At 72.1% G+C, this 55,471-nt stretch carries 53 protein-coding genes (2 of these 53 cut by a window edge); 30 read left to right on the top strand and 23 right to left on the bottom strand.

From position 1 onward, the window contains the following. The 5 genes from K5L01_RS10780 to K5L01_RS10760 form a co-directional block, all read left to right on the top strand. Nucleotides 1-364: the 3' portion of a nucleoside deaminase gene (locus K5L01_RS10780; RefSeq protein WP_250064396.1), read on the top strand. It extends 197 nt beyond the left edge of the window; only the last 364 of its 561 coding nucleotides appear in the window; its start codon lies beyond the left edge, outside the window; it ends in the stop codon at nucleotides 362-364. A gap of 207 nt (nucleotides 365-571) precedes the next feature. Further along, a complete protein-coding gene (gene rlmM, locus K5L01_RS10775; protein ID WP_250064395.1) occupies nucleotides 572-1,621 on the top strand; it encodes a 23S rRNA (cytidine(2498)-2'-O)-methyltransferase RlmM in 1,050 nt (349 codons plus the stop codon). A gap of 295 nt (nucleotides 1,622-1,916) precedes the next feature. After that, entirely contained in the window at nucleotides 1,917-2,849 is a 933-nt protein-coding gene (locus K5L01_RS10770; protein WP_250064394.1) for an SMP-30/gluconolactonase/LRE family protein, read from the top strand. 64 nt (nucleotides 2,850-2,913) lie between these two features. Then, entirely contained in the window at nucleotides 2,914-3,636 is a 723-nt protein-coding gene (locus K5L01_RS10765) for a hypothetical protein (RefSeq protein ID WP_250064393.1), read from the top strand. Nucleotides 3,637-4,115: 479 nt separating this feature from the next. Then, entirely contained in the window at nucleotides 4,116-4,490 is a 375-nt protein-coding gene (locus tag K5L01_RS10760) for an EF-hand domain-containing protein (protein ID WP_250064609.1), read from the top strand. Between the two features lie 497 nt (nucleotides 4,491-4,987). On the opposite strand, the gene K5L01_RS10755 is transcribed toward K5L01_RS10760, so the two are convergent. Continuing rightward, nucleotides 4,988-6,166, bottom strand: a complete 1,179-nt coding sequence (locus tag K5L01_RS10755) for a UbiH/UbiF family hydroxylase (protein WP_250064392.1) — start codon at nucleotides 6,164-6,166, stop codon at nucleotides 4,988-4,990. After that, nucleotides 6,163-7,374 (bottom strand): 2-octaprenyl-6-methoxyphenyl hydroxylase, encoded by a 1,212-nt coding sequence (ubiH, locus tag K5L01_RS10750; protein WP_250064391.1) that lies wholly within the window; start codon nucleotides 7,372-7,374, stop codon nucleotides 6,163-6,165. The genes K5L01_RS10755 and ubiH overlap by 4 nt, the downstream gene beginning before the upstream one ends. A 108-nt stretch (nucleotides 7,375-7,482) precedes the next feature. On the opposite strand from ubiH, the gene K5L01_RS10745 reads away from it, so the two are divergent. The 9 genes from K5L01_RS10745 (at nucleotide 7,483) to K5L01_RS10705 (ending at nucleotide 17,266) form a co-directional block, all read left to right on the top strand. Beyond that, complete coding sequence (locus K5L01_RS10745) at nucleotides 7,483-8,064, top strand: hypothetical protein (RefSeq protein ID WP_250064390.1); 582 nt, start codon at nucleotides 7,483-7,485, stop codon at nucleotides 8,062-8,064. A 16-nt stretch (nucleotides 8,065-8,080) separates the two neighbouring features. Continuing rightward, the gene (locus tag K5L01_RS10740; protein ID WP_250064389.1) at nucleotides 8,081-8,635 is read left to right on the top strand and encodes a cob(I)yrinic acid a,c-diamide adenosyltransferase; all 555 of its coding nucleotides are present in this window, start codon (nucleotides 8,081-8,083) and stop codon (nucleotides 8,633-8,635) included. A 489-nt stretch (nucleotides 8,636-9,124) separates the two neighbouring features. Further along, nucleotides 9,125-10,054 carry a histone deacetylase family protein gene (locus K5L01_RS10735; protein ID WP_250064388.1) on the top strand — a complete coding sequence of 310 codons (930 nt, stop codon included), beginning with the start codon at nucleotides 9,125-9,127 and terminating at the stop codon, nucleotides 10,052-10,054. An 89-nt stretch (nucleotides 10,055-10,143) separates the two neighbouring features. Further along, on the top strand, nucleotides 10,144-12,588 hold the full coding sequence (gene lptD, locus K5L01_RS10730; RefSeq protein WP_250064387.1) for an LPS-assembly protein LptD: 2,445 nt from the start codon (nucleotides 10,144-10,146) through the stop codon (nucleotides 12,586-12,588). Next, entirely contained in the window at nucleotides 12,585-13,943 is a 1,359-nt protein-coding gene (locus tag K5L01_RS10725; RefSeq protein ID WP_250064386.1) for a peptidylprolyl isomerase, read from the top strand. Before lptD ends, K5L01_RS10725 begins: the two co-directional genes overlap by 4 nt. Nucleotides 13,944-14,047: 104 nt before the next feature. Next, the gene (pdxA, locus tag K5L01_RS10720) at nucleotides 14,048-15,028 is read left to right on the top strand and encodes a 4-hydroxythreonine-4-phosphate dehydrogenase PdxA (RefSeq protein WP_250064385.1); all 981 of its coding nucleotides are present in this window, start codon (nucleotides 14,048-14,050) and stop codon (nucleotides 15,026-15,028) included. Beyond that, complete coding sequence (gene rsmA / locus K5L01_RS10715; protein ID WP_250064384.1) at nucleotides 15,025-15,840, top strand: 16S rRNA (adenine(1518)-N(6)/adenine(1519)-N(6))-dimethyltransferase RsmA; 816 nt, start codon at nucleotides 15,025-15,027, stop codon at nucleotides 15,838-15,840. Before pdxA ends, rsmA begins: the two co-directional genes overlap by 4 nt. Nucleotides 15,841-15,875: 35 nt before the next feature. Then, complete coding sequence (gene apaG / locus K5L01_RS10710) at nucleotides 15,876-16,259, top strand: Co2+/Mg2+ efflux protein ApaG (protein WP_250064383.1); 384 nt, start codon at nucleotides 15,876-15,878, stop codon at nucleotides 16,257-16,259. Beyond that, entirely contained in the window at nucleotides 16,259-17,266 is a 1,008-nt protein-coding gene (locus tag K5L01_RS10705; protein ID WP_250064382.1) for a symmetrical bis(5'-nucleosyl)-tetraphosphatase, read from the top strand. The genes apaG and K5L01_RS10705 overlap by 1 nt, the downstream gene beginning before the upstream one ends. A 31-nt stretch (nucleotides 17,267-17,297) precedes the next feature. Here the strand turns inward: K5L01_RS10705 and K5L01_RS10700 are convergent, their stop codons facing one another. From K5L01_RS10700 to K5L01_RS10665, 8 genes are all read right to left on the bottom strand, one after another. After that, nucleotides 17,298-17,798 carry a dihydrofolate reductase gene (locus K5L01_RS10700; RefSeq protein ID WP_250064608.1) on the bottom strand — a complete coding sequence of 167 codons (501 nt, stop codon included), beginning with the start codon at nucleotides 17,796-17,798 and terminating at the stop codon, nucleotides 17,298-17,300. A gap of 8 nt (nucleotides 17,799-17,806) precedes the next feature. Next, complete coding sequence (locus K5L01_RS10695) at nucleotides 17,807-18,601, bottom strand: thymidylate synthase (RefSeq protein WP_250064381.1); 795 nt, start codon at nucleotides 18,599-18,601, stop codon at nucleotides 17,807-17,809. A gap of 22 nt (nucleotides 18,602-18,623) precedes the next feature. Beyond that, nucleotides 18,624-19,529: a prolipoprotein diacylglyceryl transferase gene (gene lgt, locus K5L01_RS10690; RefSeq protein WP_250064380.1), complete on the bottom strand. Its 906-nt coding sequence runs from the start codon at nucleotides 19,527-19,529 to the stop codon at nucleotides 18,624-18,626. Nucleotides 19,530-19,593: 64 nt separating this feature from the next. Further along, nucleotides 19,594-20,085, bottom strand: a complete 492-nt coding sequence (locus K5L01_RS10685; RefSeq protein WP_250064379.1) for a TPM domain-containing protein — start codon at nucleotides 20,083-20,085, stop codon at nucleotides 19,594-19,596. Then, complete coding sequence (locus K5L01_RS10680) at nucleotides 20,085-20,957, bottom strand: TPM domain-containing protein (protein WP_250064378.1); 873 nt, start codon at nucleotides 20,955-20,957, stop codon at nucleotides 20,085-20,087. Before K5L01_RS10680 ends, K5L01_RS10685 begins: the two co-directional genes overlap by 1 nt. Before the next feature lie 4 nt (nucleotides 20,958-20,961). Beyond that, entirely contained in the window at nucleotides 20,962-21,564 is a 603-nt protein-coding gene (locus K5L01_RS10675) for a LemA family protein (RefSeq protein ID WP_250064377.1), read from the bottom strand. 94 nt (nucleotides 21,565-21,658) lie between these two features. Then, entirely contained in the window at nucleotides 21,659-22,384 is a 726-nt protein-coding gene (locus tag K5L01_RS10670) for a TerC family protein (protein WP_250064376.1), read from the bottom strand. Nucleotides 22,385-22,437: 53 nt separating this feature from the next. After that, a complete protein-coding gene (locus K5L01_RS10665; RefSeq protein ID WP_250064375.1) occupies nucleotides 22,438-22,818 on the bottom strand; it encodes a diacylglycerol kinase in 381 nt (126 codons plus the stop codon). 574 nt (nucleotides 22,819-23,392) lie between these two features. On the opposite strand from K5L01_RS10665, the gene gltS reads away from it, so the two are divergent. Further along, nucleotides 23,393-24,598 (top strand): sodium/glutamate symporter, encoded by a 1,206-nt coding sequence (gene gltS / locus K5L01_RS10660; protein WP_250064374.1) that lies wholly within the window; start codon nucleotides 23,393-23,395, stop codon nucleotides 24,596-24,598. A gap of 577 nt (nucleotides 24,599-25,175) precedes the next feature. Here the strand turns inward: gltS and ggt are convergent. Next, a complete protein-coding gene (gene ggt / locus K5L01_RS10655) occupies nucleotides 25,176-26,927 on the bottom strand; it encodes a gamma-glutamyltransferase (protein WP_250064373.1) in 1,752 nt (583 codons plus the stop codon). A gap of 499 nt (nucleotides 26,928-27,426) precedes the next feature. Between ggt and K5L01_RS10650 the strand changes: the two genes are divergently transcribed. From K5L01_RS10650 to K5L01_RS10640, 3 genes are read left to right on the top strand one after another with little or no spacing between them, the layout of a single operon-like run. Further along, entirely contained in the window at nucleotides 27,427-29,007 is a 1,581-nt protein-coding gene (locus tag K5L01_RS10650) for a gamma-glutamyltransferase family protein (protein WP_250064372.1), read from the top strand. Next, complete coding sequence (locus K5L01_RS10645) at nucleotides 28,994-30,232, top strand: FAD-dependent oxidoreductase (RefSeq protein ID WP_250064371.1); 1,239 nt, start codon at nucleotides 28,994-28,996, stop codon at nucleotides 30,230-30,232. The genes K5L01_RS10650 and K5L01_RS10645 overlap by 14 nt, the downstream gene beginning before the upstream one ends. A gap of 53 nt (nucleotides 30,233-30,285) precedes the next feature. Further along, nucleotides 30,286-31,191: a LysR family transcriptional regulator gene (locus K5L01_RS10640; RefSeq protein WP_250064370.1), complete on the top strand. Its 906-nt coding sequence runs from the start codon at nucleotides 30,286-30,288 to the stop codon at nucleotides 31,189-31,191. A gap of 27 nt (nucleotides 31,192-31,218) precedes the next feature. Here K5L01_RS10640 and K5L01_RS10635 read toward each other — a convergent pair whose 3' ends face one another. Beyond that, nucleotides 31,219-32,460: a flavohemoglobin expression-modulating QEGLA motif protein gene (locus tag K5L01_RS10635; RefSeq protein ID WP_250064369.1), complete on the bottom strand. Its 1,242-nt coding sequence runs from the start codon at nucleotides 32,458-32,460 to the stop codon at nucleotides 31,219-31,221. Between the two features lie 172 nt (nucleotides 32,461-32,632). On the opposite strand from K5L01_RS10635, the gene K5L01_RS10630 reads away from it, so the two are divergent. Further along, complete coding sequence (locus K5L01_RS10630) at nucleotides 32,633-33,295, top strand: hypothetical protein (protein ID WP_250064368.1); 663 nt, start codon at nucleotides 32,633-32,635, stop codon at nucleotides 33,293-33,295. Nucleotides 33,296-33,299: 4 nt separating this feature from the next. Here the strand turns inward: K5L01_RS10630 and rsgA are convergent, their stop codons facing one another. After that, the gene (gene rsgA / locus K5L01_RS10625) at nucleotides 33,300-34,391 is read right to left on the bottom strand and encodes a ribosome small subunit-dependent GTPase A (protein WP_250064367.1); all 1,092 of its coding nucleotides are present in this window, start codon (nucleotides 34,389-34,391) and stop codon (nucleotides 33,300-33,302) included. Between the two features lie 120 nt (nucleotides 34,392-34,511). On the opposite strand from rsgA, the gene K5L01_RS10620 reads away from it, so the two are divergent. From K5L01_RS10620 to K5L01_RS10605, 4 genes are all read left to right on the top strand, one after another. Continuing rightward, a complete protein-coding gene (locus tag K5L01_RS10620; protein ID WP_250064366.1) occupies nucleotides 34,512-35,783 on the top strand; it encodes a pyridoxal phosphate-dependent aminotransferase in 1,272 nt (423 codons plus the stop codon). A gap of 9 nt (nucleotides 35,784-35,792) precedes the next feature. Beyond that, complete coding sequence (locus K5L01_RS10615; RefSeq protein WP_250064365.1) at nucleotides 35,793-36,440, top strand: SGNH/GDSL hydrolase family protein; 648 nt, start codon at nucleotides 35,793-35,795, stop codon at nucleotides 36,438-36,440. Next, nucleotides 36,437-37,135, top strand: coding sequence for a methyltransferase domain-containing protein (locus K5L01_RS10610; protein ID WP_250064364.1), 699 nt, complete (start codon nucleotides 36,437-36,439; stop codon nucleotides 37,133-37,135). Before K5L01_RS10615 ends, K5L01_RS10610 begins: the two co-directional genes overlap by 4 nt. A gap of 77 nt (nucleotides 37,136-37,212) precedes the next feature. Beyond that, nucleotides 37,213-37,527: a DUF6172 family protein gene (locus tag K5L01_RS10605; protein WP_250064363.1), complete on the top strand. Its 315-nt coding sequence runs from the start codon at nucleotides 37,213-37,215 to the stop codon at nucleotides 37,525-37,527. Between the two features lie 57 nt (nucleotides 37,528-37,584). Here the strand turns inward: K5L01_RS10605 and K5L01_RS10600 are convergent, their stop codons facing one another. Further along, nucleotides 37,585-38,418 (bottom strand): polysaccharide deacetylase family protein, encoded by an 834-nt coding sequence (locus K5L01_RS10600; protein ID WP_250064362.1) that lies wholly within the window; start codon nucleotides 38,416-38,418, stop codon nucleotides 37,585-37,587. A 60-nt stretch (nucleotides 38,419-38,478) separates the two neighbouring features. Between K5L01_RS10600 and grxD the strand changes: the two genes are divergently transcribed. Beyond that, nucleotides 38,479-39,405, top strand: coding sequence for a Grx4 family monothiol glutaredoxin (gene grxD / locus K5L01_RS10595; RefSeq protein WP_250064361.1), 927 nt, complete (start codon nucleotides 38,479-38,481; stop codon nucleotides 39,403-39,405). Nucleotides 39,406-39,747: 342 nt separating this feature from the next. Here grxD and K5L01_RS10590 read toward each other — a convergent pair whose 3' ends face one another. Further along, nucleotides 39,748-40,287: a DUF924 family protein gene (locus K5L01_RS10590; protein ID WP_250064360.1), complete on the bottom strand. Its 540-nt coding sequence runs from the start codon at nucleotides 40,285-40,287 to the stop codon at nucleotides 39,748-39,750. A 182-nt stretch (nucleotides 40,288-40,469) separates the two neighbouring features. On the opposite strand from K5L01_RS10590, the gene K5L01_RS10585 reads away from it, so the two are divergent. The 4 genes from K5L01_RS10585 (at nucleotide 40,470) to K5L01_RS10570 (ending at nucleotide 44,625) form a co-directional block, all read left to right on the top strand. Further along, a complete protein-coding gene (locus tag K5L01_RS10585) occupies nucleotides 40,470-41,876 on the top strand; it encodes an amidohydrolase (protein ID WP_250064359.1) in 1,407 nt (468 codons plus the stop codon). Continuing rightward, complete coding sequence (locus K5L01_RS10580) at nucleotides 41,873-43,141, top strand: amidohydrolase family protein (RefSeq protein ID WP_250064358.1); 1,269 nt, start codon at nucleotides 41,873-41,875, stop codon at nucleotides 43,139-43,141. Before K5L01_RS10585 ends, K5L01_RS10580 begins: the two co-directional genes overlap by 4 nt. Nucleotides 43,142-43,277: 136 nt before the next feature. After that, nucleotides 43,278-44,222 (top strand): DegV family protein, encoded by a 945-nt coding sequence (locus tag K5L01_RS10575; protein ID WP_250064357.1) that lies wholly within the window; start codon nucleotides 43,278-43,280, stop codon nucleotides 44,220-44,222. Nucleotides 44,223-44,286: 64 nt separating this feature from the next. Continuing rightward, complete coding sequence (locus K5L01_RS10570; RefSeq protein ID WP_250064356.1) at nucleotides 44,287-44,625, top strand: hypothetical protein; 339 nt, start codon at nucleotides 44,287-44,289, stop codon at nucleotides 44,623-44,625. 54 nt (nucleotides 44,626-44,679) lie between these two features. On the opposite strand, the gene K5L01_RS10565 is transcribed toward K5L01_RS10570, so the two are convergent. From K5L01_RS10565 to K5L01_RS10550, 4 genes are all read right to left on the bottom strand, one after another. Next, nucleotides 44,680-46,092 (bottom strand): efflux transporter outer membrane subunit, encoded by a 1,413-nt coding sequence (locus tag K5L01_RS10565; protein ID WP_250064355.1) that lies wholly within the window; start codon nucleotides 46,090-46,092, stop codon nucleotides 44,680-44,682. Then, nucleotides 46,089-47,171 carry an HlyD family secretion protein gene (locus K5L01_RS10560; RefSeq protein WP_250064354.1) on the bottom strand — a complete coding sequence of 361 codons (1,083 nt, stop codon included), beginning with the start codon at nucleotides 47,169-47,171 and terminating at the stop codon, nucleotides 46,089-46,091. Before K5L01_RS10560 ends, K5L01_RS10565 begins: the two co-directional genes overlap by 4 nt. Before the next feature lie 21 nt (nucleotides 47,172-47,192). Continuing rightward, nucleotides 47,193-48,716, bottom strand: coding sequence for an MFS transporter (locus tag K5L01_RS10555; protein WP_272494168.1), 1,524 nt, complete (start codon nucleotides 48,714-48,716; stop codon nucleotides 47,193-47,195). Nucleotides 48,717-48,867: 151 nt separating this feature from the next. Then, the gene (locus tag K5L01_RS10550) at nucleotides 48,868-49,785 is read right to left on the bottom strand and encodes a LysR family transcriptional regulator (RefSeq protein ID WP_250064352.1); all 918 of its coding nucleotides are present in this window, start codon (nucleotides 49,783-49,785) and stop codon (nucleotides 48,868-48,870) included. A gap of 141 nt (nucleotides 49,786-49,926) precedes the next feature. Here K5L01_RS10550 and K5L01_RS10545 point away from each other — a divergent pair, with 141 nt between their 5' ends. Then, complete coding sequence (locus K5L01_RS10545) at nucleotides 49,927-50,373, top strand: universal stress protein (RefSeq protein WP_250064351.1); 447 nt, start codon at nucleotides 49,927-49,929, stop codon at nucleotides 50,371-50,373. 311 nt (nucleotides 50,374-50,684) lie between these two features. Here the strand turns inward: K5L01_RS10545 and fghA are convergent, their stop codons facing one another. The 4 genes from fghA to frmR all read right to left on the bottom strand — a co-directional run bounded on the left by fghA (nucleotide 50,685) and on the right by frmR (nucleotide 53,585). Next, entirely contained in the window at nucleotides 50,685-51,515 is an 831-nt protein-coding gene (gene fghA / locus K5L01_RS10540) for an S-formylglutathione hydrolase (protein ID WP_250064350.1), read from the bottom strand. Between the two features lie 3 nt (nucleotides 51,516-51,518). Then, complete coding sequence (locus K5L01_RS10535; protein WP_250064349.1) at nucleotides 51,519-52,067, bottom strand: GrpB family protein; 549 nt, start codon at nucleotides 52,065-52,067, stop codon at nucleotides 51,519-51,521. A gap of 13 nt (nucleotides 52,068-52,080) precedes the next feature. Continuing rightward, the gene (locus K5L01_RS10530) at nucleotides 52,081-53,190 is read right to left on the bottom strand and encodes an S-(hydroxymethyl)glutathione dehydrogenase/class III alcohol dehydrogenase (protein ID WP_250064348.1); all 1,110 of its coding nucleotides are present in this window, start codon (nucleotides 53,188-53,190) and stop codon (nucleotides 52,081-52,083) included. 119 nt (nucleotides 53,191-53,309) lie between these two features. Then, complete coding sequence (gene frmR, locus K5L01_RS10525) at nucleotides 53,310-53,585, bottom strand: formaldehyde-responsive transcriptional repressor FrmR (RefSeq protein ID WP_250064347.1); 276 nt, start codon at nucleotides 53,583-53,585, stop codon at nucleotides 53,310-53,312. 518 nt (nucleotides 53,586-54,103) lie between these two features. On the opposite strand from frmR, the gene K5L01_RS10520 reads away from it, so the two are divergent. Next, on the top strand, nucleotides 54,104-55,471 hold the 5' portion of the coding sequence (locus K5L01_RS10520; RefSeq protein WP_250064346.1) for an MFS transporter. It continues 111 nt past the right edge of the window; only the first 1,368 of its 1,479 coding nucleotides appear in the window; the start codon lies at nucleotides 54,104-54,106; the stop codon falls past the right edge of the window.

Raw genomic sequence — 55,471 nt, 5'->3', positions numbered from 1 at the left:
CAACCGCGTGGTGCCACACTGCACCTCGCTGGCCCACGCCGAGAACATGGCCTACATGCTCGCGCAGCAGCGGCTGCAGACCCCACGCCTGAACGACGCGCTGTCGCCGGTGACCCTGGCCACCTCCTCGCAGCCGTGCTGCCAGTGCTTCGGGGCGACGATCTGGGCCGGCATCGACCGGCTGCTGATCGGCGCCAGTTCGGCCGACGTCGAAGAGCTGACCCCGTTCGACGAGGGCCCGCTGCCCGCCGACTGGGTCGGCGAGCTGAACCGCCGCGGGATCGAGGTCGTCCAGGGCCTGCACCGCGACGCCGCGCGTGCGGTGCTGCACCGTTATGGGCAGAGCGACGGCGCGCAGTATTGAGCACGGCATAGCCCCTCTCCCGCCCCGGTGGGAGGGCGGCTCGCGGCCCCCGGCCCGCGGTCCCTCGAACGCCCTTGCGCCGGTGCAAGGGCCGGGGTGCGCCAAACGTCCCGTCGTGTGCGGGCCTGGGGCCCGCACGCCACACGCCTTCCCCCAACGGGAGAAGGAAAGTCCGCCGCTTCGCCCCCATTTCAACAAGGAACTCCCATGACCGGCCTGCTGTGCTACTGCCGCCAGGGCTTCGAGCCGGAACTGGCCGCCGAACTGACCGAGCGCGCCGGCCATGCCGGCATCGCCGGCTATGCGCGCACGCAGCGCAACGACGGCTATGTGGTCTTCGTCAGCGACGCGGCCGCCGCGCTCGACCGCGCCCTGCCCTGGCGCGGGCTGATCTTCGCCCGGCAGAAGCTGCGCCTGCTGGCCGAGCTGCCACAGCTGGACCCGGCCGACCGCATCAGCCCGATCATCGCCGCCCTGCAGGGCCAGCCGCGCTTCGGCGAACTGTGGGTGGAACATCCCGATTCGGACGCGGGCAAGCCGCTGGCCGGGCTGGCGCGCAGTTTCGGCAATGCGCTGCGCCCGGCGCTGCGCAAGGCCGGCCTGCTCACCGACAAGGACAGCAGCCGGCTGCCGCGGCTGCACGTGGTGTTCGTCGATGGCACCCATGCCTTCGTCGGCGTCGCCGACACCCGCGACAGCGCGCCCTGGGCGTTGGGCATTCCGCGCCTGAAACTGCTGCCGGAGGCGCCTTCGCGCTCGGCGCTGAAGCTGGACGAGGCGCTGCTGACCCTGCTCACGCCGGAGGAACGCGAGGCACGGGTCAAGCCCGGCATGCGCGCGGCCGACCTCGGCGCCGCGCCCGGCGGCTGGACCTGGGTGCTGACCCGCCAGCACCTGCATGTCACCAGCATCGACAACGGCCCGTTGCGCCCGCACGTGCTCGACACCGGCCTGGTCGAGCACCTGCGCGCCGACGGCTTCCACTGGCAACCGGAAACGCCGCTGGACTGGATGGTCTGCGACATGGTCGAGCAGCCGCGGCGCGTGGCCGAGCGCATGGCCACGTGGCTGCGCGAGGGCTGGTGCCGGCACGCCCTCTTCAACCTCAAGCTGCCGATGAAGAAGCGCTGGGACGAGACCCGGCTGTGCCTGGAGCTGTTCGCCGCGCAGGCCGGCCGGCCGCTGACCGTGCGCGCCAAGCAGCTGTACCACGACCGCGAGGAGATCACCGTGCTGGCGATGCCGGTACGCGCTTGACCTGCGCTCGGCTTCCCCCGGCAGGGGGAAGCCGAGCTCCCGGCCCGCATGCGGGTACACGCCCGGCGCGCCGCCCCTGGCCGGGCTGCGGACAGCGCGTCCGGCCCCTGCCAGCGGCGGGGATGCGCCGGGTCACGCGTACCCGTGGTGCGCAGGCCATGCCCCCGCGCCCCGCAACGGGAAGGGATTCGTCCTCCGTGCCGGGCACGCCCCGCACCGGCCGAATGTGTCGTTGCCCGCGCAACCACCCGCCGCTTCCACGGCACGGCTCTGGCACACTGCGGACCTTTCCCGCATGGAGCGCGCCGCCATCGTCCGTCATCTCCTGTTGCGCCTCGCCGCCACCGCGTTGTGCCTGGCGCTGTGCGGCACCGTCGCCGCCACGCCCGATTTCATCGTCCGCGACCATGTCGGCGACGGCGTGTTCAGCGCCGGCATCGAAGGCCCGGCCAGCGGCCCGGACGGTGCGCTGTACGTGGCCAACTTCGGCCGGGACGGCACCATCGGCCGCGTCACCGCGGACGGCAGCGCCGAGCTGTTCGTCACCCTGCCCGAAGGCCGCATCGGCAACGGCATCCGCTTCGCCGGCGACGGCACGATGCGCGTGGCCGACTACCCCGGCCACACCATCCTGCGCATCGACCCGACCACGCGCGCGGTGTCGGTGTTCGCGCACCTGCCCGGCGCCCACCAGCCCAACGACATCGCCCAGGCACCCGACGGCACCCTCTACGCCAGCGACCCGGACTGGAACAACGTGGACAACGGCCAGCTGTGGCGCATCGACCGCGACGGCCGCGCGCACCTGCTGGAATCCGGCATGGGCACCACCAACGGCATCGAGGTCAGCCCCGATGGCCGCCGGCTGTACGTGAACGAGAGCGTGCAGCGCAACGTCTGGGTCTACGACCGGGATGCCGCGGGCGCACTGTCCAACAAGCGCCTGCTGATCCGCTTCGACGACCATGGCATGGACGGCATGCGCTGCGACGCCGACGGCAACCTGTACATCGCCCGCTACGACGCCGGCGTGGTCGCCGTCGTCTCGCCTGCCGGCGCGCTGCTGCGCGAGGTGCCGCTCAAGGGCCGCAAGCCGACCAACGTGGCCTTCGGTGGCGCCGATGGCCGGCAGGTGTTCGTGACCCTGCAGGACCGTGGCGCCGTGGAGACCTTCCGCGCCGACCGCCCCGGCCGCGAGTACGGGCACCGCGCCGTGCACGCTGACTGAGGCGCGCCGCGTCTCATCCGGCGCAACCGCGTTCGGGCATCCTGGACGGCCCGGGAGGACTGCCATGCACGCCATCGAACTGAACGATCCGGCCGGTTTCGGCACCGCGTTCCTGCACCAGACCCTGCTGCAGGGCTTCCAGTCGCTGACCAAGCGCGACCTGGAGCTGCTGATCTTCATGCTGCTCGAACGCGACGGCGCCATCGGCCGCAGCGAGTCCAACGCCGCGGTGGCGCTGAAGCTGCGGGTGACCCCGGCCAAGGTGAAAGGCCTGCGCCGCGACGGCTACGCCCGCTGGCGCGCGCTGGTGCCGGAAGAAGGCGACGCCGCCCTGCAGCGCATCGTCGCCGCCGCCCTGACCGAGGACAACCTGCGCTCGGGCGCCCGGCACGTGAGCCAGCGCAGCCGCAAGGAGGGGTTCCTCGCCATCCGCATCGAGCACCCCGACGATGCCCAGCGCTTCGAGCAGGCGCTCGTCGAGGTCGGCGCGCTGCCGGTCTACGAACGCAACCGCGAGGTGGTCGCCGTGCGGTTCGACACGCTGCTGAAGATCGCCGAGCGCTGGGGCTACCTGCAACCCGACCCGCAGGCCACGCTGGCGGTGCTGGAGGCACTGGCCCCGGCCTCCGAGGAAGTGGCCGACCTGCTGAAGAAGGACATCGCCCGGCTGCGCTGGCGCGATGTGCGCCCGGCCCTGAACAGCCTCGGCGCGAAGGCGGTGGCCTCCAGCGTCGAAGGCGGCCTGAAGGGCCTGCTGAAACTCGCGTTCCCCTTCATCCCGGATTGAACCGGCAGGTGCGTTGCCGCCCTGAACCGGCAGTGACAGCCAGCGGAACTGCACGCGCTCTTGCGGCCCGCTCGACAGCAGCGGGAACAGCAACGCGCGCATGGCTCCTCCGATCCACCGCGCCCGGCCACCGTTTCACGGCCGCCTGCGGTGCGCCGCACCGGCATTCCGCAACCGGGCGGGGCAACCCGGCAAGCGCATCCGTGCCGACGGGCGCAGACCGGTCGCGGCGGCTCCGGGAACCCGGGTCGGTCCGCGACGGCTATCCTGTCGACTCCGCCATGCTGGACCGCGACCACGAGGCGCCAAGGCCGGCCCCATGTCCGGGCGGGCGTTCGATGCGACCGCCCGCCACCGCCCGCCCAAGCAAGGGGCGGTGGGAAGACCGGGGAAGCAGGAGCCCGGCGGGCCAGCAGGCGGCACCCCGCCGTCCGTCATGAGAGGTTGCCGTGATCCGTTCCTGCCTGCCCATCATCACCCTGCTGCTGGCCGCCCTGCCGGCGCCGCCGTCCCAGGCACAGAACGCGCCCCGCGACACCGCCGTCACCGCGCCCCTACCGGCGCCCCCGGTCAACGTGCGCGCCCAGCCGCTGGCCAGCGGCGCCGTCACCCGCCAGGTCCAGCTGCCGGCCGAGCCCGGACAGGCCGCGGTCACCGTGCGCTCGATCCAGCCGGACAGCGTGCTCGGCGACTACCGCATCGATTTCGACGCCCTGGACACGGACGGCGACGGCTTCATCAGCCGCGCCGAAGCCCAGGCCAACCCCGCCCTCGCCGATGAATTCAACGCCCTGGACACCGCCCGCCGCGGCAAGCTCAGCCGCGAACAACTGGCCGGCTGGCTGCGGCGGTAACCGCGGACAGCGCTCCACCGCGGCCACGGCCCGGCGCTGCACGATCGCCGCAACCTGCCTCCTGTAGAGCGGGGCCACGCCCCGCTGGAGCATTACCCGCCAGGCCCCGCCGGGCACGGCCCGGCGCTACACGATCCCCGCGACCCGCCCCTGTAGAGCGGGGCCACGCCCCGCTGGGGCATTCCCGGACAAGCCCGCCGGGCACGGCCCGGCACTGCACGATCGCCGCGGCCCGCCCCTGTAGAGCGGGGCCACGCCCCGCTGGAGCATTACCGGCCAGGCCCGCCGGGCACGGCCCGGCGCTGCACGATCGCCGCGGCCCGCCCCTGTAGAGCGGGGCCACGCCCCGCTGGAGCATTACCGGCCATGCCCGCCGGGCACGGCCCGGCGCTACACGATCGCCGCAACCTGCCTCCTGTAGAGCGGGGCCACGCCCCGCTGGGGCATCACCGGTCAGGCCCGCCGGCGCGCATCCTCCGCCGGCGGCGCCCGCAGCGCTACAGTCCCGAGGCGCGCCTCCAGAACAGCGACAGCAGTGGCGGCATGCGCCCGGCCAGACCAAGCAGCGTGCCGCGTGCCAGGGTCAGGTGCATCTCGTCGTTGGAGAACACCTTGTTGATCGCGTCGAACCCGTAGGCCGCCACGGTGTTCTCGCTGCGGCGCACCCGCGCCCAGCGGCGCAGGCGGTGGTCCGTGGCCCAGTCCACGCGGCGCTGCCGTGCGTCACGCACCAGCGCGCACAGTCCGGCGACGTCGCGCAGGCCCAGGTTGACGCCCTGCCCGGCCAGCGGGTGCACCACGTGCGCGGCGTCGCCCAGCACCAGCACGCGGCCGGCGACATAGTCGCTCGCCAGTTGCCGGCGCAGCGGGAAGGCCGCGCGCGGCGAGGCCGCACGCATCGCCCCCAACCGCCCGGCGAAGGCCCCGGTCAGTTCGCGGCCGAAGGCTTCGTCGTCCAGCGCCAGCACCCGTTCGGCCTCGGCGTCGGGCAGGCTCCAGACGATGGAGCTGCGGTGGCGCGCCACCGGCAGCACCGCCAGCGGGCCGGTATCGAGGAAGCGCTGCCAGGCGGTGGCCTCGTTCGGGCGTTCGCTGTCGACATACCCGACCACGCCGCGCTGGCCATAGTCGTGGCGTGCCACGGCCAGTCCGGCCAGGGTCCGCAGGGTGGACTCGGCGCCATCGGCGGCGATGGCCACGGCCGCGTCCACGCGGCGCCCATCGTCCAGCCGCAGGCGCACGCCCTCCCCGTCCTGCTCCATCGACTCGACCCGCGCCGGGCAGTGCAGCTGCACGCCGGCGGCCGGCAGCGCCGACCACAGCCGGTCCACCAGCAGGCCGTTCTCGACGATCCAGCCCAGTTCGCGGCGCCCCAGCGCATCGGCGTCGAAGGCCAGCTCGCCGCCACCGGCCGCATCCCACACCCGCATGCGCAGGTAGGGGTGCGCCCGCGCCTGCGTCACCTGCGGCCACACGCCCAGCGCTTCCAGCAGCGCCGCGTTGTCGTGGGCGAAGGCGAACACCCGCAGGTCCGGCCGCTGCGCCGACCACGGCGCGGGCTCGCGGCCTTCCACCAGCGCCACCTGCAGGCCCTCGCCGGCCAGCGCCAGCGCACAGGCGGTGCCGACCACGCCACCGCCGACCACGGCCACATCCAGGCGTCCACGCCGGCTCATTGCACCGCGCTCCTGCACAGCTCGGGCACCTGCCCGCGGAATCCCATCGCGCCACCGACCAGGAAGGACTGCAGCGGGGCCGCCTGTGCGGCGGCCACCAGGCCCAGGCTGCGCAGCGGCCGCAGCAGCGGCGCCGCGTTGCCGGTCAAGCGCGCCAGGCCGTCGGAGAAGGCCAGGGTCTGCTCGCGGTCGGGGCCGCGGCGCTGACCATAGGCCCGCAGCAGGTCGTCGGCCCCGGGATCCTGCGCGGCATCGCCGATCAACTCGGCCAGGGTCAAGGCGTCGCGCAGGCCCAGGTTGAAGCCCTGCGCCCCCAGCGGGTGGATGGTCTGCGCGGCGTTGCCCAGCAGCAGCGCGCGCGCGCCGACCAACTGCTGCGCCAGCACCTGGATCAGTGGATAGGCGCTGCGCGGGCCGCTTTCCAGCAGCCGCCCGGCACGCCAGCCGGCCGCGGCCTGCAGCCGCTCCAGCCAGTCCGCGTCGTCCAGCGCCATCACCGCCTCGGCAGCGTCGCGGGCCACGCCATGCACCACGCCGTAATGGCGGTCGCCGCGCGGCAGCAGGGCGGTCGGGCCGGTGTCGGTGAAGCGCTCCCAGGCGGTGCCGTCCGGAGCCTTGGCCGCGCGCAGCCGCGCCACGAACAGGGTCTGCAGGTAGTCGTACTCGCGGGCCGCGATGCCCAGCGCCTGCCGCACCGCGCTGCGGGTGCCGTCGGCGCCGACCACCAGCCGTGCGCGCAACCGACGCTCGCCCGCCGCGTCGGCGATCCGTACCTCGCGGCGGCCGTCGGCGCACTCGCCCAGCCCGACGAATGTCGCCGGGCGGTAGCGGCTCAGGTGCGCCAGGTCGCCGAGCCGTGCCTCCAGCGCGCGGCCGAAATCGCGCGCCACCACCACCTGGCCGAATTCCTCGCGGCCGTAGTCGCCCGCCTCCAGCAGCACGCGGCCAAAATCGCCGGCGCGGCTGACATGGATACGGCGGATCGGCCCCGGCGGCCCTTCCAGCCGCTGCATCACGCCCAGTGCGGTGAGCGCGTTGACCGTGGCCGCGGCGAAGCTGAGGTTGCGCTGATCGAACACCGCCGGCAGCTCGCCGGCCGGTGTGGCCTCCACCAGCCCCACGTCCAGTCCCAGCCGGTCCAGCGCGATGGCCAGGCTGGCACCGACCAGCCCGCCACCGACGATCACCACATCATGAAGGTCGCTCATGCCGCCATGATAAAGGGTCCGCCACGCGCGGCGCGCAGTGCCGCCCCGGGGCTCCGCTCCGCGTCTGTGGCTAGAATGGCCCCCGGGTTCCGCTGGACTTCCACCGCCATGACCGCCAACGTCCAACGCGCGTTCGTCCTGTCCCTGCTGGTGCTGCTGATGGCCGGCACCCGCATCAACCACTTCGTGCCGGTCCCGGACGCATCCTGGGCGGTGTTCTTCATCGGCGGTTTCCACCTGCGCGGCTGGACCCGCTGGGCGTTCCCGCTGCTGATGGCGCTGGCGGTCGCCATCGACTGGGCGGTGATCAGCCGCCAGGGCATGGACTTCTGGGGCCACTACTGTGTCTCGCCAGGCTACTGGGCCCTGGTGCCGGCCTACTTCGCGATGTGGGCGGGCGGCATGCTGCTGCGCCGCGGATATGCCGGCGCCGGCTGGCCGGCGCTGGGCCGGTTCGCCGCGCTGCTGGTCGGCGCCGTCGCGCTCTGCCACCTGATCGCCCAGGGCGGCTTCTACTGGACCACCGATGCCGTCGCCGAGCCGACCCTCGCCGGCTGGCTCAAGAACTACAGCGACTGGCTGCTGCCGTACCTGCGGACCGCCGCGCTGTACGCCGGCGCCGCCGCACTGGCCCAGGCCGCCGCCGAGGCGCTGGCGCGCCAGCCGGCCCACGGCCGCATCGCCCACTGAGCCCGGGCGCCGCACCATGGGCAACCGGCTGTCCCGCATCTACACCCGTACCGGCGACGACGGCAGCACCGGCCTGGGCGACGGCAGCCGCACCGGCAAGGATGCGCTGCGGGTCACGGCCTACGGCACGGTCGATGAAGCCAACTCGGCCATCGGCGTGCTGCTGGCGGCGCCCCTGCCCGAGCCCGTGCGCGCCCTGCTGACCACCCTCCAGCACCAGCTGTTCGACCTCGGCGGCGAACTGTGCATTCCCGGGCATGCCGCCATCCAGGCCGCCGACATCGACGCCCTGGAACGGCACCTGGACCATTACAACGACAGCCTCCCGCCCTTGAAGGACTTCATCCTGCCGGGCGGCGGCGAAGCGGCCGCGCGCTGCCACCTGGCACGCACCATCGTCCGCCGTGCCGAACGCGAGACCGTGGCCCTGTCACGCAGCGAGAGCGTGCGCGGCGAGGCCCTCCGCTACCTGAACCGCCTGTCCGACCTGCTGTTCGTGCTGGCACGGGTACTGGCCCGCGCCGACGGCCACGGCGAAGTGCTGTGGGACCACGCGCGCCGGCACGCATGAGCCGCGGCAGCCCACCGTTCCCGTAGAGCGGGGCCATGCCCCGCTGTCGCCTTCCCGGCCATGCCCGGCCGGGCATGGCCGGGCGCTACAGTGCTGCCGTATCCCACCTTTCCCGTAGAGCGGGGCCCCGCCCCGCTGGAGCCTTCCCGACAAAGCCCGGCCGGGCATGGCCCGGCGCTACAGCGCTGCCGTACCCACCTTTCCCGTAGAGCGGGGCCCCGCCCCGCTGAAGCCTTCCCGACAAAGCCCCGCCGGGCATGGCCCGGCGCTACGGCGCTGCCGTATCCCACCTTTCCTGTAGAGCGGGGCCCCGCCCCGCTGGAGCCTTCCCGACAAAGCCCCGCCGGGCATGGCCCGGCGCTACAGTGCTGCCGTATCCCACCTTTCCCGTAGAGCGGGGCCCCGCCCCGCTGAAGCCTTCCCGGCCAGGCACGACGCTAGCGACACCCCGGCGCGGGGGGTGCCCGGGCTTCGGTTACAGTGGCGACCATGCTCGTCTTCACCCATCCGGCCTGCCTGGACCATGATCCCGGCCCCGGCCATCCCGAATCGCCGGAGCGGCTGCAGACGGTGCTCGCGGCCCTGCGCGATGCCTTCCCGGACGGGTTGGCGTGGCGCGAGGCACCGACCGCCAAGCTCGGTGAACTGGCCCGCGTGCACACCCGCGAACTGATCGACAGCGTGCTGCAGGCGCAGACCGCCCCCTTGCGCCAGATCGACCCGGACACCTTCACCTCGCCGGGTTCGGCCAGCGCCGCGCTGCACGCCGCCGGGGCCGGCGTCGCCGCGGTCGATGCGGTGATGCAGGGCCCCCGGCGCCGGGCCTTCTGCGCGGTGCGCCCCCCGGGCCACCACGCCACCGCCGAGGCGGCGATGGGCTTCTGCCTGTTCAACAACGTGGCCGTGGCGGCCGCCTATGCCCGCGACTGCCATGGCCTGGAGCGGATCGCCATCGTCGATTTCGACGTGCACCACGGCAACGGCACCCAGGCGATCTTCGAGAACGACCCCCGCGTGGCCTACTGCAGCAGCCACCAGTCAGACCTGTTCCCCTACTCGGGCAGCATGCGCGAGCGCGGGGCCGGCAACATCTGCAACATCCTGCTGCCGCCCGGCAGCGGCGGGTTCCGGTTCCGCAACACCTGGGCCGACGACCTGCTGCCCCTGGTCGACGCCTTCCGGCCGCAGCTGCTGCTGGTCTCGGCGGGCTTCGACGCCCACATGCGCGATCCCCAGGCCGACCTCATGGTGGAAACCGAGGATTTCGGCTGGCTGACCGCGGAACTGGCCGCGCTGGCCGACCGCCATGCCGACGGCCGCCTGGTCTCCCTGCTCGAGGGCGGCTACGACCTGCAGGCGCTGGCCGAATGCAGCGTCGCCCATGTACGGGCCCTGCGCACGGCGGCGGCCGATGCATGAACCCCGGCCCCCGCGTACCGGCGCCCTTCATTGCCCCCATGCGGTCGATGCGGCAAGCTAGCGGCCGTTTTTCCCCGAAACCCATCCGCGTGCGCCGAGCCCTCCGCCTGCTGCCCCTGCCCTTGAGCGTCGCCATCTGCCTGCCGGCGATGGCCAGCGAGAAGCCGGTGAACTGGAACCTGTGCCCGGCCACCGACGCCCTGCCGGCGTTCGACGAGGCCCCCCAGGCCGATCCCACCGCCGCCGCCGCCCGCGACCAGCTCCCCACCGACATCGAGGGCAACCAGCTCTCCGGCACCACCACCGTGCCGCAGTACGAGGGCAACGTGGCGCTCAAGCGCGGCGACCAGTTCATGGGCACCGACAGCCTGCGTTTCGATACCGAGACCGGCAACTACATCGCCGAGGGCAACATCCGCTATTCCGACTCGTCGATCCGACTGACCGCACGCCGTGCCGAGGGCAACCAGGAAACCGACAGCCACAAGATCAGCGACATCCATTACCAGCTGGTGTCACGGCGCGGCAATGGCAGTGCGGACTCGATCGACCTGCAGGGCTCGGTCGGGCAGATGCACCGCTCCACCTACACCACCTGCGCCCCCTCGCAGCCGGTGTGGAAGCTGTCGGCGCCGCAGATCGAGGTGGACAACGAGGAAGGCTTCGGCACCGCGCGCAACGCGGTGCTGCGCGTGGGCAGCGTGCCGGTGATGTACATGCCCTGGTTCAAGTTCCCGATCGACGACCGGCGCATGACCGGCCTGCTCTACCCCAAGCTGAGCCTGTCCGGGCGCAACGGCTTCGATTATGGCCAGCCGATCTACTTCAACCTGGCGCCGAACTACGACGACACCCTGACGCCGCGCTGGATGAGCGAGCGCGGGTTGATGCTGAGCAACGAATTCCGCTACCTCTATGGCGGCGGCCGCGGGCAGCTGGACACGGCGTGGATGCCGAGCGACTCGCTGCGCGACCGCGAGCGCGGCAAGCTCCAGTACCGCGGCTACCACAACCTCGACCGCCACTGGCAAGCGCGCGCGAACCTGTCCTGGGTCAGCGACGAACGCTACATGGAGGACTTCGCCAACCGCCTGATCGGGGTCACCGCCTCCAACCTGCAGAGCACCGTCGGCCTCTACGGCACCGGCCGCACCTGGACCGCCGGGCTGATGGCCGACCGCTGGCAGCTGACCGACTACACGCTGACCGAGCGCGCCCTGCCCTACAACCGCCAGCCGCGCCTGTTCGGCACCTGGGACGACAGCTTCGGCCGCTGGTTCGAAGCGGGGGTCTACGCCGAAGCGGTCCGCTTCACCCACGACGACATCCACCTGAAGCGCCGCAACGCCGAGGGCGAGTACGAGCGCACCGGCAAGCTGGAACGGATGTACGGGGGCTCGCGCCTGGACATCAAGCCCTATGTGTCGATGCCGCTGGCCGGCGCCGCCTGGTACATCACCCCGACCCTGGCCTGGCGCTACACCGCCTACGAGCTGGAGCGCGAGCTGGCCGACGACCTGCGCAGGAAGCAGCTGCAGGCGGCCGGGATCAACCCCGCCACCGCCACGCCCGAGCAGCTGCGCGGGAACACCTCGCCGCACCGCAGCCTGCCCATCGCCAGCCTGGACATGGGCGTGTACTTCGACCGTGAGACGCAGATCGGCGACACCGCCTACCTGCACACGCTGGAACCACGCCTGTTCTACCTGAACACGCCCTACCGCGACCAGAGCGACCTGCCGCTGTTCGACACCCGCGCCTTCACCTTCAGCTGGGGCCAGCTGTTCCGCGACTCCCGCTTCACCGGCGCCGACCGCCAGAACGACGCCAACCAGCTGACCACCGCGGTGACCACGCGCCTGATCCGCCAGGACGACGGCCGCGAAAAGCTGTCCGCCAGCATCGGCCAGATCACCTATTTCGAGGACTCCCGGGCCCGCCTCGACTACACCAACGCCAACGAGCCGATCGTCCAGCAGGGCAAGTCGGCCTGGGTGGCGGACGTCAACTGGGCACTCAACGACCGCTGGACCCTGGGCAGCACCTACCAGTGGAACCCGAAGTACCGCAAGGAAGACCTGGCCAGCGTCCGCGCCCGCTACCTGCTGCCGGAGGACGGGGTGGTCAACCTCGCCTACCGCTACCGCCGCAACCCCAGCACCAACGCCGACCAGCTGCGGCAGGCCGACCTGTCGTTCCTGTACCCGATCAACCCGCGCTGGAGCCTGGTCGGCCGGTACTACTACTCGATGCTGGACCACAAGCCGCTGGAGATCATCGGCGGCGTGCAGTGGGACAGCTGCTGCCTGGCGGTGCGGGCACTGGCCCGCCGCTATGTGCGCAACCGCGAGGGCGACATGAACAATTCGTTCCAGCTCGAGTTCGTGCTCAAGGGCCTGAGCTCGCTCGGCCAGGACACGGACCGCACCTTGCGCCGTGCTATTCTCGGCTACAACCGAGACGACCTGTACCTCGTCCCGCCGAGCAACATCGAGGCGAACGAGGACGACTACGATCCGAACCTGATCCCATGACCAAGACCCTACCTGCCGTCCTCGCCACCCTGCTGGCGTTCGCCGCCGTGTCCGCGCCGGTCGCCGCGCAGCAGACGCAGCCGCTGGACCGTATCGCCGCCATCGTCGACGAGGACGTGATCCTGCAGAGCGAACTGCAGCGCGCGGTCAACAACATCCGTGCCCAGTACGTCGGCCGCGAGCACCAGCTGCCGCCCGAAGGCGTGCTGGAACGCCAGGTGCTCGAGCGCCTGGTGCTGGTCAAGCTGCAGGTGGCCCGCGCCGAGGGCAGCGGCATCCGCGTCGGCGGCGAGGAGCTGAACCACGCCGTGGCCAGCATCGCCCAGCAGAACGGCACCGACGTCGACGGGCTGCGCCAGCGCCTGGCCGCCGACGGCATCGGCTACGAGGACTTCCGCAACTCGGTGCGCGAGGAGATCGTCACCCAGCGCCTGCGCCAGAGCTTCGCGCAGAGCCGCATCAGCGTCAGCGAGGGCGAAGTGGATGCGGCCCTGGCGCAGCAGAACGCCGGCGGCATGCAGTACCACCTGGCGCACATCCTGGTGGCGCTGCCCGATGGCGCCACCGCCGAACAGATCGCCACCGGCCAGAGCAAGATCGACGGCATCAAGGGCCTGCTCGACAAGGGCGAGCTGGACTTCGCGGCCGCCGCGGTGCGCTATTCCGACAGCCCCAATGCACTGGAGGGCGGCGACCTGGGCTGGCGCAGCGTGGACGAGATCCCCAATGCGTTCTCCAACCAGATCAAGTCGATGGCCTCCGGCGACGTGCTCGGCCCGATCCGCGGCCCGAGCGGCTTCCAGTTGCTCAAGCTGGTCGAGGTGCGCGACGCCAACGGCAGCGCCGACACCCATACCGTCACCGAATACCATGCCCGCCACATCCTGGTGCGGGTGACCGACCAGGTGGACGACGCCGCGGCCAAGGCCAGGATCGAGACCCTGCGCGCGCGCATCGCCGGCGGCGCCGATTTCGAGGCCGTGGCCAAGGAATCCTCCGACGACACCAACAGCCGCGGCCAGGGCGGCGACCTCGGCTGGTTCCCGGCCGATGCCTTCGGCCCGGATTTCGGCCGGCAGGTCGAGAGCATCGAGGACGGCGGCGTCGGCGCCCCGTTCCGGACCGACGCCGGCTGGCACATCGTGCAGCGCGTGGCCACCCGCCAGACCGACGTGACCGACGACAACCAGCGCGCGCAGATCCGCGAGACCATCGGCCGCCGCAAGCTGGAGGACGAGTACAACCGCTTCCTGCAGGAGCTGCGCGGCGAGGCCTATGTCAGCTTCCGCACCGGCGACCGCGCCGAAGGCACCGCCGAGCCCGCGCAGGACGCGGACGGCGCCACCACGCCCTGACCGCTCATGCCCGCCATCGGCCATGGGCAGCCCCTGCCGGCCGCCGGCGTGACCGCGGCCGCCACCGGGCGGGCCGGCGCGTGCCGCTCTCCCGGTAACCGCCCGTGACCCCGCGGCTGGCGCTGGTTCCCGGCGAACCGGCCGGGATCGGCCCGGAGCTCTGCATCCACCTGGTCCAGCAGCCGCGCGAGGACTGCCGGCTGCTGGCGTTCGCCGACCCGCAGGTGCTGCGTGCGGCGGCCGACGCCCTCGGCCTGCCGTTGACCCTGCTGCCCGAGGATGCGCCGGCCACCGCCCCGGGCGACCTGCCGCTGCGGCCCCTGCACAACCCGGCACCGACCCGCTTCGGCCAGCCCGATCCGCGCAATGCACGGATGGTCATCGATGCACTGCTCGGCGCGGGCCGGGCCTGCCTGGACGGCGAACTCGACGGCGTGGTCACCGGCCCGGTGCACAAGGCGGCGATCAACGCCGGCGGCATCGCCTACAGCGGCACCACCGAGCTGCTGGCCGGACAGGCCGGCGTGGAGGTGGTGATGATGCTGGCCAACGGGCACATGCGTGTCGCCCTGGCCACCACCCACCTGCCGCTGCGCGAGGTGGCCGACGCCCTCAGCGCCGACAGCCTGCGCCAGGTCATCGCCACCACCCATGCCGCGCTGGCCCGCGATTTCGGCCTGCCCCGGCCGCGCATCGCCGTGCTCGGCCTGAACCCGCACGCCGGCGAGGACGGCCACCTCGGCCGCGAGGAGCTGGACGTCGTCATCCCCCTGCTCGAACGGCTGCGCGGCGAGGGCCTGGACCTGGTCGGCCCGCTGCCGGCCGATACCGCCTTCCTGCCGGCCAAGCTGCGCGGTTTCGACGCGGTGCTGGCGATGTACCACGACCAGGGCCTGCCGGTGCTCAAGTACAGCGGCTTCGAGCAGGCGGTGAACATCACCCTCGGCCTGCCGTATCCGCGCGTGGCGGTCGACCACGGCACCGCCCTGGACCTGGCCGGCACCGGTACCGCCGACCCTTCCAGCCTGCGTGCCGCCGCGACCCTGTGCGCGCGGCTGGCCGCGCACCGTAAAATCCGCCCATGAGCGCCCATCCCCCCACCCCGCGCGCCGGCAGCGGTTTCACCGCCCCGGCGAAGAAGCAGCTCGGCCAGCACTTCCTGGCCGACGCGCACTACGTCGAGAAGATCGTACTCGCGGTCAACCCGAAGCCCGGCGACCGGCTGGTCGAGATCGGCCCCGGCCAGGGAGCGATCACCTTTCCGCTGCTGCGCCGGCACCCGCAGCTGACGGTGATCGAGTTCGACCGTGACCTGATCGCCCCGCTCACCGCCGCGGCCGCGCCGCTGGGCGAACTGAACATCGTCCACCGCGACGTGCTGCAGGTCGATTTCACCGCGCTGGCCGGCGGCACGCCGATCCGCCTGGTCGGCAACCTGCCCTACAACATCTCCTCGCCGATCCTGTTCCACGCCCTGGAGCATGCCCCGGCGATCTCGGACATGACCTTCATGCTGCAGAAGGAGGTCGTGGACCGCATGGCCGCCGCGCCCGGCAACAAGGTCTACGGCCGCCTCAGCGTGATGCTGCAGGCCTGGTGCGAGGTCAGCGCGCTGTTCGTGGTGCCGCCCGGCGCGTTCCGGCCGCCGCCCAAGGTCGATTCGGCGGTGGTGCGCCTGGTCCCGCGCGACCCGGCCACGGTCGGCATCGACGATCCCGTGCATTTCGCCGCGCTGGTCAAGGCCGCGTTCGGCCAGCGCCGCAAGACCCTGCGCAACGCGCTCAGCGGCAAGGTCGACGAGGCCGGCTTCGCCGCCGCGGGCGTGCGCAGCGACGCCCGCGCCGAGCAGCTGGACGTGGTCGATTTCATCGCCCTGGCCAACGCCACCGCCGGCTGACGTCGGTTCCACCCGCTTTTGCTTACACTGCCCGCATGGACGACACCCGCCACTACGCGATCGAGATCGAGGTATCGCCTCGCTTCATCGATGAACAATCGGCGCCCGAGGATGGGCGCTATGCGTTCGCCTACACCATCCGCATCCACAACCGCGGCACCGTGCCGGCGCGGCTGATCGCCCGCCATTGGCGCATCACCGACGGCAACGGCCGTACCGAGCACGTGGACGGCGACGGCGTCGTCGGCGAACAGCCCCGGCTGCGGCCGGGCGAGGAGTTCCGCTACACCTCCGGCGTCATGCTCGGCACCGAGCGCGGCACCATGCAGGGCCACTACGACATGCTGGCCGACGACGGCACCGAGTTCGCCGCGCCGGTGGCGCCGTTCGAGCTGCGCATCCCCAGGACCCTGCACTGATGGCGACCTGGGCGATCGGCGACCTGCAGGGCTGCTACGACATCACCCAGCGGCTGCTGGAGAAGATCAACTTCGACCCGGCCAACGACCGGCTGTGGTTCTGTGGCGACCTGGTCAACCGCGGCGGCCAGTCGCTGGAGACCCTGCGGCTGGTGCATTCACTGCGCGGGAGCAGCGAAGTGGTGCTCGGCAACCACGACCTGTCGCTGCTGGCGGTGGGCGCACGCAGCGAAGAGGAACAGCGCAAGGTCAATCCCGACCTGCAGCGCGTGGTGCTGGCCGAGGACCGCGACGTGCTGCTGGACTGGCTGCGCCAGCAGAAGCTGGTGCATGTCGACCGCACGCTGGGCTGGATGATGTTCCACGCCGGCCTCGCGCCACGCTGGACGGTGGCGCTGGCCGAGAAGCACGCCCGCGAGGTCGAACTGCAGCTGCGCGGCAACGGCTACCGCAAGCTGCTGCGCCACATGTACGGCGACGGCCCGACCTGGGCACCGAACCTGACCGGCCACGAGCGCGCGCGCGCCATCATCAACATCCTGACCCGCATGCGCTACTGCACCCCGCGCGGGCGCATCGGCATGGAGGAGAAGGGCACCCCGGGCACCCAGCAACAGGGCATGTACCCCTGGTTCGAGGTGCCGGGACGGGTCGAGCGCGACCTGAAGATGGTCTGCGGCCACTGGTCGGCGCTGGACCTGACCATCACCCAGGGCGTGCACGCCATCGACACCGGCGCGGTCTGGGGCGGCAAGCTCACCGCCCTGCAGCTGGACAGCGATGAACTGCGGGTGGTGCAGGTACCCGGGCGCGATGTGCCGGCCCCTGCCCCGGGCAGCAAGCCGGCACGCAAACCACCCGCCGACGGACGCCGCAGCGACGCGCCGCCGGACGCCCCCGGCGAACGCCGCGAACCGCGCCGCCGGCATCGCCGGCACCGTGCACACGCCGGCGGCAATGGAAAACCGGGAAGTCCTCCGGGCGGCAACGGCGCTCCTGCACCGTGATCCCCCGCGCCGGCGGCGGCCGGCGCAGTGCTCAGCCCGCCCCGCGGCGCACGTAATGCGCGAAGCGGAAGGGGAAAGCGTGGCGGTCGTCCGCGGGGTGCGCGCGGCTGTCCACTTCCTGCCAGACGGCCGGATCGACCGCGGGGAAGTGCGTGTCCGCGGCGACATCGGCCTCGACCCAGGTCAGGTGCAGGTCGGTCGCCTGGCCGATCAGCAGCCGGTAGATCTCGCCGCCGCCGATCACGCACAGCTCCGATGCGCCTTCACCGGCAGCGATGCGCCGCGCCTCGTCGAACGACGCCACCGCGCGCATGCCGTCGAACGGCACCTGCCCGCGGCGGGTGAGCACCAGGTTGGTGCGCCCCGGCAGCGCGCGCCCCAGCGACTGCGCGGTCTTGCGGCCCATCAGGATCGGCTTGCCGAGGGTCAGCGCCTTGAAGTGCCTGAAATCGTCCGGCAGGTGCCACGGCATGGCATTGCCGTGGCCGATGCCATGGCCGCGGTCGAGGGCGGCGATCAGCGACAGCCGCATCGCCGCGCTCACACCGCCACCGGCGCCTTGATCGCGGGCAGCGGGTCGTAGCCGTCGATGCGGATGTCGTCGTAGGCAAAGCCGAACAGATCGCTCACCTCCGGGTTCAACCACAGCCTGGGCAGCGCCCGCGGTTCACGCGACAACTGCTCGCGGGCCTGCTCGCAGTGGTTGGAATACAGGTGCGCATCGCCCAGGGTATGCACGAAATCGCCCACGCCCAGGCCGGTGGCCTGCGCCACCATGTGGGTCAGCAGTGCGTAGCTGGCGATGTTGAACGGCACGCCCAGGAAGATGTCGCCGCTGCGCTGGTACAGCTGGCAACTGAGCCGGCCGTCGGCGACGTAGAACTGGAACAGGGTGTGGCAGGGCATCAGCGCCATCTGCGGCAGCTCGCCCACGTTCCAGGCGCTGACCACCAGCCGGCGCGAATCGGGGTTGCGCTTGATCTCGTCCACCAGCCACTGCATCTGGTCGATCTGGCGGCCGTCGGCCGCCCCCCAGCTGCGCCACTGCCTGCCGTAGACCGGCCCGAGGTCGCCGTTGGCGTCGGCCCACTCGTCCCAGATCCGCACTTGGTTGTCCTTCAGGTAGCCGATGTTGGTGTCGCCCTGCAGGAACCACAGCAGCTCGTGGATGATCGAACGCAGGTGCAGCTTCTTGGTGGTGACCAGCGGGAAGCCCTGGCCGAGGTCGAAGCGCATCTGCCAGCCGAACACGCTGCGCGTGCCGGTGCCGGTGCGGTCGGCCTTTTCCGTGCCGTGCTCGAGCACGTGCCGCAGCAGGTCCAGGTATTGCTTCATTTTCCGCCTCCGGCGAAGGGCTTCACGCCCCGTCTCCCGCCGGCGGCACCGGCTGCAGGGTCGGGGCGCGCCGCGACAGCGCCAGCAGCGCCAGGCCCAGCACGATCAGCGGCAGGCTCAGCAGCTGGCCGCGGGTGAACCAGCCGAAGGCCAGGTAGACGCCGTTGTCCGGCATGCGCACGAACTCCACCAGGAACCGGAAGCCGCCGTACAGCAGCGCGAACAGCCCGGAGACCGCATAGCGCGGGCGCGGCTTCATCGAATACGCCCACAGCACCGCGAACATCAGCAGCCCTTCCAGCAGCGCCTCGTACAGCTGCGACGGATGGCGCGCATACGGGGCGAGCAGGCCCGCGGCATGGTCCTGCTGGATCTGCGCCGCCGACATCAGCTGCTCCATGGTCGGCAGGCCGGCCGGCACGTCCTTGAGCGGTGCATGCGGAAAGACCACGCCCCAGCCGGCATTGGTGAACTTGCCCCACAACTCGCCGCCGACGAAGTTGCCGAGCCGGCCGAAGCCCAGCCCCAGCGGCACCAGCGGCGCGACGAAGTCCAGGGTGTCGAAGTAGTGCAGCGCGTGCTTGCGGGTCCACCACCAGCCGGCGGCCATGACCCCCAGCAATCCGCCGTGGAAGCTCATGCCGCCCTCCCACACCCGCAGCAGGATCAGCGGGTTGTGCAGGAAATCGGCGGTCGCATAGAACAGCATGTAGCCGATGCGGCCCCCCAGCACCACGCCGAGCATGGCGTAGAACAGCAGGTCGGAGAAGCCGTTCATGCCCACGCCGGGCAGCCGCCCGGCGCGGATCCGGCTGCGCCCCAGCCACCAGGCGGCGGCGAAGCCCAGCAGGTACATGATGCCGTACCAGTGCACCTTGATCGGCCCGAGGGAAAAGGCGATCGGGTCTATGTCGTGGAGGTAGATCATGCAGGCGGGTCCGGCGGACGAGCCCCTATTCTCAGGGCAGCGCCGCCGGGGCTCAACCGCCGCTTCAGCCGAGCACCTGTGGCCGGTCCGGAAGCTCGTTGCCGCGCGCCTGGCCGGGGAGGGCCGGGTACGGCCCGGCCAGCAGCCGCGAGACCTCCGCCACGGTCGCCCGTACCGCGGCCTCCAGCTCGCCCGCGCGCTGGCGGCGGCCGAAGTCCTCGCACAGCCGCTGCCACTGCCGCGCGTCCACGTGCGCGTGCAGCCCGCGGTCGGCGACGATCTCGATGGCATGGTCGGCCAGCAGCAGGTAGACCAGCACGCCGTTGTTGGCCTCGGTGTCCCAGGTGCGCAGCAGCGCGAAGGCCTGCTCGGCGCGCTCGCGCGGCGTCACCCCGCGCCACAGCGCCGCCAGCGGCAGGTCCGCCTCGACCGCGAACATGACCTGTCCGGAATGGGTGCGCTCGCCATCGGCGATGGCGTCGGCGATGCGTTCCAGGCATGCCTCGGAGAACCGTGCATGCGCCGAGCCCGCGAACAGGTGCCGCAGCCAGCGCATCACCAGCTCCCCGAGGCGCCACCGCCTCCGGAGCGTCCACCGCCACCGGACCAGCCGCCTCCCCCGCCGAAACCGCCGCCACCGAAACCGCCGCGGCCGATGCCGCCGCCGCGGGCGAAGCCGCCCGACGACATTCCTCCCAGCGCCAGGAAGGCGCCTGCCGCCGCGGCGATGCCGGCACCGGCCAGCGACAGCAGCAGGCCGCCACCGAGGCCGCCCAGCAGCGCGGCGAGCACCGCCCTCGAGGGTCGCGAGCGGCGCGCGAACAGCACCCGCGCCAGCAACGAGGCCGCCGCACCGATGAACAGGGCGAAGACGAAGACCGCGTCGCCCTCGCCGCTCCCGCGGTTGCTGGCCACCGGCGCCGGCAATGCCTCGCCGTCGATCAGCCCGGCCAGCACGGCGCTGGCCGCGGCGATGCCGCCGGCATAGTCGCCATCGCGGAAAGGCGGTGCCAGGTATTCCTGGATCACCCGGTTGGCGACCGCATCGGGAATGGCGCCCTCCAGGCCATAACCGGGCTCGATGCGCACCCGGCGGTCGTCCTTGGCCACCAGCAGCAGCACGCCGTCGTCCACGCCCTTGCGGCCCAGGCCCCACTGCTCCATCACCCGGGTCGCGTACTGGGCGATGTCCTCCGGCCGGGTACTGGGCACGATCAGCACCTGCAGCTGGCTGCCCTTGCGCTGCTGCAGGGCCAGGGCCTGCTGCACCAGCGCCTGCCGCTGCGCCGCGTCCAGGGTGCCGGTGGTGTCGACCACCGGCGAATCCAGCGGCGGGATCGGTGCCTGCGGCTGCGCCACGGCCACGCCCATCCCGCCCGGGCCGAGCAGCAGCACCCACAGCAGCAGCGCGCGCAGCAGGCCGGCCATCGGCTCAGTGCGCCGGCGGCGGCGGCGTGCCGAAGTCCACCGCTGGCGGCTGCGCGATCTGCGCCTCGTTCTCGACGGTGAAGTTCGGCTTGGCCGGGTAGCCGAACAGCTTGGCGGTGATGACCTGCGGGAACGAGCGGATGTAGGTGTTGTAGTCCTGCACCAGCTGGATGTAGCGGCCACGCGCGACCGTGATGCGGTTCTCGGTGCCTTCCAGCTGCGCCTGCAGGTCGCGGAAGTTCTGGTCCGACTTGAGCGTGGGGTAGTTTTCGCTGACCACCAGCAGCCGCGACAGCGCGCTGCCCAGCTCGCCCTGCGCCTGCTGGAACTGCCGCAGCGAGCCCGCGTCATCGGCATTGACCTGGATCTGCCCGACCCGCGAGCGGGCATCGGTGACCTCGGTCAGCACCTGCCGCTCCTGCTGGGCATAGCCCTGCACGGTATTGACCAGGTTGGGGATCAGGTCGGCGCGGCGCTTGTACTGGTTGAGCACTTCGGACCAGCCGGCCTTGACCGCTTCGTCCTTCTGCTGGATGGCGTTGTAGCCGCAGCCGGAAAGCAGCCCGGCAAGCAGGGCGAGCGTGGCCAGTCGGAAAAAGGGGCGCATGGCGGGTTCCTCGGCTCTCGGGAAGACCGAGCATGCCACGCGCGGCGTGCAGGCGTGGCGACGTCCCGCCGGGCCGGCGTGTCCCGCCCGTGCGTCAGGCGCGCTCGGCGCGGCGCCGCATCAGCAGGTTCAGCCACTCCACCAGCACCGAGAACCCCATCGCCGCGTAGATGTAGGGCTTGGGCACATGCACGTCCAGGCCGTCCAGCACCAGCACCACGCCGACCAGCAGGATGAAGGCCAGCGCCAGCATCTTCACGGTCGGGTTGGCGTCGATGAAGCGGCCCAGCGGATTGGCCGCCAGCAGCATCACCGCCACCGCCAGCAGGATCGCGCAGACCATCACCGGCACATGGTCGGCGATGCCCACCGCGGTGATCACCGAGTCCAGCGAGAACACGATGTCGATCACCGCGATCTGCGCGATCACCATGCCGAACACCGCCGACGCCTTGGCCGCGTCCGGCGCGGCTTCCTCGGCCCCGGCGATCAGCTCGCGGATCTCGGCGATGCCCTTGTAGAGCAGGAACAGGCCGCCGACGATCAACACCAGGTCGCGGATCGAGATGGCCATCCCGGCCACGGTGAACAGGGTGTTCTCCATGTGCGCCAGGTAGGCCAGCGACACCAGCAGCAGGATCCGGGTGATGCAGGCCACGGCGATGCCCAGGCGGCGGGCGAAGGGCCGCCGCGCCTCGGGCAGGCGGCTGACCGCGATGGAGATGAACACCAGGTTGTCGATGCCCAGGACGATTTCCAGCGCGCTGAGCGTGAACAACGTCAGCCAGACGTTCGGGTCGGCAAGCAATTCCAGAGACATGGGGGGAGCAATCCTTCAGGGGAAACCATCGACAACCGCGTGTGCAGGCAGCCTCAGAACAACCGGGGCAGCAGGATCAGACTCCAGCACAGCAGCACGTTCATCATCAACACGAACACCGCCGCCGAGCCCATGTCCTTGGCCCGCCCGGCCAGGACGTGGTACTCCGGGCCGTAGCGTTCGATCACCGCCTCGATCGCCGAATTGGCCAGCTCCATGGCCATCACCAGCAGCATCGAGCCGACCAGCAGTACGCGTTCGACCGGGGTCTGCCCGAGCCACAGCGCCACCGGCGCCAGCACCAGGAACAGGCACACTTCCAGGCGGAACGACGACTCGTGGCGCCAGGCCGCGGTCAATCCCTGCCAGGACCAGACCGCCGCCTTGAGGATGCGTCCCGGGCCGCGGGGCAGGTGGCCGGTGCCGTCAGCCACGGCCGGTGTCCCTCGTCGCCGCGCGACGGGAAGGGAGGGATGCGGAAGTACCGGAAAACGTCATGGCCACGGGACCAGTGCGTGAAGACAACGCGCGATTCTGCCACAAGCGTCTTTTCCCGGCGCCCCGGTGCGCCCCCCGGCCACGGGGCCGCACCTGTGCAGGAAGGGCATGGACGCACCCGCCATCCATAACGGTGGGTTATGCGCAGGCAAGCGAATGCGATTGGTGCCGCGCCTGCTTCCGTGGCTATGGTGACGTGCATGCCCCATGCGTCCTGCTGCGGTGCGGCAGAACGGCCCGCCTCGGCGCCGCCGTGCTGTCCGGGTTACCGTGGCTCCGCTGGCTCCTTACCGGCACCCCGGGATGGCGGAAAAATCGGCGTCGGGCATCAACCTGTATGCCATCCGTCAAGCGGACGGGCCGGCCCCCGCCGGACTGCCCTTGGCTCCGTCCCCTCCCCCCTAGTGTTGCGGAGCCACATTTCCCAGGCAGTTCCCCCCCGGCGGCGCCGGCCCTCCGCCGGACGTCACCCCAGATTCCTGCACTGGCAGGACATGAGGTACTGATTCGATGATCCAACTCGATGCCGTTCAGACGATCGCCTTCGGCGGCCTGACCCTGTTCGCCGGTTATGCACTGTGCCGGGCGATCCCGGTGCTGCGGCGCTACAACCTGCCCGAACCCGTCGTCGGCGGCCTGCTGGTGGCGCTGCTGGTGTGGTGGGCGCATGCACGCGGGACCACGCTGTTCGAGCTGGACACCAGCCTCAAGGTGCCGTTGATGGTGGCCTTCTTCACCACGCTGGGCATGAACGCCAGCCTGCGTCTGCTGCGCATCAGCGGCCGCCAGGTGATGGTGTTCCTGCTGCTGGCCGGCGGCTTCGCGGTGGTGCAGAACCTGGTCGGCATCAGCGTGGCCTGGCTGTTCGACCTGCACCCGATGTTCGGCGTGCTGGCCGGCTCGGCCACCCTCACCGGCGGCCCCGCCACCGGCATGGCGTTCGCACCGCTGTTCGAGAAGGCCGGCCTGCACGGTGCCGAGACCCTGGCCATCACCGCGGCGATGGCCGGCATCATCTGCGGCGGCGTGGTCGGTGGACCGGCCATCACCGTGCTGATGCGCCGCTTCAACATCAAGGGGCCGGCCGCGGCCGGCGCCGATGGCAGCGGCGAGGCCGACGAGAGCATAAACGTCCGCTTCGCCAACGAATCCGCGCGCGAGTTCGACGCGCTCAAGAGCATCGTGGTGCTGTTGATGGCGATGTGGCTCGGCGCCTGGGTCAGCCAGTCGTTCGAGAACATCGGCCTGACCCTGCCGTCCTACATCGGCGCGATGCTGGTCGGCGCGGTGGTGCGCAACATCGACGACTACACCGGCCTGTTCAAGCTGTCGGTGGCCACCACTGACCTGATCGGCAACATCTGCCTGGCGCTGTTCCTGGCCGTGGCGCTGATGGACCTGCGGCTGTGGGAGCTGGCCGGCATGGGCCTGCCGCTGGTGGTCAACCTGGTCATCCAGGTGGTGCTGGTGGCGCTGTTCGCGGTGCCGATCTACTACATCATGGGCCGCGACTACGACGCGGCGGTGATGGGCGGCGGCTTCATCGGCTTCATGCTCGGCACCACCGCCAATGCCATGGCGGTGATGCGCCGGCTGGTGCAGCGCTACGGCGTCGCGCCGCGGGCGTTCCTGGTCGCGCCGCTGGTCGGCGCCTTCTTCATCGACTTCGTCAACGCGCTGATCATCACCGGCTTCATCAACTTCTGGCCGCGCTGACCCGCACCGCCGGACACGTTCCACCCAGGGCCGGCGCAAGGCGGCCCTGCTGGTTTCCGGTCCCGTACATCCGGCGCGCGCGGCACCGGACGGCCTCCGCCCCGGACTGCGTCGCGACCATCGCCGCGCGGGGTCCCCCTGCCCCGTCCCGCGCATGCCGCTTCCGCGGCCGGCGAAGGTACCGGCGACGGTGCCGGGCACGCCGGCGGCCTTGCAGCCCGCGCTTTCGCCCGGGATCCAGCCATCGGCACCGGCGAAACGCCCGTCCCCGAGCACTCCTCGATGGCCGCATCGTGCAACGGCATGCGGCCGTCAGCGCCGAGCCGATGCCTGCGCACCCCGTCCCCGTACGCCGGGCATGGCCGGACTTCCCGCCGTACCGCGCCCATGCGCGGAAGGCGGCACCGGCCGCGGCCCTGCCGCCGGACACAAGCGGTCGCGGACGGACAGGGCCGGCCCCCGGCCGGCCGTCGATGCGCCCGGTAGACATGCGGAAGGAAACATCCCACCGCCCGAGCGGCGGTAGGCAGGCACGCAACCGCGGGACGCCGGCGGTCCGACGCCGGCGCCCCGCCGGTTATTGGGCCGCGGACCCGGCGCCCGGGCGCCGTGGATCGGCCGCGCCCTGCACGCCGTCCTCGGCGACCAGCAGGCTCTGCGTGCTGCCGATGGTCTCGTCGCTCTCGATGCGGTGGCCCAGCGCCTCCAGCAGGCGCAGCGTATCCGGGCTGAAGCCGCGCTCGACCTGCAGCCGGCCACTGGCCATGTCCTGGTGGATGCGCGGCTGGTGGGTGGCCTCGGCGATGTTCATCCCGAAATCGACCACGTCCACGATCGTCTGCATCACCGTGCCGGGAATGGTGTTGCCGCCCGGACTGCCGGTCACCAGCCAGGCCCGGCCGTCGCGCAGCACCAGGGTCGGCGACATGCTCGATACCGGCCGCCGGCCGGGCTGCAGCGCATTGGCCACGGTGCCGCCGGGGGTCGCGGACGCCGCCAGCTGCGCGCGCAGGGAGAAGTTGCCGATCAGGTTGCCGAGCAGGAAGCCGGTGCCCTCGGCCATCACCCCGGCACCGAAATCCGAGCCGAGGGTGAAGGTGTTGCTGACCGCGTTGCCGTCGGCGTCGATCACCGAGAAGTGCGTGGTCTGCGGGCTCTCGTAGGGGCCCGGATCGCCGGCCGTCAGGGCGGTGGCGTCCAGTGCGCGCGTCGCCGAGAAGGACGTCCAGCGCGCCTGCGCATAGGCCTTGGACACCAGCCCGTTGACCGGCGCGGCGACGAAGGCCGGATCGCCGGCATGCCGGGCACGGTCGGCCCAGGCCAGCTTGATGGCTTCGGCCATGGCGTGCAGCGCCGCCGCCGACCCGGCCCCGTGTGCGGCCAGGTCCTCCTGCTCGAGCAGGTTGAGCATCTCCAGCACGCTCGCACCGCCGCCGCTGCTGGGCGGCATGGTCACCACCTCGCGGCCGCGGTAGAGAGTGCGCAGCGGCTCGCGCTCGATGGCGCGGTAACCCGCCAGGTCGTCGAGACCGATCAGGCCGCCGTGGCGCTGCATCGCCGCCGCCAGCCGCTGCGCGATCGGGCCGCGGTAGAACGCATCCTCGCCGTCGCGCGCGATCAGCCGCAGCGATTCCGCCAGGTCCGGCTGGCGCAGGCGCTCGCCCTCGCGCAGCGCGCTGCCGTCGGCATGCAGGAACACCCCTGCACCGGCGGGACTGCGCGCCAGCCGTGCACGCCCCCAGTCCAGGGCGAAGGCCTCGTCGCGGCTGAGCACCACGCCGTCCTCGGCCAGCGCGATCGCCGGCTGCAGCAGCCGTGCCCACGGCAGGCGCCCGTGGCGGCGATGTGCCAGCGCCAGGCCGGCGACGGTGCCGGGCACGCCGGCGGCCTTCCAGCCCGCGCTTTCGCCCTGGATCCGGCCATCGGCACCGGTGAAACGCGCCAGGGTGGCGGCCGCCGGCGCCATCGAGCGGTAGTCGATGGCCACGCTGCGGCCATCGGCCGCGTCGTGCAGCAGCATGTAGCCGTCACCGCCGATGTTGCCCGCGCGCGGCAGCAGCACCGCCAGCGCGAACCCGGTGGCCACCGCGGCATCCACCGCGTTGCCCCCGTCGCGCAGCACCTGCGCGCCGATCTCGCTGGCGCGCTGGTTCTGGCTCACCACCATGCCGCGGGCCGCGTGGTCGGGCTTGTGGATGGCCGGGTAATTGAGTAGTTGCCGGGGCTGGGCCTGGGCCTGCAGCAGCGCCGGAGACGCCAGCAGCAGGCAGGCGAGCAGGGCGCGGGCGGAGAAGGTCCTGGACGGCCTGCGGGTGCTGTTTCCACACATGAAATCTTCCCTCCTGTCGAGAAAAGCGCATGGCGACGCAAGCAACCATGCGGCCATGGTCGAGCATGGCTGCTGCCCCCGGGCTTGTCCCGCAGGTTTACAGGCACCGGGCATAGCTGAGAGCTATGGTCCGTGCGCCCCGGCAGACTCCCGGACACGCACGGCATCCGCCCCTCCAGGCGGCCCTCCCGAGGCCCATAGCCTTGGGTTATCGGGGGGGTATCGAATGTGATTTTTGCCGCTTACGCCATGCGGCTACTCTCCTTCCATGCCATACCTTGCGTTCTCATCGGACACCCGCCGGTCCGCCGGACGGCGGGCCGCACACCCGCACCGCCGCGCTGGCGCCCTCCTCTGCCTGGCGCTGTTCCTGGGCCTGGCCGGATGCCGTGCGGAACCGGCCGGCGACCGCCCGCCGCAAGCCGCCGTCGCCGCTCCCGGCGGGTCCGGCGCGCTGGTCGTCGCCGCCCACCCGCTGGCGGCCAAGGCCGGTGCCGACGTGCTCGAACGCGGCGGCAGCGCGATGGACGCGGCGCTGGCGGTACAGCTGATGCTGGGACTGGTGGAGCCGCAGAGCTCGGGGATCGGCGGCGGCACCGTGCTGCTCGCCTACGACGCCCGCAGCGGCCAGGTCAGCGGCTACATCGGCCGCGAGCAGGCGCCGGCCGCGGCCGGCCCCGGCTGGTTCGACGATGCCCAAGGGCAACCGCTGGCACGCGCCGACGCCATGCTTTCCGGCCGCGCCACCGGTGTCCCCGGCACCCTCGCCACGTTCGCCCTGGCGCTCCAGGAACACGGCCGGCTGCCGTGGGCGCAGCTGTTCGACGGCACCATCGCCACCGCCGAGCACGGTTTCACCGTCACCAAGCGTCTGGAACAGCACATCCACGGCCGCTTCCCGCAGGCATCCAGCGCCGACGTCCGCCGTTTCTTCGATGACGGCCACGGCGGCCTGCTGCAGGCCGGCGACACCCTGCGCAACCCGGCCTACGCCGCGACCCTGCGGACCCTCGCCGCCGGCGGCGCCGATGCCTTCTACCGCGGTGCGCTGGCCCGGGCCATCGTCGCCCGCACCGCCGACGCCCCGCGTCCCGGCGCGATGACCCTGGACGACCTGGAAGGCTACCGTGCCGAGAAGGTCGCACCGCTGTGCCGTCCGCTGCGCGGCTACCAGCTGTGCTCGCTGCCGCCGCCGGCCAGTGGCGTGGGCGTGCTGCAGCTGATGGCCCTGCTCGACGGCACCGACATCGCCCAGCGCGGCGCCGACGACCCGCAGGCCTGGTTCCTGTTCGCCGAGGCCAGCCGCCTGATGTATGCCGACCGCGACCGCTACGTCGGCGACCCGCGCTTCACCGAGGTTCCGGTCGAAGGCCTTCTCGCACCCGGCTACGTCGCGTCACGGCGCGCACTGATCGGCCCGCGGGCGGCCACCGCGGCACCCGCCGCCGGCCGCCCCGCCGGTGCGCCGGCGGTCCCGGCCGATACCACCGACGAACCCGGCGGCACCAGCCACTTCGTGGTCGTGGATGCCGACGGCAACGCCGTCTCGGTCACCACCACGATCGAATCGTTCTTCGGCTCGGGACGCATGGTCGAGGGGTTCTTCCTCAACAACCAGCTCACCGACTTCGCCTGGGACCGCAAGGACGGACGCCCCGGCATGGCCAACGCCATCGCCGGCGGCAAGCGCCCGCGCTCGTCGATGTCGCCGCTGCTGCTGCTCGATGGCGACGGCCGGCTGGCCGGTGCACTGGGCTCGCCGGGCGGCTCGGCGATCCCGGCCTACATCGGCAAGACCCTGGCCGGCCTGCTCTACTGGGACCTGCCGCTGGACCAGGCGGTGGCGCTGCCCAACCTGGTGGCACGCGGCACCCGCTTCGATGGCGAAGCCGAGCGCTTCTCCCCGGCCCTGCGTACCGCGCTGCGCGAGCGCGGCGTGGATGTCCGCGCCGGCTCCGGCGAGGACTCCGGGCTGCACGGCATCTTCCTGCGCGACGGCCGCTGGGAATGGGCCGCCGACCCCCGCCGCGACGGCACCGCCGCCTTTCCCGCCCCCCGGACCCCCGATGCAACCCCTTGACACCCACGGCGAGCCCGCCGGCGCCGACCTCGTGGTCGTGGGCGCCGGCGTCGTCGGCCTCGCCACCGCCTATGCCGCCGCGCGCCGCGGCCTGTCCGTACTGCTGCTCGACCGTTCGGAGGGCCCGGTGCAGGGCACCTCGTTCGCCAATGGCGCCCAGCTCAGCTACGCCTATACCGACGCGATGGCCGGCCCGTCCACCTGGAAGCAGCTGCCGTCGATGCTGTTCGGCCGCGACGGCGCGTTCCGCACGCGCTGGTCGGCCGATCCCGACTTCTGGCGCTGGGGCCTGTCGTTCCTGCGCCAGACCAGTGCCGCGCGGCTGCAGGCCAACACCCTGGCGACGCTGGAGCTGGCGCTGGAATCGCGCACCGCGCTGCACGCCCTGCTGCAGCGCCACCCGATCCCGTTCTACCACGCGACCTCGGGCAAGCTGCACGTCTACCACGATGCCCAGGCCCTGCAGGGCGCCCGCGCGATGATGGCGGTCAAGCGCCCGTTCGGCGTCGAACAGCACCTGCTCGATGCCGGCCAGGCCATCGCCGCCGAGCCGGCACTGGCGGCGATGCCCGGTATCGCCGGGGCGGTGCACTCGCCGCAGGAAGAGGCCGGCGACCCGTTCCTGTTCGGGGTCGGGCTGCTGCAGGTCCTGCAGAAGCACTACGACGTGCGCACCCGCTTCGGGTTCGACCTGCGGCACCTGCAGCGCCGCGGGCGCGAATGGCTGCTGCAGTCCTGCACCGGCGAGGCGATCCAGGCCCGCCGGGTGGTGGTGTGCACCGGCATCGACGGCGCCGCGCTGCTGCGCCCGCTGGGTGTGCGGGTACCGCTGATGGCGATCAAGGGCTATTCGTTCACCGCGCCCTGCGGCGCCAACGCTCCGACCGCCAGCATCACCGACACCTCGCGCAAGCTGGTCTTCTGCCGGCTCGGCGACCGCATCCGCGTCGCCGGCCTGGCCGACCTCAACCACTGGGACCCGAAACCCGACCCTGCGCGCATGGAGCAGCTGATCGCCATGGCCCGCGCCTCGATGCCCGAGGCGGCCGACTATGCGCTGGCCGCGAACCGCTGGGCCGGGCTGCGCCCGGTGCTGCCATGGTCCTCGCCGATGATCGCCAACGTCGGCGACGGCCTGGTGTGCAACCTCGGCCACGGCATGCTCGGCTGGACCCTGGCCATGGGCAGCGGCGAACGCGCACTCGCACTGGCGGCCGCCCGGTGAGCCGCCGACCGCGGGCGGTCGTCAGCACCGTCCGCATCGACTAGGATCAGGCCATGCGCCTGCGCCAGATCGAAGTCTTCCACGCCATCTACACCACCGGGTCGATCAGTGCCGCGGCCCGCTCGCTGCACGTCTCCCAGCCCTCGGTGAGCAAGGTGCTGCACCACACCCAGTACCAGCTCGGCTTCGAGCTGTTCAAGCTGGTGCGCGGACGCCTGGTCGCCACCGACGAGGCGCATGCGCTGTTCGTGGAGGTCAAGGACATCTACGGGCGGATGCTGTCGCTGCGCAAGGCGGTGAGCAACATCCGCGACATCGGCGGCGGGCACATCCGCCTGGCGGTGGTGCCCTCGCTCGGCCAGCACGTGGTGCCGGGCGCGATCACCGCCTACCGGCAGCGCCACCCCGACATCACCTTCGACGTGCAGACGCTGCACCACGGCGACCTGTTCCAGGCGCTGTACGAACGCGAATGCGACATCGCCATCGCCTACAACCCGCCGCAGCACCCGCGCATGCAGCGGCGGGTGCTGGGCCAGGGGCAGCTGATGCTGCTGTTCGACACCAGCCAGTGGCCCGATCCGCCGGCGCGGATCCCGATGCGCTGGCTGCAGGACCGCGACATGGTCGGCATGGCCAGCAGCGGTCCCATCGGCGACCTGTTCGCCAGCGAAGTGGAGCACCAGGGCATCCATATCCGCGAAGTGGTCTCCAACCAGACCTACGCGCTGGCGGCGGCGCTCACCCGCTGCGGCGCGGGCATGAGCGTGATGGACGAGTTCACCGCCTGCGCCAACGCCGGTGGCCGCCTGCTGGCGCGCCCGCTGGAGCCGGCCATCGACTTCCGCATCGAATGCGTGCACCTGGAGGACCGGCCGCCGTCCAAGCCGGCCATCGAGTTCATCCGCCAGTTCCAGCGCAGCCTGGCCGAGAACCGCGACGGCCCCGACGCCGGCTGACAGCCCGGCGCGCGCAGGCCGCGCCGCTCACCCCGGGATGCGGTCCATGCGGATGCGGTTGGCGAACAGCGAGAACGCCAGCGTGCCGGCCAGGCCGTTGGCGCGCTGCAGCCACGGCGGCAGCCAGCGCGGGGGCGCCAGCACCCCGGCCTCGAACAGCGGCGCCAGCGCCTCGACGTCGCCCAGGGTCATCTTGCCGGCGAACAGCCAGTGGCAGTACCGCAGCTTTTCCTCGCGCAGCATCCGCCGGAAGAAGGTGTGCACCGCCACCAGCCCGTGCAGGTACACGGTGTCCTTGTTGAACGCCCCGCCGCCGGTCGCCGGAACCCCGCGGAATACCCGCTGCGCCGAGGCGAAGCTGTCGGGCATGGGTTGCCCGGCCGCCCGGAAGTAACGGAACACCTCGATGAAATCCGCCCCTTCACGCGCCATCGCGATCGCCTCGATACGCAGGCTGATGCGCTTCAGGCGCTGGATGTCGATGCTGCCGGTGACCTGCTCGGCGAACGTCGCCAGCCCCTCCTGGGTGGCGGTGGAACGCGGCGATGACAGCCCCAGGCTCGGCAGCAACGGCTGCACGCGGCCGTTGAGCGCGGTCAGCGAATGCACCAGCGCCTCATGCTGGAACAACTGTGCACGGTCGTAGACGCTGAAGCTGGCGCCGCTGCGCAGACGGATGCGGGTGGCCCCGGCCGCGGCCTTGGCGATCAACTGCGGATCCAGCTCCACACGGATCACCCGGCCCTCGAAAAATCCGTCCAGGTCACCCTGAAGCTGCAGCTGCAGCGCCGCCGCCGACACCGGCACCTGTTCCTCCGGCGCGAGCAGCTCGTGGTCCATTTCCTGCGCGATCCGGATGAAATGCCGCGCCGCTTCGCGGACGCTCGGCCCATGCCCGGGCATCGGCTGGTCCGGGGTACCGAACAACTGCGCCGACAGCGCGTCCACCTCGGCGGTGCCCAGCGCTTCCAGCAAGCGCGCGGCCAGGTCCCAGCTGCGGGCCGAATCGCGCAGGTAGCGGCCCAGCGGATGCGCCGGATCGGCCGCAGCGGCGATCCCCGCCAGCGCGCTGCGTTCGGCGCTGAAATCGTGCCGGGGATACGCCACCTGCGGCAGCGCCAGCGTCCCGCGCGCGGCCTCCTCCAGGAACCGCGCCTGCACCGCTGCCGGCCAGCTGCTGAGCGTCAGCAGGCGGATCCCGCGCACCGCCGCGACCAGCCGCGCATCGAGCGCGGCGTGATGGGCGATGGACGGATCGGATCGGGCCATGGGCCCACGATAGCAAGCAGCGCCGCGCCGCCTTCACCGCCCCCGGCACGCGGCCGGCAATTTGGCTACTCTTGGCGCGAAGCATCCGCTTCACTCCATCAAGACGCACGACGGCCCTGCATGCGCCCACGCATCACGGCCGTCCCGTCTCCAGTATCCCAGGGGAAAATCGATGAAGATTCCGGCGATCCGCTGCATCGTCAGCGTGGCATTGCTTCTGTCGCTTGCCGCATGTGCCACCAACCGCTCCACCCTCCTGCTGAACGTCCCCTCGGGGGGGCCGTACCCTCCGGCGGAGAAGGTTGCCGCGATCACCTCGATCACCGACTCGCGGACCTTCGAGACCGCCCCCCGCGACCCCAGCATCCCGTCCCTGAAACAAGGGGGCCAGTACAGCCTGGATGCCGAGGGCAAACTCCAGGCCATCGCACGCAAGCGCAACGGCTACGGCAAGGCGCTGGGCGACATCCTGCTGCAGTCGCCGCAGACCATCCTGAGCATCACCCGCGAGCTGGTGACCAACGGACTGCGCGAGAAGGGCTACCGGGTACTGGCGGCCGATGAAGCCGTTCCCGAGGAGGCACTGAAGGTCGCGGTCGACATCCGCCAGTTCTGGGCATGGATGACCCCGGGGTTCTGGGCCATCGACATGGAGGCAAAGCTGGAAACCCGGATCGAGTTCAACGGCACCGGCGCCCACAGCGCCGACGTGAGCGCGTACGGGAAGAAGACCGCGCCGACCGGGAAGGAAGGCAACTGGCAGCAGGCGTACGAACACCTGTTCCAGGACTACCTGCTGAAACAGAAGGCAGCGCTGGACCAGGCTCCCCTGTAAGGCCTCAGCCGCGCCCGCCCTTCCCGGGCGGGCGCCGCCCGCGCCCGGCGCTGCGGCGCTCGTCGGCCTGCTCGGCCTGGCGCTGCGCCAACCGGGCCGCGGCCACGGCGACTTCGTCGCGCAGCTTGAGGTAGTTCGCCAGGCGCGCCTCCTCGATCTCGCCCCGCTCGATCGCCGTGCGTACCGCGCACCCCGGCTCGTGCTGGTGCGAGCAGTCGCGGAAGCGGCACTGCGCGGTCAGCGCCTCGATGTCGGCGAAGCCGGCCTCGGCCAGCGCCTCCTCGCCGGTCGGCTTGAGCTCGCGCATGCCCGGGGTGTCGATCAGGCAGGCGCCGCCCGGCAGCGGCAGCAGGGCACGGTGGGTGGTGGTGTGGCGGCCGCGCGAGTCGCTTCCGCGCACCTCGCCGGTCTTCATGCGGTCCTCGCCCAGCAGGGTGTTGGTCAACGTCGACTTGCCGGCCCCGGACGACCCCACCAGTACCGCGGTGCAGCCGGGGCCGAGCCAGGGCGCCAGCGCGGCCACGCTGGCCGGGTCCTTGCCGTTGATCGCCAGCAGCGGAATGTCCTGCGCGGACAGGTCCTCCAGGACCGCCAGTGCATCGGCGCCGTACTCGGTCCGGTCGGCCTTGGTCAGCACCACCACCGGCGCCGCGCCGCCACTGCCGGCCAGCATCAGGTAGCGCTCGATCCGCCGCGGATTGAAGTCCGCGTCCAGCCCGCAGACGATGAACACCGTATCGATGTTGGCCGCGATCACCTGCTGGTGGTAGTGCTCGCCGGCCGCGCCGCGCTTGATCGACGTGCGCCGCGGCAGCAGCGCGACGATGCGCGCGCCTTCCATCAGCACCCAGTCGCCGACCGCCGCGCGCTCATGGCTGGGAAACCGTGGCCGCTGCCATTCCGGCAGCGACTCGGCCTTGCGCGCGCTCTCCGGCGCATCGGCCACCACGTAGCCGGAGCGGTGCTGCTCGACCACCCGCGCCGGGCGCGCCTGCGGGTGCGCGGCGAACGCCGCCTGCCAGGCGGGCGCTTCCGGCGCACCGGGCCAGGGCCAGCCGATGCGGCGCAGCGGAGCGAAGTCGAGGGTATCGGTCATCGGTCAATTCTAATGCGCCCGGCGGCGCGCGCCGGTGCCCACCGGTTGCGTCCGGAACCAGCGCCCCGCAGCGCAGCAATTCCGCTACCATGCGGTTTCCCGCAACCGAGCGCCACGTGCATGTCAAGCCCTGCCCCGCCGCTGCCCACCCGCGAACGCCTGTCCGAAGTCCGCTACGAGATCCGTGGCGAGCTGGCGCGGCGCGCCCGCGAGCTGGAAGCGCAGGGCCGCAAGCTGATCAAGCTCAACATCGGCAATCCCGGCAGCTTCGGCTTCCGCGCGCCCGAGCACCTGCAGCACGCGATCGCCGACGACATGGGCCGCACCGACCCCTACACCCACCAGCAGGGCCTGCCGCTGGCGCGCGAGGCCATCGCCGGCGCCTACGCCCGGCGCGGCGTGCCCGACGCCCGCCCGGACCGGGTGTACGTGGGCAACGGCGTCTCCGAGCTGATCGACCTTTCGCTGCGCGCCCTGCTCAATCCCGGCGACGAGGTGCTGGTGCCGTCGCCCGACTACCCGCTGTGGTCGGCCGCCACCATCCTCAACGACGGTCGTCCGGTGTACTACCGCTGCCGCCCCGAGAACGGCTTCCAGCCCGATCCGGTGGAGATCGAATCACTGGTGTCTCCGCGCACCCGCGCGATCGTGCTGATCAACCCCAACAATCCCAGCGGTGCCAGCTACCCGCGTGCGCTGCTGGAGAAGATCGTCGCCGTGGCCCGCCGCCACAACCTGCTGCTGCTGGTGGACGAGATCTACGACCAGATCCTGTACGACGGCGCCTGCTTCCAGGCCGTGGCGCCGCTGGCCGATGACCATCCCTGCCTGACCTTCAGCGGCCTGAGCAAGGTGCACCGCGCCTGCGGCTGGCGCGTGGGCTGGATGCTGCTGTCCGGGGCCGGCGAGCGGCTGGGCGAGTTCCGCGCCGCGCTGGACCTGCTCAGCGCACTGCGGCTGTGCGCCAACGTTCCGGGCCAGTACGCCATCGACGCGGCGGTCAACGGCCCCGACACCATTTCCGCGCTGTGCGCACCGGGCGGACGCCTGTACGAGACCCGGCGCGCGGTGATCGAGGCCTGCGCCGCCAGCGAGCACCTGCAGCTGGTCGCGCCGGCCGGCGCGCTGTACGCGTTCCCGGCGGTGGTCGGCGCCGCCGCGCAGGGCTTCGACGACCATGAATTCGCCCTGGAACTGATGAACGACGAGGGCGTCCTGGTGGTCCCCGGGTCCAGCTTCAACGTGCCCTACCGCCACCACTTCCGGGTCACCCTGCTGCCCGAGGCCGCGGTCATGCGCGACGTGTTCGGCCGCATCGACCGTGCCCTGGCGCGGCGCGCCGAGCGGGTGACCAAGGTGGTCCCGCTGAAAGCGCGCAATGCGGTGGCCTGAGGAGCCGCGATGAGCAGCGATACGCCCCTGCCGCCGGCGCCCCGCTACCTGGCGCTGGGCGACTCCTACACCGTCGGCGAGGGCGTGGGCGCCGATGGCAGCTGGCCGTTCCAGCTGGCCGCGGCGCTGCGCGGACACGGCATCGCCCTGGACGGCCCGGAGGTCGTCGCCACCACCGGCTGGACCACCGACGAGCTGGCCGCCGCCATCGACGCCGCCCCGCCGCAGGGGCCCTACGCGCTGGTCAGCCTGCTGGTGGGGGTCAACAACCAGTACCGCGGCCGGCCGCTGGCCGAGTACCGCCAGCAGTTCGAGCAGCTGCTGCAGCGGGCCATCGCGCTGGCGGCCGAGGATCCGCGGCGGGTGCTGGTGCTGTCGTTCCCGGACTGGGGCGTGACCCCCTACGCGGCTGCCAGCGAGCGCGACCCTGGAGTAATCGCGCGCGAGACCGACGACTTCAACGCCGCCGCCCGCGCCTGCTGCGGCGACTACAACGTCGCGTTCGTCGACATCACCCCGCTCAGCCGCGCGCACGGCGCGGAACCGGCGATGCTGGCCGAGGACGGCCTGCACCCCTCCGCCGCGATGTACCGGCTGTGGACCCGGGAAGTGCTGCCGGTGGCGGCCGGGCAGCTGGCCGACGCCGGCGGCGCATGAGCGCCGCACCGGGCACCGCGGCCTTTCCGGCCCACGATGCCCGCGCCATCGCCCAGGCGTTCGCCCCGGACCGTCCCTGGGGCAACCGCGGCGACTACTGGTATGTGCGCTGCAAGCTGCGCAGCGATCCCCTGTACGCGGGCGCGCTCGACGCCCTGCGCGGCAGCCGCGCACCGGTGCTGGACCTGGGCTGCGGGCTGGGCCTGCTGGCCCATGCGCTGCGCCACGATGGCCAGCCGCAGCCGTATCGCGGTCTCGACAACGATGCCGGGAAAGTGGCGCGCGCGCGCGCCGCGGCCGGACGCGCCGGCCTGGCCGCCTGCACCTTCGCCTCCCTGGACCTGGCCACCGCGGCCCCGGAACACCGCGGCAGCGTGGCCATCCTGGACGTGCTGCAGTACCTGCCGGCCGCGGCGCAGACGGCGCTGCTGGAGCGTGCCGCCGGCATGCTGGACGGCGACGGCCGGCTGGTGCTGCGCATGACCCTGGCCGACGCCAGCCACCGCGGCCGCTTCTCGCGCCTGGGCGACCTGGCCGGGCACTGGGTCGGCTGGATGCAGGCGCGCCCGCGCCATTACCCCGACGCCGCCTCGCTGCAGGCGCACCTGCAGCAGGCCGGCCTGCACAGCCGCTTGATGCCGCTGTATGGCGCCACGCCGTTCAACAACTGGCTGCTCGTCGCCCACCGCGCCTGAGCCACGGCACCGGCGTTTGCGCCGATAATCGCGCCCTCCCCCGTCCCGTCCCGGGGCGGCGCCAAGACGAGACCGCCGTGAGAAGAACCTACCGCCTCGACATCGAAGGCAAGCACCCCGACCGCCTGCTGGAGGCCAGCAAGCACGACATCCGCAAGTACCTCCGGCGCGAGCGCCGCAAGGCCTTGCCGGCCGGCGCCGACTTCTGGGATTTCGATACCCGGGTCGGCGTCGACGAGGCCAGCGCGCAGGCCGTGCCGCTCCCCGCGCTGATCCACGCGGTGGACGCCCTGGTCGCCGCCGGCAACCGGCAGTTCTACGTGGAGGTGCTGCGCACGCCGGGCACGCGCCCGGCACGGCCGGTGCCCGCCGAGGAGGACCGCGGCGACTGACCCCGGCACGAAGGTTCCGCGGCCACCCGGCCCGCGCGGGACACGGACGGACCCGCGCTACTCCTGCACGCAGGGAATGCGGTCGCGCCGCGCGGCCGGCTCACCGGCGTCGCGGCCGGGAGCCGGTGGCAGCCGCGCCTGCAGGCCACGCGCCTGCAGCTGCTGCAGCACCGCCTCGATGATGGCCAGGTTGTGGCCATGCGCCGCACCCTCGTGCAGCAGCACGATGGCACCCGGCGCCAGGTCGCGGGCGATGCGCGCCACCACCACTTCCGGCTGGCAGCCCACGCCGTCAAAGCCGCGCGCGCTCCAGCCGACCCGCGCCAGCCCATGGCGGCGCAGCGCCGCGGCCACGAACGGATTGGTCATCCCGACCACCGAGCGGTACCAGTACGGCGGCGTCCCGGCGATGTCCGCCAGCGTCCGCTGGCACTGCGCGATCTCCGCGGCCATCCGCCGCGGGCCCAGCCGCCAGAAACACGCCTGCGGATGCGACTGGCTGTGGTTGCCCAGCCCATGCCCGCGCCGCAGCACCTCGGCGACCAGCGCCGGTCGCGCCGCCGCGCGCTCGCCGACCATGAAGAAGGTCGCGCGCGCACCATGGCGGTCGAGCAGGTCCAGCAGCGCCGGGGTCTCGTCGGACGGGCCGTCGTCGATGGTCAGCCAGACGTCCGGCCCCGGCAGCCGCGACAGCACCGGTGCATAGAAGCGGCTGTTGGGCAGGAACACCGGCACCACGAACAGCGCGTGGCTGGCAAGCAGGGCCACCAGCCCGGCCTTCCAGCCCAGCATCCCCCACGCCGCCGCCGCCATCACCTGCGACAGCAGCAGCCAGGGCAGCCAGCGCCAGGGGCGGTCAGGAATGCGATGCAGGGTTCCCGTAGCGGTCATGCCCCATCATGCCACGCAGCGTAGAATCGTACGGTCACCGATCAATCCGCGAGTATCACGATGTCCCTGGACCCCGCCCTGCGTTCGCGCATCGAATCCCTTCTCGGCAGCAACCGCGTCGTCCTGTTCATGAAAGGCCAGCCGACCATGCCGCAATGCGGCTTCTCGGCCAAGGCGGTCGGCGTGCTGCAGGACCTGGGCGTGGAGTTCGCCCATGTCAACGTCCTGGCCGACGGCGAGATCCGCGAGGGCATCAAGGCCTATGGCGACTGGCCGACCATTCCGCAGCTGTACGTGGACGGCGAGCTGGTCGGCGGCAGCGACATCGTGCTGCAGATGGCCGGCAGCGGCGAACTCAGCCGCCTGCTCGGGGTGGCGCCGCCGGACCGCACCCCGCCGTCCATCACCGTGACCCCGGCCGCGGTGGACATGCTCAAGGGCGCGCTGGCCGACGCCCCCGGCGCGGCCCTGCAGCTGGCGATCGATGCCCGCTTCCAGCCCGACTTCCAGCTGGTGCCGCACGATGACGGCGCCATCGCCGCCGAGTCCAACGGCCTGCGCGTGCAGTTCGACGTGGCCAGTGCACGCCGCGCCGAGGGCATCACCATCGACTGGGTGGACGACATCCGTGGCAAGGGCCTGGCCATCGACAACCCCAACGCGCCCAAGCCGGTACCGGAACTGGATGTGCGCAGCACCGACGACCAGGTGCGTGCCGGCAGCCTGCTCCTGGTGGACGTGCGCCCCGCCGACGAACGCGCCATCGCCGCGGTCGGCGTGCCGTTCGAGAGCTTCGACGGCGACAACCGCGCCCGGCTGGAAGCCCTGCCCAAGGACACCGCGCTGGCGTTCCTGTGCCACCGCGGCGGACGCAGTGCACAGGCTGCCGAGCAGTTCCGGGCACTGGGCTTCACCCGTGTCCACAACGTCACCGGCGGCATCGATGCCTGGGCGCAGGACGTGGACGGCAACGTGCCGCGCTACTGAGCCGCGGGGCTCCCGCTGCTCCCTGCGGACGCCGGCGGAAGCCGGCGTCCGCATTCCAGGCGCACCCGCGGCCACCGGTCGGTTCCGGAAGCCGCGGCATGCCTTCCCGCGCCGACCGCCCTGCTGCGCGGCGCCGCCTGATCCATCACGGGTCGCACGCCCGGCCACCGGCGTGGAGCGACAGCGCCCGGCCACGGCCATGGCTGGCCGACAGGGCCGGCATCCGCCACCGCTCGGGATCCTCCCCGGCGCTGGCAACCTGCACCGGGCCGCAACGCGGAGACGATGCAGGCGGCCTGTCCTGCGCATCGCCGGACGGCCGCGCACCGGCAACCGCCAGCGCTATCCGGCGAACCCGCCGTCGGCGAGGAACCGCAGTTCCTCCTCGGTCGAGATCCGGCCAAGCACCGCATTGCGGTGCGGGAAGCGGCCGAAGCGCCGGATGACATCACGGTGCACTTCGGCGTACTGGAGATACTGGGCGTCGCCGAGCCGTTCGAACAGCGCCACCGCCAGGTCCTGGTACTGCAGGTCCTCGGCATGCTCGAACGGCAGGTAGATGAAGGCGCGCAGCGCCGGCTCCAGCGGCTGGTCCAGGCCCTGCTCCAGGGTGCGTTCGGCGTAATGCCGGGCCAGGCCGTCGGTGGCGAAGGAATGCCCGCTGCCGCGGAAGCAGTTGCGCGGGAACTGGTCCAGCAGGATCTGCAGTGCCAGTGCACCGTCGGCACTGTCCAGCCAATGCTCCAGCTCGCGGCACGCGGCACGGTGGTGCAGCGCCAGGAACCGGCTGCGGAACGTTTCGTCGAACCCCGCGTCGCGGACGAACCAACGCGCCGGGCCGGCCGTACGCCAGAACTCAACCACCTCGCCGATTGCCTGCATCGTTGTTGTCCTTGTTGCCTGTGGGAAGGGGCGCAGCACCGGCACGGCGGACCATCGCGGCCGCCCAGCGCTGCTGGCCCGCACTGTACCGCGCGGGCGCCCGGGCAGGCCTTAATGCACTTGGCAAAACCAGGGGCCGCGGCTAGCGTTCAGGCACCTTTCACGCCGCACAGGGAGACCCCATGCGACACAGACTGTTGGCCGGCATCGCCCTGGCGCTGGCCTGCGGCCAGCCCGCGCTCGCCGCCGCCCCTTCGCGCTTCATGCACGACCCCTACCCCAGCACCTACCAGCCCGCGCCCTCGGCACCGGTGCTGATCCGCCAGGCCACCGTGCTCGACGGTACCGGGCGCCGCCTGGAGAACACCGACGTGCTGCTGGCCGAGGGGCGCGTGGTCGCGGTCGGTGACGCACTGCAGGCGCCTGCCGGCGCGCAGCAGGTGGACGGCCGCGGCAAGTGGGTGACGCCGGGCATCATCGACGTGCACTCGCACCTGGGCGTCTACCCGAGCCCCGGCGTGCAGGCCCACAGCGACGGCAACGAAATGACCGCGCCGGTGACCGCCAACGTCTGGGCCGAGCATTCGGTGTGGCCGCAGGATCCGGGCTTCGCCGCGGCGCTGGCCGGCGGCGTGACCACCCTGCAGGTGCTGCCCGGCTCGGCCAACCTGGTCGGCGGCCGCGGGGTGACCCTGAAGAACCTGCCGGCCACCACCTACCAGGCGATGAAGTTCCCCGACGCGCCGTGGGGCCTGAAGATGGCCTGTGGCGAGAATCCCAAGCGGGTGTACGGCGGCAAGGGCACCGCGCCGGGTACGCGCATGGGCAATGTCGCCGGCTACCGTGCCGCCTTCATCGACGCCAGCGAGTACATCGCCAAGAACAGCGCCGAACCGGTCAAGCGCAAGCGCCGTGGAGGTGGCGGGGACGGCGACAGCGCCGGCGACAGCGGCGGCAAGCGCGACCTCAAGCTGGATACGCTGGCCGGCGCCATCCAGGGCGACATCCGCGTGCACATCCACTGCTACCGCGCCGACGAGATGGCCACCATGCTCGACCTGGCCAGGGAGTTCGGGTTCCGGATCGCGGCGTTCCACCACGGCGTGGAGGCCTACAAGCTGGCCGACCGGCTGGCCGACGAAGGCGTCTGCGGCGCGCTGTGGGCCGACTGGTGGGGCTTCAAGATGGAAGCCTTCGACGGCATCCAGGAGAACATCGCGCTGGTCGACCGCGTCGCCAACAGCTGCGCCATCGTCCACTCCGACTCGCCCGAGGGCATCCAGCGCCTCAACCAGGAGGCGGCCAAGGTCATCGCCAGCGCGCGCCGCGCCGGCATGGACGAGATCACCCCGGAGCACGCGATCCGCTGGCTGACCGCCAACGCCGCGCGCGCACTGGGCGTCGAGGAGCGGACCGGCACGCTGGAACCGGGCAAGATGGCCGACGTGGTGGTGTGGAACGGCAACCCCTTCAGCTCCTACGCGCTGGCGGAGAAGGTCTACATCGACGGCTTCCCGGCCTACGACCGCGGCGACCGCGGACAACAACCGCTGAGCGACTTCATGCTCGGCCAGGGAGCACAGCCATGACCGCCTCCTTCCGCGCACTGCGGCGCCTGGCACTGCTGGCCGTGGCCACGGCACTGCCGGGCCTGGGCTGGGCCCAGGACGTGCTGGTCCGCAACGCCAGCGTGCACACCGCCACCGCACGCGGCACGCTCGACGCCAGCGACGTGCTGGTGCAGGGCGGCATCATCCGCGCGATCGGGCCGGGGCTCGCGGCACCGGCCGGGATCGAAACCGTCGAGGCCGGCGGGCGGCCGCTGACGCCGGCCCTGTTCGGCGGCATCACCGACATCGGCGTCGAGGAGGTCTCCGGTGAAGCGGCGACGGTGGACAGTGCGGTGAAGCTGGAAGAGCAGCCGCAGCGTCCGGAGTTCGACGTCACCCTGGCCTACAACCCCGACTCGGTGCTGGTGCCGGTGGCGCGCGTCGAAGGCATCGGCTTCACCGCCCTGGGCGCCGCCAATGGCGGCGGCTTCGTGGCCGGCCAGGGCGGGATCGTGCGCCTGGACGGCGGCGCCGATCCGATCGGCCCGCGCGCCTTGTTCGTGCGCCTGGGGGCATCCGGCTCGGAGCTGTCCGGCAGCTCGCGCGCGGCCCAGTGGATGCTGCTCGACCAGATGGTGGCCGAAGCGCGCGGCCGCATCGCCGCCGACTCGCCGCACGCCCTGCTGACGCCGGCCGGCCGCGGCACCCTGGCCCGCTACCTGGCCGGCAACGGACGCGTCGTGGTGCGGGTCGACCGCGCCGCCGACATCCGCCAGCTGCTGCGCTGGGCCGAGCGCGAGCGGATCCGCATCGCCATCGCCGGCGGCGCCGAGGCCTGGCGCCTGGCACCGCAGCTGGCCGCGGCCGGGGTGCCGGTGTTCGTCGATGCCCTGTCCAACCTGCCGGCCGGCTTCGACCAGATCGGTGCGACGCTGGAGAACGCCGCGCGCCTGCACGCAGCCGGGGTACCGGTGTCCTTCAGCCAGGACGACGACGCCTCGCACAACGCCCGCAAGCTGCGCCAGCTTGCCGGCAACGCCGTGGCCCACGGCCTGCCCTGGGACGCGGCGCTGGCCGGCCTCACCCGGGTGCCGGCGCAGGCGTTCGGCGTGGCCGACCGCATCGGCAGCATCGCCGTCGGCCAGCAGGCCGACCTGGTGCTGTGGGAGGGCGATCCGCTGGACGTCGGCCACTACGCCGAGCGCATGTGGCTGGGCGGACGCGCGGTGCCGATGCGCTCGCGCCAGACCGAACTGCGCGACCGCTACCTGCGCCAGGAAGGCCTGCCGGCGTACCGCCGCTGAGCCGGGAACGGCAGCCGGCCCGGGCACCGCCCGCGGCCGGCTGCCGCCCCGCTATACAGCCCGCCGGAACGCCGGTTTCCGGCCGCGGTTTTCAGGTAGGGTGGGCACTGGGACTGGACAGACACGGAGACCGTGCATGCGCATCGGAATCGTCGTGGATTCGGCCTGCGACCTGCCGGCCGAGTTCATCCATCGGCACCGGCTGGTGCTGCTGCCGATCACCGTCAGGATCGGCGAAGCCGTGCAGGCCGACCACCGCGACGAAGCGGCCACGCTGGCCTTCCTCCGCGACCACGTGGCCGAACGCGGGGCCGAAGCGGAAACCCTGCCGTTCGGCGTGGACCAGATCCGCGCACTGTTCCTACAGCACCTGGTGATCGATTACGACCATGTGTTCTGCCTGACCATCACCCGCACCCGCAGCCCGATCCATGACAACGCGCTGCAGGCCAGCTTCGCCATCCTCAACGAGTACCGGCCGATCCGCCAGGCCGCCGGCCACAGCTCGCCGTTCGCCCTGCGCGTGCTCGACACCCAGAACCTGTTCGCCGCGCAGGCGGTGACCGCGGTGGAGGCGGTGCGGATGCGCGAGGCCGGCGCCAGCGTGGCACGGATGCGCGAACGGCTGGAGGAGCTGGCCGGCAGCGTGCACGGCTACATGGTCACCCGCGACCTCTACTACATGCGCGCCCGCGCCCGCCACAAGGGCGACCGCAGCGTCGGCCTGGTCGCCGCCACCCTGGGCAGCGCGCTGGACATCAAGCCGGTGCTGCACGGCCACCGCGGGCAGACCGCACCGGTGGCCAAGATCAAGGGCTTCGACAACGCCGTGCAGCGGCTGTTCGACTTCGCCCGCCGGCGCGTCGCCGGTGGCCTGCTGACCCCGGTGCTGTGCATGAGCTACGGCGGGCCGCTGGAGGAGCTGCGCGCGCTGCCGGGCTATGCCGCGCTGCGCGGCACCTGCCAGGCCCATGGCATCACCCTGCTCGAGAGCGTGATGAGCCTGACCGGCATGGTCAATGTCGGCAAGGGCGCGGTGACGCTCGGCTTCGCCGACGCCGACCATGTGTTCGACGGCTGACCGCGGCGGCGTGGACGCGCACGCGACGCCGGGTGCGCCACACTGGCCCCACAAGGAGACCCACATGCCCGTGCACTATTCGATTTCCCTGCCCGACCCGTCCGCCGCCCGCGGCCCCGACCCCCGCCTGTCCTTCACCGCCAATGGCGCCGAGGCCTTCGCCGAACAGCTGCAGGATGCGCTGCGCACTCCGGCGCTGTTCGAGCGCTGGCGCGCCACCCAGGACGACCCCGACGAGGTCGACCCCAGCCTGGGCGCGACCGATCCGGCGGCGACGGTGAGCGGCCAGCAGGCCGACCTGCGCATCGACCTGGTCGCCGTCACCGCGCTGTCCGGCGACCTGCTCAAGCAGCGCCTGCGCTGGCTGGCCGGCAGCCACTGGGAACTGCGCGACGTGCGCTGAGGCCCGCGCGGCCGCGTCCCACCCGTGGCGGCGCCTGCCTGGCGCCGCCACGGTTCACCACCCTCCGCCCAGCGCGCGGTAGAGATCCACCCGCGCGATCGCCGCCCGTGCCCGGCTGTCGGCCAGTGCGGCCTGGTTGTCCAGCGCGATGCGCTGGGTGGCCAGCACGTCCAGCATGTCGATCGCGCCGGCGCGGAATTGCCGGCGCGCCGCCTCCAGCGCCGTCCCGCTCGCCACCGCCGCCGCGTGCAGCCGCTCGCTGCGCCGCTGTTCGCTGGCATAGCCCTCGATGGCCTCGTCCACTTCATGCCAGGCCTGCAGCACGGTGCGCTGGAACTGCAGCGCCGCCTGGCGTTGCTGCAGCCGGCTCAGCGCCAGGCGGGCCTTCAGCCGGCCGCCCTGGAAGACCGGCACGCTGATCGACGGGCCGATGCTGAAGCGGTGCGCATTCCAGCCGTCCAGGTCATCGAGCTGCCGGGCCTGGAAGCCGGCATCGCCGGTCAAGGTGATGCGCGGCAGGAAGCTGGCCCGGGCCACGCCGATGCCGGCGGTGGCCGCCTGCAGCGCGGCCTCGGCCCGGCGGATGTCCGGACGGCGCCCGGCCAGCTCGCCGGGCACGCCCACCGCCACCGCCGGCAAGGCCGGCCAGTCGCGGCGTGCATCCTGCAACGCCGCATCCAGCGCCTGCGGCGGCTGCGCCAGCAGCAGCGCCAGTGCATTGCGCAGCTGCGCTTCGCGGTGCCGCAGCGGGACGAGGCGCGCGTCCAGCGCGGCCACCTGCGCCGCCGCGCTCGCCACCTCCAGCGTGTTGGCCACCCCCAGGCGACGGCGGGCTCCGGTCAGCCGCTCGATGTCGCGGGCGATGCCCAGGTTGTCCTCGGTGATCGCGCGCAGTTGCCGGGCCGCACGCAACTGCAGGTAATCGCGCGCGGTTTCCGCGAGCAGCGCGGTGCGCACCGCGTGCGCGTCCTCCTCGGCCATCCGCACGCGCGCATCGGCGGCCTCCATCTGCCGGCGCACCCTCCCCCACAGGTCCAGTTCCCACCCCAGGCCGATGCCGGCCTGGAACAGCCCGTAGTCGCGGCGGCCGGCATTGCCGGAAGGATCGTTCAGGCCGACCTCGCTGTTGCGGGCGCGTACGCCACCGGCACCGGCGACGAGGCCGGGCAGGCGCTCGGCGGCCGCATCGCCGCGCAGGGCGCGGGCCTGCAGCACGCGGTTGGCCGCCAACTGCAGGTCCAGGTTGGCGTCCAGCACCTGGCTGGCCAGCCGGCCCAGCAGCGGATCGTCGAAGCCGGCCCACCACGCGGCGTCGCCGTCGACCGCGCTGCCGACCACCGCCTCGCCGCGCCAGTACGCCGGCAGCCCGGCCTGCGGGCGTACGAAGTCCGGCCCCATCGTGCAGGCCGCCAGGGCCATGCCCAGCACCGCCGCGGCGCAGGGACGGAACACGCTCGCGCCGCTCATGCGCGTTCCCCGCCCCTGCGGGCCGGGCGGCGCTGCGCGCTGTGCGCATGCGGGCCGCTGGCGAGATCGACACGGACTTCCACCGACATGCCGGCGCGCAGCTGTTCCAGCAGCGGCTGGCCCGGCGCCAGGACGATCTTCACCGGGATGCGCTGCACGACCTTGGTGAAGTTGCCGGTGGCGTTTTCCGGCGCTACGGCGGCGAAGGTGACGCCGGTGGCCGGGGCGATGCTGTCGACATGGCCGCGCAGCGGCGTGCCCGGGAACACGTCCACGGTCAGCTCGACCTGCTGGCCGGCGCGCATGCGGGCCATCTGCGTCTCCTGGAAGTTGGCGACCACGAAAGCCTGCTCCAGCGGCACCACGGCCGCCACCGGCGTGCCCGGGGTCAGGTAGGCGCCCACGCGTACCGCGCGCCGGCCGACCGTGCCGTCGATCGGCGCGCGCAGCACGGTGTGCGACAGATCCAGTTCGGCGCGCGCCTGGGCCGCCTCGGCGAGCTGCACCGCCGCCTGCGCGGCCCGCACCCCGGCATCGAGGATGGCGGTGCGCTGGCGTGCGGCCTGCAGGGCCGCCTGGCCCTGCTGCAGCTGGGCGCTGGCCACCGCCTGCCTGGAAAGGGCCTGCTGGGCGTCGCGTACGCTGCCCGCGCCCTCGCGGGCCAGTTCGCGGTAGCGCTGCTGGTCGGCATGCGCCAGGGTCAGCTCGGAGCGGCCGACGTCGACGCTGGCCCGGGCCTGGGCGATCAGCGCGCCCTGCTGGGCCAGTGCGGCCCGGGCAGTGACCAGCCGGGCGCGGGCGCCCGCCAGGTCGGCCTGCGCCGCCTGCACCGCCACCCGGTAGTCGCGGTCGTCGATGCGGGCAAGCACGTCGCCGGCCCGCACCGCCTGGTTGTCCAGCACTTCCACGGCACTGACGAAGCCGGGGATCTTCGGGGCGACCAGGGTGTAGTCGGCCACCACGTAGGCGTTGTTGGTGCGCTGGTGGGTTCCCTCGCGCAGCAGCAGCCAGGCGCCGGCGGCCAGGACCAGCACGCCCAGTGCGAGGCCGGCATGGAGAGAGGTTCGGGTGATCGTCATGGGGGAGATCCTGCGGAAGGGTCAGGCCACGGCACGTGGCGGGTGGATGCGGGTGGGCATCCAGGCGATGAGGGGAATGAGGGCCAGTGCGACCGCCGCGACCACCAGGTACAGGTCGGCCGAGGTCAGCGCCTGCACCTGCGCCTGCAGGCGCCCCTCCAGCTGCGGCCCGTCGGCCAGCCAGGGCTGTTCGCCGAGGCGCTCGACCAGCGCGGTGGAGTGGACGTGGCGGCGGCCCTGGGCGATGGCCTCCAGCAGCCCGCCGGCCAGCACCGCGGCGAACCCCTTGACGGTGTTGAACCACGCCGACGCGAACGGACCGTCCTGCGGCGCCAGGCCACCGGTGGCCAGCATCAGCAGCGGCAGCACCGCCATCGGCTGGGCGAACACCTGCAGCAGCTGCACCCACAGGAAGTTGTCGCGGACCCAGGCCACCTCCAGCCGCGCGCCCAGCCAGCAGGCCAGCGCCAGCAGCGCCAGGCCGAGGGCCAGCACCCAGCGGCAGTCCACCGCGCGCAGGTTCAGCAGTGCCGCCACCAGCGGCAGCGCGACCACCTGCGGCACCGCCACCCACAGCAGCAGCGGCGCGGTCTGCTGCGGGCGGTAGCCCTGCACCCCGGCCAGGAAGCCGGACGGGATGGAGATCACCGCCAGCAGCACGAACAGCACGCCGCCCAGCGTCACCAGCGAATAGCTGAGGTTGCGGTGGGCCAGCAGCTGCAGCTTGAAGAACGGCAGCGGGTGGAACCATTCATTGACCATGAACAGCACCAGCAGTCCACCGCCGCCGCCGAGCATCAGGGTGATCACCGGCGCGTCGAACCAGTTCAGCCGCGGGCCCTGCACCAGCCCCAGCACCAGCAGCACCAGTGCCGGCAGCCCGAGCAGCAGGCCGACGCCGTCGAACTGCGCGAAGCGCTCCAACCGCAGCGGGTCCCGGGGCAGGCCCCAGGCGACCATCGCCATCGCCGCCAGGCAGTACGGAACGACCTGCCAGAACGCCCAGTGCCAGCCCGCCTGCTCGACCCAGAACGCGGCCAGCGGCGTGCCCATGCTCGGACCGAAGGTGGCGGTCAGCGCGTAGCCGGCCAGGCCGTACAGCTTGATGCCCGGCGGCAGGAAGCGCAGCGCCACGCTCATCAGCAGCGGCGGCAGCGCGCCACCGCACAGGCCCTGCAGCGCGCGCAGCACCAGGAACACCTGCAGGTTCGGCGCCAGCGGGCAGAGCACGCCCAGCAGCATGAAGCCGGCGATCATCGCCAGCGCGAAACGGCGCAGCGAGAAGGTCGCCGCGCACCAGGGGGCAAAGGCCATCGCGCTGACCGACATGGCGCTGTACAGGGCGACGACCCAGCTGCCGTCGTCGACGCTGATGCCCATCGCGCCACGGATGTCGGCCAGCGCGACCTTGGTGATGGTCTCGTTGAAGCCGGACACCAGCACCGCCAGCAATATGCCGCACAGGCCGACCAGGACCCGGCGGTCGAGACCGGCCGCGGCAGGCACGGGAATCGCCGTCGGCAGGGCCGGGGCCGGCGGCCTCATCGGCCGGCCCCGGTACGTGCGGCGGACAGCATGCAGGGGAACATCGGAGTGCGCTCGGTGGAATTGGGGAGCGCAGTCTAGGAAGCCGGCATCCGCCGGAAAATGGCGCCACCGGCAGGACAGGCGTGCATCACGCGCACGCCTGCCGGGCTCAGCGGCGGGCGTCCTCTGCGCTGTCGCACATGGCCTTGATCGCGCGCCGCAGCCATTGGTGGGCCGCGTCGTTGTCCAGCCGCGGGTGCCAGGCCTGGACGATGGCGGCGGTGCGCACCGGGATCGGCAGCGGGAACAGGCGCAGGGGCAGGCGCATGCCGACGATCCGGTCGCGCATCACGCTCGGCATCTGCGGCAGGATCAGGTCCGACTCGGCGGCGGCGAAGATCGCACCGTGGAAGGTCGGGCTGATCAGCGCCACCCGCCGCTGCAGGCCGAGCGCGGCCAGGTCCTCGTCGACCGGCCCGCGTGGCAGGCCGCGACGGGAGACCGCGATATGGTCGCAGGCGGCGAAGCGCTCGGCGCTGATCTCGCCCTCGAACAGCGGGTGGTCCTCGCGCGCGGCGCCCATGAAGGAGGTGCTGAACAGGCTCTGCACCTTGGTGTCCGGCGCATGCTTGCCGGCGGTGCTGATGTACAGGTCGATCCGCCCCTGTGCCATCGCATCGTCGTCGGTATCGCCCTCGGGCACGAAGCGCAGCACCGCGCCCGGCGCCTGCGCGCGGAACAGCTCGCGCAGGCGCCCACCGAAGCCGCCGATGAAGACATCGTTGGCACGCACATTGAAGGTGCGCTCCAGGGTGCGCAGGTCGATCTCGCGGCCGGCATTGAAGATGTGGTGGGCCTGCTCGATCACGTCGCGGACCTGTTCGCGCAGCTGCAGCGCGCGCGGGGTCGGCGCCAGCCCGCGGCCGGCTCGCACCAGCACCGGATCGCCGAGGGCGGCGCGGATGCGGCCCAGCGTGCGGCTCATCGCCGGTGCGCTCAGGTCCATGCGCCGCGCAGCGGCGGCCACGCTGCATTCGTCGATCAGCACATCCAGGGCCAGCAGCAGGTTCAGGTCCGGCAGGGGCATGACGATCTCCAGGAAACCGCACGACTCTACGGCATGCCCCCGCGCGGTGGCGTGCGTCGCACGCACGTCTTGCCTGCGGCCCACGGCATGGGTGCCCGCGGCGCCGTCGCCGACCATCGGCGGCCAGCCAAGGAGATCCCGATGTTCACCACCCTGCTGGTCGCCCTCGACGGCGGCCCCCAGCACGAACGCGTGCTGGACCTGGCGGCGGCGCTCGCCGGCCCCCGCAGCCGCCTGCACCTGCTCTGCGTGCTCGACCCCGAGTACGCACTGGCGGACGACGCCGGCGCCGACGACCGCCGCACGTATCCGCAGGCCGCGCGCCAGCGGTCACGGGCCGAGGCGGTGCTGGCCGATGCCCTGGCCGACCTGCGCGAACGCGGTGTCGACGCGGTCGCGCGGCTGCCGGCCGGCGACCCGGGTGAAGTGATCAGCGAGCAGGCGCGGCAGCTGGGATGCGACCTGATCGTGATCGGCCACCGCCACCTGTCGCGCCTGCAGCGGCTGTTCGAGCCGTCGGTCGGCCGCTGGACGATCGACCATGCGCCGTGCCCGGTCCTGGTGGAGACCCGCGCTCCTCGGGGCTGACCGGCAGGCCATGCCGGCTTCCATCGCGCCGCCGGCGGCGAGCCGACGGCATTTCCTCGGGCGGCCCACCGCATGCGCGATGGCCACAACCGCGGCCGCGTGCCGGACCCGGCGCGGGCGCCATCGCGGCGCCGCATCGATCGACCGGCCCGTGGACCACTTCCGGCACGGCCTGTCGACGGGCCGCCGGCGCCCTGGCCCGCCGGGCCGTGCAGGCCGCCGGGCCAGGGCGACATCCCGGCCCCGAGGCCCCACCGAACCGACGCCCCTTGTCGCCCGGCGCCGGCCTGCGCGGCCCGGCGCCACGCACCTCAGCCGCGCAGCGCGCGGGCGTGGTGCGCGATGTGCTCACCGATGAAACTGGCAATGAAGTAGTAGCTGTGGTCGTAGCCGGGCTGCAGACGCAGGGTCAGCGGATGGCCGGCCGCATCGCAGGCCTGCTGCAGGCGCTGTGGCTGCAGCTGGGTCTGCAGGAATTCGTCCGCTTCGCCCTGGTCCACCAGCAGCGGCAGGCGCTCGTCGGCGCCGGCGATCAGCGCGCTGGCATCCCAGGCCAGCCAGGCCGCGCGGTCCTCGCCGAGGTAGGCGGTGAACGCCTTTTCGCCCCATGGCACCTGCGACGGCGCCACGATCGGCGAGAACGCCGACACGCTCCGGTAGCGTCCGGGGTTGCGCAGCGCGATCACCAGTGCGCCGTGGCCACCCATCGAATGGCCGCTGATGGCGCGCGCCGCGGTTGCCGGGAAGCTCGCCTCGACCAGCGCCGGCAGTTCCTGCGCCACGTAGTCGTGCATGCGGTAGTGCGTCGCCCACGGTGCACGGGTGGCGTTGAGGTAGAAGCCGGCGCCCTTGCCCAGGTCGTAGCCCTCGGCGTCGGCCACGCCGTCGCCGCGCGGGCTGGTATCGGGCGCGACGATGATCACCCCGTGTTCGGCCGCATAGCGCTGGGCGCCGGCCTTGGTGATGAAATTCTGCTCGGTGCAGGTCAACCCGCTCAGCCAGTACAGCACCGGCAACGCCTGCGTGGCGGCCTGCGGCGGCAGGTAGACGGCGAACTGCATGTCGCAGCCCAGCGTGGCCGAGTGGTGGCGATAGACATCCTGCCAGCCGCCGGCACAGGCGCGGTGTTCGATGCGTTGCATGGATTACTCCTTGGAAGGAAGGGGGGTGGCCACTGCGGCCAGCGCACGCGCCTCGACCTCGCGTATCCACGCGCCCTTGCAGTCGCCGTAGGCGTGCGAGTCGTGCGGGTGCAGGCGTTGGCAGCGTCGCTTCTCGCGGTCGTAGGCGGCGGCGACCTGCGCGTCTCCGCGCAGGAAATCCCGGAACGCCAGGTGGCGCGCGATGTCCGCCGCGCCTTCGGGATAGGCGTGCAGCTGCACCAGGCGGCGGCCGCTCTGCGGGTCGTCCTTGCTGCAGTAGCGCCGCCCCGGCAGCCCCAGTTCGCCCCACCACGCATAGCCCAGGGCCTGGAGCGCGTCGCGCCGTGCATCCAGTCCGGCCAGCGTGCGCACTACCGGCATCAGGTCGAGGATCGGCTTGGCGTGGATGCCGGGAATGGCGGTCGAACCGACATGGTGGACCGTCAACAGGGTGCTGCCGAGCGCGCCCCGCAATGCCGAGGCCTCGGCCTCGGCGGCCAGCGCCCAGGCCGGATCGTGCGGCAGCAGTTCGACGCGGATGGGCGGTGGCATCGCAGGCGGCCGCTCAGTAATGCACGACCGAGCGGATCGACTTGCCTTCGTGCATCAGGTCGAAGGCGTCGTTGATCCTGTCCAGGTCCATGGTGTGGGTGACGAACGGGGCCAGTTCGATATCGCCCTTCATCGCGTCCTCGACCATGCCCGGCAACTGGCTGCGGCCCTTCACGCCACCGAAGGCGGTGCCCATCCACTTGCGGCCGGTCACCAGCTGGAACGGACGGGTGGAGATTTCCTGGCCGGCGCCGGCCACGCCGATCACCACGCTCTGGCCCCAGCCGCGGTGCGCGCACTCCAGCGCGGCACGCATCACCTCGACGTTGCCGATGCACTCGAAGCTGTGGTCCACGCCCCAGCCGGTCATCTCCACGATCACCTGCTGGATCGGCGTGTCGTGGTCCTTCGGGTTGACGCAGTCGGTGGCGCCGAACTGCCGGGCCAGCTCGAACTTGGACGGATTGGTATCGATGGCGATGACGCGGCCGGCCTTGGCCTGGCGCGCGCCCTGGATCACCGCCAGGCCGATGCCGCCGAGGCCGAACACGGCCACGCTGTCGCCCTCCTGCACCTTGGCGGTGTTGTGCACCGCGCCGATGCCGGTGGTGACGCCGCAGCCGAGCAGGCACACATGCTCCGGGTTGGCGTCCGGATTGATCCTGGCCAGCGAGACGTCGGCCACCACGGTGTACTCGCTGAAGGTCGAGCAGCCCATGTAGTGGTACAGCGGCTCGCCGTTGTAGCTGAAGCGGCTGGTGCCGTCGGGCATCACGCCCTTGCCCTGGGTGGCACGCACCGACACGCACAGGTTGGTCTTGCCGCTCTTGCAGAACAGGCACTCGCCGCACTCGGCGGTGTACAGCGGGATCACGTGGTCGCCCGGCTTGACGCTGGTCACGCCCTCGCCCACTTCCACCACGATGCCGGCGCCCTCATGGCCCAGCACCACCGGGAACAGGCCTTCCGGATCGTTGCCGGACAAGGTGAAGGCGTCGGTGTGGCAGACCCCGGTGTGGGTGATCTTGACCAGCACTTCGCCGGCCTTCGGCGGGGCGACGTCGATCTCGACGATCTGCAGCGGCTGGCCCGGGCCGAAAGCGACGGCGGCACGTGATTTCATGGGTCTCTCCTGTTGCGGTGGTTCGTGGTTGGGCAGGAACGGCGTCGCGCGCGACGGCACTTCATGGCGGACGCTCCACAGGCCGCCGGGAAGCGCTCCTTCGCGATCGGGGCCGCCCCCTACTTGAGATAGGAACGGATCAGGCCGGACATCTCGGTCACGCGCGCGGCCCGCTGCGCGGCCGACTGCGCCGGCCGGCCGAACTCCTCGCGCAGGTGCGCCTCCATGACCTCGGACATCAGGCCGTTGACCGCACCGCGGATCGCCGCGATCTGCTGCAGCACCGGGCCGCAGTCGGCACCGGCCTCCAGCGCGCGCTCCAGCGCATCGCACTGGCCGCGGATGCGCCGCACCCGCGCCAGCACCTTCTTTTTTTCTTCCGGCGAATGCGGCATCCACTGCCTCCAATCCTGTACTGGGGGACAGTATATTGGAATCGGCCGGACCGGGCAGCCGGTACCCGGACCCCCTCGTTTCCGGCGGCCACGGCACCACCGCCGGCTTCGCGCATTCGGGGACAGCCACGGGCCCGTCCGGCACGCAGGGCCCGGCTCCGGAGCGGGATGGCGTCCCTCCCCGCCGTGCCGCCATCCGCCGCCGGACCGGCCGGTCGACCCACGCACAGGGTCCGGGATGCAGGCAAAGGCCCGCACGCCACTTTCTCCGTGACCCACCGTGACGGCCACAGGACAGCCTCGGCGACCGCCCTGCAGGAGCACAGGCATTCGTCCCGGATGCCTGCCGCGCGGCCAGCCCGCAGGCATGCCGGCTCGACGCGCCGGCGGCAACGGCCGCTCCCAGTGCCGGCACGGTGCCACCGCCGGGCCCAGGGCAGGCATAGACCATCGGTCATTGACCAATGGTCGGTCATGCTCCAGAATGCCCGCACCCCCTCCCCATGCCGGCCTGTCCCATGCGTCGTTTCCAACGCCCTGCCCTGGTCCTGGCCGCCTACCTGGGCACGTTCCTGGCGTCGCTGGACATCAGCATCGTCAACGTCGCCCTGCCCACCCTGCAGCAGGCACTGGATACCGATATCGCCGGCCTGCAATGGGTCATCAACGCCTATGCGATCGCGCTGTCGGCCTTCATGCTCTCGGCCGGGCCGCTGGCCGACCGCCACGGACACCGGAGGATGTGGCTGATCAGCGTGACCCTGTTCACCGCCGGCTCGCTGCTGTGCGCCATCGCCTCCGGCCTGCCCATGCTGGTCGCCGGACGCACGGTCCAGGGGGTGGCGGGAGCTCTGCTGATCCCCAGTGCGATGCCCATCCTCAGCCGCGCCTTCCCGGACCCTGCGCAACGCGCGCGTGCGATCGGCGGCTGGTCCGCATTCAGCGCCCTGGCGCTGGTGCTCGGCCCGCTGCTGGGCGGCGTGCTGGTGCAGTGGATCGGCTGGCAGAGCATCTTCCTGATCAACCTGCCGCTGGGCCTGCTGGCGCTGCTGCTCGGCGCCTGGAGCATTCCCGAATGGCGGCATCCGCAGCAGGCCGCCCTGGACCCCGCAGGCCAGCTGCTGAGCATCCTGGCCCTGGGCGCACTCAGCTATGGCCTGATCGGCATCGGCGACCGCGGGATGGAGGATCTTTCAACGCGTGGCGCACTGCTGCTCGCGGTGGCCGCGCTGGCGGCCTTCGCCTGGGTCGAGCGCAGGGCCCGGCGGCCCCTGGTACCGCTGGAGCTGTTCGCCGACCGGCGCTTCGGCGCGCTCAACCTGGCCTCGTTCGCACTGGGCTTCACCGCCTACGCCAGCCTGTTCTTCCTCTCCCTGTTCTTCCAGCAGGCGCAGGGGCACAGCGCGGCCCGCGCCGGCGTGCAGCTGTTGCCGCAGTTCCTGGCGATGGGCGTCGTCTCACTGCTGTTCGGACGCCTGGTGGCCCGCCTGGGGATGGACCGGGCGCTGACCGCCGGCTATGCGCTGGTGGCGCTGGCGCTATGTGCGATCGCCGCCTTCGACGCCACCACCCCGGCCCTGCCGGCCAGCCTGGCGCTGGTCGTACTGGGCGCCGGCATGGGCCTGGCGGTGCCGGCCACCGGCCTGGCGGTGATGGCGCAGGCGCCGCCGGAACGCGCGGGCATCGCATCGGCCACCATGAACGCCCTGCGCCAGGCCGGCATGAGCCTGGGAATCGCGCTGCTCGGCAGCCTGATGAGCCTGCGCGCCACCCACCACCTCGGTACCCGGGCCGCCGCCCTGGGGGAATCGACACTGGCCACGCAGGCCCGCGCACTGGTCCAGCATCCGGATGAGGGCATCCTCACCGCCCCCGCCCTGCTGCTG

The sequence above is a fragment of the Stenotrophomonas mori genome, from assembly GCF_023556335.1.
GTDB classification, from domain to species: domain Bacteria; phylum Pseudomonadota; class Gammaproteobacteria; order Xanthomonadales; family Xanthomonadaceae; genus Stenotrophomonas; species Stenotrophomonas mori.
This window is presented reverse-complemented; position numbering and strand designations above follow the sequence as displayed.

Bases quoted from the DNA above. Each gene is read 5' to 3' on its own strand.
- ubiH (WP_250064391.1), bottom strand. From the start codon at position 7,374: ATGAGCGACCTTCATGATGTGGTGATCGTCGGTGGCGGGCTGGTCGGT.
- frmR (WP_250064347.1), bottom strand. From the start codon at position 53,585: ATGCCGCATTCGCCGGAAGAAAAAAAGAAGGTGCTGGCGCGGGTGCGG.
- K5L01_RS10565 (WP_250064355.1), bottom strand. From the start codon at position 46,092: ATGAGCGGCGCGAGCGTGTTCCGTCCCTGCGCCGCGGCGGTGCTGGGC.
- K5L01_RS10685 (WP_250064379.1), bottom strand. From the start codon at position 20,085: ATGCGCTGGCTGCGGCACCTGTTCGCGGGCTCGGCGCATGCACGGTTC.
- K5L01_RS10770 (WP_250064394.1), top strand. From the start codon at position 1,917: ATGGAGCGCGCCGCCATCGTCCGTCATCTCCTGTTGCGCCTCGCCGCC.
- K5L01_RS10615 (WP_250064365.1), top strand. From the start codon at position 35,793: ATGAGCAGCGATACGCCCCTGCCGCCGGCGCCCCGCTACCTGGCGCTG.
- K5L01_RS10640 (WP_250064370.1), top strand. From the start codon at position 30,286: ATGCGCCTGCGCCAGATCGAAGTCTTCCACGCCATCTACACCACCGGG.
- K5L01_RS10585 (WP_250064359.1), top strand. From the start codon at position 40,470: ATGCGACACAGACTGTTGGCCGGCATCGCCCTGGCGCTGGCCTGCGGC.
- K5L01_RS10620 (WP_250064366.1), top strand. From the start codon at position 34,512: ATGTCAAGCCCTGCCCCGCCGCTGCCCACCCGCGAACGCCTGTCCGAA.
- K5L01_RS10560 (WP_250064354.1), bottom strand. From the start codon at position 47,171: ATGACGATCACCCGAACCTCTCTCCATGCCGGCCTCGCACTGGGCGTG.
- K5L01_RS10645 (WP_250064371.1), top strand. From the start codon at position 28,994: ATGCAACCCCTTGACACCCACGGCGAGCCCGCCGGCGCCGACCTCGTG.
- K5L01_RS10530 (WP_250064348.1), bottom strand. From the start codon at position 53,190: ATGAAATCACGTGCCGCCGTCGCTTTCGGCCCGGGCCAGCCGCTGCAG.
- K5L01_RS10765 (WP_250064393.1), top strand. From the start codon at position 2,914: ATGCACGCCATCGAACTGAACGATCCGGCCGGTTTCGGCACCGCGTTC.
- K5L01_RS10735 (WP_250064388.1), top strand. From the start codon at position 9,125: ATGCTCGTCTTCACCCATCCGGCCTGCCTGGACCATGATCCCGGCCCC.
- rsmA (WP_250064384.1), top strand. From the start codon at position 15,025: ATGAGCGCCCATCCCCCCACCCCGCGCGCCGGCAGCGGTTTCACCGCC.
- K5L01_RS10590 (WP_250064360.1), bottom strand. From the start codon at position 40,287: ATGCAGGCAATCGGCGAGGTGGTTGAGTTCTGGCGTACGGCCGGCCCG.
- K5L01_RS10680 (WP_250064378.1), bottom strand. From the start codon at position 20,957: ATGGCCGGCCTGCTGCGCGCGCTGCTGCTGTGGGTGCTGCTGCTCGGC.
- K5L01_RS10545 (WP_250064351.1), top strand. From the start codon at position 49,927: ATGTTCACCACCCTGCTGGTCGCCCTCGACGGCGGCCCCCAGCACGAA.
- K5L01_RS10610 (WP_250064364.1), top strand. From the start codon at position 36,437: ATGAGCGCCGCACCGGGCACCGCGGCCTTTCCGGCCCACGATGCCCGC.
- rlmM (WP_250064395.1), top strand. From the start codon at position 572: ATGACCGGCCTGCTGTGCTACTGCCGCCAGGGCTTCGAGCCGGAACTG.
- K5L01_RS10575 (WP_250064357.1), top strand. From the start codon at position 43,278: ATGCGCATCGGAATCGTCGTGGATTCGGCCTGCGACCTGCCGGCCGAG.
- fghA (WP_250064350.1), bottom strand. From the start codon at position 51,515: ATGCAACGCATCGAACACCGCGCCTGTGCCGGCGGCTGGCAGGATGTC.
- K5L01_RS10705 (WP_250064382.1), top strand. From the start codon at position 16,259: ATGGCGACCTGGGCGATCGGCGACCTGCAGGGCTGCTACGACATCACC.
- K5L01_RS10600 (WP_250064362.1), bottom strand. From the start codon at position 38,418: ATGACCGCTACGGGAACCCTGCATCGCATTCCTGACCGCCCCTGGCGC.
- K5L01_RS10700 (WP_250064608.1), bottom strand. From the start codon at position 17,798: ATGCGGCTGTCGCTGATCGCCGCCCTCGACCGCGGCCATGGCATCGGC.
- K5L01_RS10550 (WP_250064352.1), bottom strand. From the start codon at position 49,785: ATGCCCCTGCCGGACCTGAACCTGCTGCTGGCCCTGGATGTGCTGATC.
- K5L01_RS10630 (WP_250064368.1), top strand. From the start codon at position 32,633: ATGAAGATTCCGGCGATCCGCTGCATCGTCAGCGTGGCATTGCTTCTG.
- K5L01_RS10725 (WP_250064386.1), top strand. From the start codon at position 12,585: ATGACCAAGACCCTACCTGCCGTCCTCGCCACCCTGCTGGCGTTCGCC.
- K5L01_RS10580 (WP_250064358.1), top strand. From the start codon at position 41,873: ATGACCGCCTCCTTCCGCGCACTGCGGCGCCTGGCACTGCTGGCCGTG.
- apaG (WP_250064383.1), top strand. From the start codon at position 15,876: ATGGACGACACCCGCCACTACGCGATCGAGATCGAGGTATCGCCTCGC.
- K5L01_RS10570 (WP_250064356.1), top strand. From the start codon at position 44,287: ATGCCCGTGCACTATTCGATTTCCCTGCCCGACCCGTCCGCCGCCCGC.
- K5L01_RS10755 (WP_250064392.1), bottom strand. From the start codon at position 6,166: ATGAGCCGGCGTGGACGCCTGGATGTGGCCGTGGTCGGCGGTGGCGTG.
- grxD (WP_250064361.1), top strand. From the start codon at position 38,479: ATGTCCCTGGACCCCGCCCTGCGTTCGCGCATCGAATCCCTTCTCGGC.
- ggt (WP_250064373.1), bottom strand. From the start codon at position 26,927: ATGTGTGGAAACAGCACCCGCAGGCCGTCCAGGACCTTCTCCGCCCGC.
- K5L01_RS10635 (WP_250064369.1), bottom strand. From the start codon at position 32,460: ATGGCCCGATCCGATCCGTCCATCGCCCATCACGCCGCGCTCGATGCG.
- K5L01_RS10675 (WP_250064377.1), bottom strand. From the start codon at position 21,564: ATGCGCCCCTTTTTCCGACTGGCCACGCTCGCCCTGCTTGCCGGGCTG.
- rsgA (WP_250064367.1), bottom strand. From the start codon at position 34,391: ATGACCGATACCCTCGACTTCGCTCCGCTGCGCCGCATCGGCTGGCCC.
- gltS (WP_250064374.1), top strand. From the start codon at position 23,393: ATGATCCAACTCGATGCCGTTCAGACGATCGCCTTCGGCGGCCTGACC.
- K5L01_RS10695 (WP_250064381.1), bottom strand. From the start codon at position 18,601: ATGAAGCAATACCTGGACCTGCTGCGGCACGTGCTCGAGCACGGCACG.
- K5L01_RS10670 (WP_250064376.1), bottom strand. From the start codon at position 22,384: ATGTCTCTGGAATTGCTTGCCGACCCGAACGTCTGGCTGACGTTGTTC.
- K5L01_RS10555 (WP_272494168.1), bottom strand. From the start codon at position 48,716: ATGAGGCCGCCGGCCCCGGCCCTGCCGACGGCGATTCCCGTGCCTGCC.
- K5L01_RS10535 (WP_250064349.1), bottom strand. From the start codon at position 52,067: ATGCCACCGCCCATCCGCGTCGAACTGCTGCCGCACGATCCGGCCTGG.
- lgt (WP_250064380.1), bottom strand. From the start codon at position 19,529: ATGATCTACCTCCACGACATAGACCCGATCGCCTTTTCCCTCGGGCCG.
- K5L01_RS10745 (WP_250064390.1), top strand. From the start codon at position 7,483: ATGACCGCCAACGTCCAACGCGCGTTCGTCCTGTCCCTGCTGGTGCTG.
- K5L01_RS10740 (WP_250064389.1), top strand. From the start codon at position 8,081: ATGGGCAACCGGCTGTCCCGCATCTACACCCGTACCGGCGACGACGGC.